Genomic DNA, 51568 nt, shown 5'->3' with positions numbered 1-51568 from the left:
AAACGCGACAGTCTGAAAATCGTGTTTGTCCGCAAAAACGTTGCAAAACGGGGGTTAAGTCGTTGCGCCCAGGCGACTTAGCGAAGCGTTACACGCCGACCCCCAACTGTAACGAAACCCCTCGCCGGCCGACGCGCAAGGTCGGCCCGAAACCCGGCGGGCCGAAACCCGGCGATTGTCGCACGCCCGGTTTGTGACAGGTGGAGAATTAGCCACCGAGGGGCGGCCGCGCGCGGCTCGTGCGATGCGAGCGATCGCTCAACGGCAAGGGCCGACCATCGCGAATCGCGATCGTGCGGCCCGTTTCGGGAGAGCAGCTACGCGTTGCCACCGGTTGAACGTCGCCGAGGTGATGTCTACCGAGGGGAGCTAGGCAGCCACACTTCCTGGATCTCCCAGCAGTCTTCCGAAACTGCCGGAGGTGTCCCTGCTGCCAAGAGACCGCTGCGAATTCGCAGCCGGGCTAAGCCGCCGGTGTTGGTCCAACCGCGTGCCCAATCGGTCCAGCAGAGCACGTAGCCGTCTTACAGATCACCGGAGGCCCTGCAGGGGATCGAAGCGGTTCCAGAAGCGAATCGCGGGCGACTTCTGCTCCCACCGGATGGCGTTCGGTGCGTCTGGAGTCGAATCGGCAGGTGTGACAGCCAGCCGTGTGTTGGTTACGGTGTCACCCTGCCGAATAACTCGTCCGACTCCCGAGAGACGTCGCTGGCGTTCTCACCAGCCTTAGGGAGATGAAGGAAGTGCGATCCCTTCATAAGTCGACCTGCCTCCGCATGTTCTGGTGGGCTGCCGCGATCAGCTTCGCGACGGCTCACGCCCCCACTAAGGCGACTGACTTCGTCTGGAACCCGGGTGTAGCGCTGGGTGACTTTGACGACCCGAACAGTTGGTTCGCAGCGACCTCGGCGCCGACCGTTGGGGACACCGTCACGTTCGAGGACGCCGCCCGCGCGAATTTCACAATTGATGGCGCTGTCGATACGGTCACGGTCGTCCAGAACGTCGGTTTCGTTTTTCAGTCCGACACCGGCGTCCGCACCCTCACAGTAGACGACGTCGTGCTGGAAGACTCGTCCAGCCTCCTGCTCGAAGAGGTGCGCCTCGCGCTTTCGGGCAGCGTGACCGGAACGAGTTTCGAAGACGCCAAGCTTGAGCTCCTTGAGCAGGCCCGTGTCACCGGCGGTGTGATCGATGGCGTGCAGGTGCTCCTCAGCGACGCGTCGGCCCTCCTGAACGGAGTCGAGCTGCGGAACTCTCTCGTCATGCGGTCCGAGACCGTCGAGTCGTCGATCTTAAACGACATCTCGATCGGGTCGAATGTCACGTTGGCGGGCAACTCTGGGGCCATGCTTCAGTTGGACGGCGCGACATCGTTCGTCGGTGACTCGGGGCTGGCTATCTCGCCTAGCTTGGTCGCCGTGCTTAACGGACCGCTGATGGGCGCCGGCAACAGCCAACAGATCACCAACTTCGGAGAACTCCGAACCGCGACGCTGGCGAACCCAATCATCAGTTTCGACGACGCTCCGGGCGTCAGCCAGTCGCTGACGATCAACAACTCATCCGGCGTGCTCAACATCCAATCTCTTTCGAGCCTCGTTGTCAGCGAAGGCGGACTCGTCGTCGAAGGGGGCTCGATCGAGGGGGGCGGAACTCTGCGTGCGGACGGCGCCGACCTGATAGTGAACGGCGCGGCAGTGATCGACGGCGTATCGGTCCAAGCGTTCAACGGAGCGTCGCTGTCGCTGGGCGCCAGCTTGACGCTGCAGTCGGCCGACGTCGAGGTGTCGAGCGGGTCGGCCAGTGACATCCCGTCCGGCTTCGCGATCGGCGCCGGGTCAGCGTACCGGTCGACAAACGGAGGCATCGTCACGATCGGTCCCGCAATCACAAACGATGGTGTGCTCCGGGCCGAGCGGGCGACACTCCGCGTCGTAGGCGACACAATCCTCAACGGCGCCGGCACGACCGCGCTGGACTCTGCCGGTGGTCTCGGAGTCGCGCCCCGCATCGAGCTACCGGGCGGCGGTTCGCTGACCGTAGGCGCCGACCAGACACTGTTTTTCGATACGCCAGACGACGGCTACCTCTACGGGACCGGCTCGGGGGGCTTGGCGTTGGTAAACGAGGGTCTCTTGCGCGTCGGCGTGAACGGGCGGGCCACCGTGCTGCAGTCGGATAACGCAGCCTCCCCGATCGCCGCGGCGACGTTGCAGGATTTCACGCTGGAGAACCGCAGCGAGTTGGTGCTGGATAGCGGCTCGCGGCTCACGCTGCTCAACGACTCGTCGACCGCATCGACGCCGGTCACCGCGGTCGACAACGTGGGCGGCGTCATCACGCTCAACGCTCGCGCGGAGTTGGTCTTCGACCAACCCAACTTCACTAGTGCAGTCGTGCTGCAAGGCGGGCTCATCACGGGCGACGGCGCTGTGCGCTCCTCGGGGGGGAACTTGCTGATCAACGGCGCCGCGGTGATCGACGGCGCGACAATCGCGGTGGAGGACGGCGCCCTGCTGACTCTCGGCGCCGAGGTGACGCTGCAGTCGGCCGACATCGCGATCGGCCAACAGTCAACCTATGCGCTATCCGACGGATTCATGGTCGACGCGGGAATGACCTACCGCTCTTACAGTGGTGGCCTGCTCACCATCGACGGCGAAGTGACGAACAACGGCTTGGTGCGGGCCGACGGCGCGATGCTCCGCTTCCTCGGCGACGCGACGCTGAGCGGGACAGGGACGACTGAAGCAGTGACCGAAGCCGGGAACGGCCCCGTATTCATGGAGTTGGCGGGCGGCGGTTCGTTGACCGTAGGAGTCGATCAATCGCTCCTGTTCGATTCGCCAAACGTGAACTTCTTGTATGGCTCCGGCTCGGGCGGGGTGACGCTGGTGAACGACGGCCTGATACAGGTAGGCATTTTCGACGACTTCTACGTCACGCAGTTCGACAACGGGGGGATACCGGACGCCACCTTGCAAGACTTTACGCTAGTGAACAACGGCGAGTTGCTGCTCAAGAACGACTCCGAGATGGTGTTTTTTGCCAATCTGGTCGACAGCACGACGCCGGTTACGACGACGATCGACAACCGCAACGGCCTGATCACGCTCGAGGCGGCTTCGGAGCTGCGTTTCGAGCAATCGGGATTCCCGGCCGACGTGACGCTCCGCGGCGGGCAGATCGTCGGTCCGAGCACGGATTTTGACCAAGTCGTTGTGGCCCAGGGGGCGTCGCTGCGGCTCACCGACTCGCCCACGTTCACCGACACCACGCTGCGAGTAGAACCGGGAGCGACGCTCACCATCGACGGCGAAGTGACGAACAACGGCTTGGTGCGGGCCGACGGCGCGATGCTCCGCTTCCTCGGCGACGCGATCTTGAACGGCTCGGGGGTGACCGAGTCAAGAGGTGTCGATCCTCGGATCGAAATCGACGGCGGCGCATCACTAACAGTCGGGATGGACCAGACGCTGCTGCTGGGCGAGTTCGCGGAGAGCTTCGTGTACGGTTCAGGATCAGGGGGCGTGACGCTGGTGAACGACGGCCTGGTGCGGCTCGGGCAGTTTGCCACCACGACGGTCTTTCAAACCGACAACCCGCTCTCCCCGGTCGGGGGAGCGACCTGGCAGGACTTTACGCTGGTGAACAACGGGGAGCTGATGCTCAGGAACGACTCGCGGCTGGTGTTTCGGACCGAAGAGACCGACAGCCCGACTCCGGTTACGACCACGATCGACAACCGCAACGGCGTGATCACGCTCGAGGCGGCTTCGGAGCTGCGTTTCGAGCAATCGGGACTCCCGGCCGACGTGACGCTCCGCGGCGGGCAGATCGTCGGTCCGAGCACGGATTTTGACCAAGTCGTTGTGGCCCAGGGGGCGTCGCTGCGGCTCACCGACTCGCCCACGTTCACCGACACCACGCTGCGAGTAGAAGAGGGGGGGACCCTCACAATCGAGGGACCCTTCACCTACGACGCTTTCGCGGTGTTCCGCGGGGCTCGCCTCAACGCGGTCGGTGGCGAGTGGCTCGGAAGCGGAGACGTGGTCTTCGAGGAGGCTAGCCCGTCCCTGCCGGCGCAGATCGTGTCTTCCACCGGCGCCGCAATCCGATTCGGAGCCGGCAAACAGGTCCGCATCAGCAGCGGCGTCACCACGCTCTCGGACGCGACGATTGCTGGCTCGACAACCGACGGCGCAGGATCGTTGACCGTCGAGCCGGGTGCGACGCTTCGGGTCGAGACCGCCGCAGCGGGGATCGACGATGTCGCCTTCCAAGTGCTCGGCGTGCTCGACGCCCGAGCCGACCTAGTCGCCACGGTCCCAATCCCGGTCGCGGCGGGCGGCGAACTGCGCGTCGACGCGGCAGCGACGGTATCGGCCCCCAACGTGACGATCGACCCGGGCGGCGTGCTGACACTTGCCGGCGGCGTGCTCGACACTCCGACGTTCGAACTCAACGGCGCCGCGGTCGGCGACGGGACGATCATCACTCCGAACGACCCCGCCACGCCGACCCAGATCTCGGCGCCGATCACCGGCACAAGTCCCGCGATGCCGATCGCGCTGACCGGCTGGATCGAAGGCGGCGGGCTCCTCGACAACGTCCTGATCGAGGGGACCCACTCGCCGGGCGACGGGATCGCTTTTACCGACGCCGGCTCGATCGCCTACGGCCCAACCGCCGACCTTCTTATCGAAATCACGAACCAAAACGTGCTCAACCCCGGGTTCGATCGCGTCGTCGCGACGGGATCGGTGACGCTCGACGGCGACCTCGACCTGCAGCTCGTCGATTACGTCGAGAACACCCTGAGCATCAACGACCAACTCGTGCTGCTCACGTCGGGCGGCCTGAGCGGCCAGTTCGCGAACGTCGCGCCGGGCGACCGCGTGTTGTTCGACGGCGGCCTGGCCTCGGCCCAGATCGACTACGGCGCGACCAGCCCCTTCGACCCGAACCACATTGTCTTCTCCGAGTTCGTCCGCGAGCCGCAGCAGGTCTTCTGGATCGGCGGGAACTCGAATTGGAACTCGCTCTTGAACTGGGACCTGCTTCGTATTCCCAACAACGACGGACCGCTGAAGTTTCACGCGATCATCAACGCCGGAACCGTCGATGTCGACGTGCCGGTGACGCTCAGCCGCCTGACGCTGAACAACGCTGGCAGCGCGTTGACGCTCAACCAGACTGTTGTCGTCGAGGACCTCTTCTGGAACGCCGGAAACCTGACCGGACCGAACGTCCTGACGACCACGGGTGAGAGCACGATCGATACCGACGGGCAAGTTGACACGGGCCCCGGTTTGGTGAACCAGGGGACCGCGACATGGGTCGACGGCAACGTGGTCGGCCAGTTCGCGGGGCAAGGCTTCGTCAACGAAGGCGAGTTCCTCATCGAGCTGACCGAAGACCATTCGTTCTGGTACGTCACAAACATCGCGACCGGGGTCATCCGCCACACCGGGACGGCGCGCGCAACTCTCGGCCCGAACACCGGTTTCGAAAACGACGGGCTGGTGGAAATCACCGGCGGCGGCACGCTCCGGGTCGCGCGCGACCGAAACAACGGCAGCGACGGCGACTTCGTGATCGCCAACGGCGTGTTCGAGTCGGCCGTCGGCTTCGGCGCCGACCACAAGTTCAACGGCTCTGTCACCGGACAGGAGTTCCGCTCGCTCACGGGGACCATCTCGTTCAACGGCGCCTACGACGTCGATACGACCTCGATCGCGGCGAGCGTCGTCACCTTCAACACCCCGTCGCCCGCGACGACCGACACGCTCACAATCCACTCGGGCGACCTCAAGGTCGAGACGATGCTCATCGTGGACCAGCTCAACTGGAACGGCGGCGGATTCGTCAATGCGGCGGGCCAAACCACGCTGACGACATCGGCGGTCGTCGATACGCCGGCGCAGAAGAAACTCACCGGCCAGTTCGTGAACCAGGGCGAGGTGACCTGGCGTGACGGCGACTTTTCGCAGAGCTCGCAGGGCCTGTTCCGCAACGAGGGGACGCTGCTGATCGAGCTCGCCGCCGAACGGTCGCTCTACCATGCGCTGAACACCTCGACCGGCGTGATACGGCACACGACCGCAGCCCGGGCGATCCTCGGACCGACCGCCGGTTTCGAAAACGACGGGCTGGTCGAGATCACCGGCGGCGGCACGCTCCGAGTCGCGCGTGACCGCAACAACGGCAGCGACGGCGACTTCGTGATCACCGACGGCGTGCTCGAGTCGGCCGTCGGATTCGGCGCCGACCACAAACTCAACGGCTCGGTCACCGGGCAGGAGTTCCGCTCGTTGACGGGGACAATCTCGCTTAACGGCGCCTACGACGTCGACACGACGACGGTGAACGGCGGGTTGGTCACCTTCAACACCCCGTCGCCCGCAACCACTGACACGTTGGCGATTAGCGCTGGCGAGGTCCACGTCGCGACTGAGTTCGTTTTCGACCAGATCACCTGGACGGGCGGCGGGTTCGGCAACTCCGCCGGACAGCCGGTCCTCACCGGCCAGGGCGTCATCAGCGGCCCCGCCGTAAAGGCCGTTGGAACGACCCTCGTTAACCGTGGCGCGCTCACGTGGAACGACGGCGCCGTCGGCACGGGCTCGGTGACCGCCGCGCGGGTCCGCAACGAGGGCCTGCTCACGATCGACTTGGTCGCGCCGCGCAACATAGTCCGCCTGGAGAACTCGCCCGGCGGCGTCGTGCAGAACAACGGCGCTGCCGCGACGATCGACCGGATCGCCAACGATGGGACCATTGACGTTGCCGCATCGAGCGTCACGCTCGTCGGGACCGTCGACAATCACTCGGGGACCACGCTCAACGGTGGCGAGTGGATCGTCCGCGACGGGGCGACTCTCGACTTCGGTGCAAAGACGATCACGGTCAACAACGCCGCGGTCCGGTTGTTCGGCCCGGCGTCCACCTTCGCGGCGATCGGCCCGCTCGACGACAATCGCGGCGTGTTCGAGATCGCCGAGGGCCGCGACTTCACGACCGTGGGCGACCTCGCCAACAGCGGAAGCTTAGTGATCGGCGCCGGGGGCACGCTAACGGTGTCCGGCGTGTACACCCAAACGGGCGCGGGGAGTTCGCTTCAAGTCGATGGTGAGTTCCTCTCACCTTCGGGCCCAGCCACCTTTGCCGGCGGCGCAGCGCTCGGGGGCGGCGGTTTCGTTCCCGGCGACGTCGTAATCGGCGCCGACGGCGTCGTCTCGCCGGGCGCGAGCCCGGGCACGCTCACCGTTGAGCGGTTGCTGCTCGAGGACGGCGCCGTGTACGAGTGGGAGTTCGACGGCGCCGAGAGCGACTCGATCGTGACCACCGACACGCTCTGGATGCCCTCTACCGCGACGCTCCGAGTGGTCCAACTCGGCGGCTCGCCGTCACTGACAGACGAATTCGTGCTCTTCGAGTACCCATCCACACAAGTCGATCCGACCAACCCGGTTTGGGCCATCGACGGCACGGGGGCGCCCGACTGGGACCTCACGAGCGCCGTGGTCTCGATCGACACCACGAAGAATCAAGTGCTGCTGACCGGAGTGGCAAGCGTCTTCAACGCGGCCGACTACAACAACGACGGCGCCGTCGACGCGGCCGATTACTCCGTGTGGCGCGACAACCTTGATGAACAGGTGACGCCGTTTACGTCCGCCGATGGCGACGGAGACGGCCGGGTCTCGTCATCGGACTACCTCGCCTGGACGGCGAACTTCGGAACCCTCGGCGTCCCGGCAGATTCGACCGCGGTTCCGGAGCCCGAGGGCATCGCGGTCGTCGGTCTGATTTGTCTCATCAACGCGTTGCGGCAACGCCCTGCTCATCAGGTCCGCTGATCTTCAGCCGGGACAGCAAAGGTCCCGAATGAGCCGCAGTGGCAAGCTCTTGCCTCTGGCATCAACAGGCGTCGTCCGCATCAGCGGAGAACCGCCGAGCTGCGGCGGGTGCATCGGCCGCGGCGCCGAAGAGCAAGGCCAAATCTGCTGAGGTCGTGACGACCTCTGAGGATACGCAGCCTCCGACTGGGGAACGCTGAGCCAGTTTCCGGGTTTGCTAGGCCACCGCGTCGGCGCCGCTCACCTCGGCGGAGGTGGCGGCGGCATCTGCTGCCCAAGCTTCGTCGTGCTCAGTGGCTTTCAGCATCACTTCGCCCGTGTGGGATCGCCCGCGCCCTGTCCCACTGCCCAGCGCGCATAAAAATCGGCGCGGGCCCGGGGTCGGGCGGCCGCGCCGATTTCGTGGTGCTTTAGACGTGGAGCCGTGTGGGGCTCAGCCCTCGTCGGAGTCTTCGCCGAAGCCGGTCTCGTTGATCGCCTCGATGGCCGCGTCGCGGTCGAATTGCGACCGGTCGACCGTCAGCGACACGAGCTTCGTCGACGGGTCGGCCTTGACCTCGACCACGCCGGGCTTGCCGTCGAGCGCCTTGACGACGCTCGCCGCGCACATCTCGCAGTGCATGCCGGGGGCCTTCAGCTCGACGACCGATCCGTCGCCGGCCGCCTCGCCCGCGGTGTAGGAAACCGTCTGCAGCGCGCTGTTGGCGTCGACGGCGGCGCCGTCGTCCGCCGCGGGGGTCGCGGCGCCCTCTTCGGGCATCTCGCCGGCCTCGTCGGTTTCCGCCGGCGCGGCCGGGGGCGCCGTGCCGGCCGGCTCGTTCGCGCCGTCTTGCGGCTCGCAGCCGACCAGCGCCAGCAGCGCCACGAGAGTGATCCAGTGCTTCATCGCGATTGCCTTGTGGGTTGGGGTGTGCCGCTCCTCTGTCCGCCCGCTGCCGGTCACTCCGCCGTGACCGGTTCGCCGATTTGGACCAGGTCGCCCTGTTCGGCCATCTTTCGGATGTCTTGGGTGATCTTCATCGAGCAGTACTTTGGCCCGCACATGCTACAGAAGTGGGCGCTCTTGAAGGTCTCTTGGGGCAGGGTCTGGTCGTGGTACGCGCGGGCCGTTTCGGGGTCGAGCGCCAGGCGGAACTGCTCGTTCCAGTCGAACTCGAAGCGGGCCTTGGAGAGCGCGTCGTCGCGGTCCTGTGCGCCGGGCCGCTTGCGGGCCACGTCGGCCGCGTGGGCGGCGATCTTGTAGGCGATCATTCCCTGCTTGACGTCTTCCTTCTCGGGCAAGCCGAGGTGCTCCTTGGGAGTCACGTAGCAGAGCATCGCCGCGCCGTACCAGCCGGCCAGCGCCGCGCCGATGCCGCTGGTGATGTGGTCGTAGCCGGGGGCGATGTCGGTCACCAGCGGGCCGAGCACGTAGAACGGCGCGCCGTCGCAGACCTCCGCCTGCCGCTGGATGTTCATCTGGATCTGGTCCATCGGCACGTGGCCGGGGCCCTCGACCATGACCTGCGTGCCGCGCTCGCGGCCGCGCTTCGTTAATTCGCCGAGGACCTCGAGCTCGGCGAACTGCGCGTCGTCGCTCGCGTCGGCGATGGAGCCGGGCCGCAGGCCGTCGCCCAGGCTCCAGGTGACGTCGTACTGCCGCATGATGTCGCAGAGGTCGTCGAAGGCCTCGTACAGCGGGTTCTGCTTGCGGTGGGACATCATCCACTTGGCCACCAGCGACCCGCCGCGGCTGACGATGCCCGTGACACGGTTCATCGTCAGGTGCAGGTGCTCCAGCAGCAGGCCGCAGTGGATCGTCATGTAGTCGACCCCTTGCTTCGCCTGGTGCTCGACCATGTCGAGGAAGTGCTGCGGCGTCATGTCCTCGATCTCGCCGCCCAGCTCCTCGAGCATCTGGTAGATCGGCACCGTGCCGATCGGCACGGTCGACTCGGCGATGATCGCTTGGCGGATCGCGTCGATGTTCTTGCCGGTCGACAGGTCCATGACCGTGTCGGCGCCGAACCCGATGGCGGTGTGCAGCTTTTCGAGCTCGCCGTCGATGTCGCTGGTGACCGCCGAGTTGCCGATGTTCGCGTTCACCTTGCACTTGGCCGCCACGCCGATCGCCATCGGGTCGAGCGATCCGGCCAGGTGAACGGTGTTCGCAGGGATCACCATGCGGCCCCGAGCGACCTCGTCGCGGATACGCTCGACCGGCAGCCCTTCGCGCTGCGCGACCCGCTCCATAGCCGGGGTGATCTGACCTTCGCGGGCGAGTTCGAGCTGCGTCACGGGAGCGGGCATCGGCTACAGGTTCCTCAGAGTAGGGTTCGGCGCTTCCACGGCAGGCCTCGCCGGCAGCCGTCGATCACAGCCGGCGGTGAAGCGGCCCCGTCCCAAACCGTTTCGGCGAAACGGGTTTCACCGCCATCCTATCGGGGTCCGGAGGGGTGTCAACGCGGCGCCGACGACCCGCCGGCGCGGGGCGAGCGTGGCCCGATCCGGCCGCTCGCGCCGGTTGTCCGGCCCCTCGGCGGCCCCGCCCTGCCGATTCGTTGCGACCGGTAGCCGGGCCGCTTATGTTTGACGGCGTCGGCAGGCCGCGCTTCGGGCGCTGCGTGTGCCGACAGGAACGGGAGAAAACCGACGCCGGAGGCGGGTGTGAAAGGGGCGACCAAACGGGAGAGCGGCGCGCGACGGCCTGTCCGGGCGGTGCTGCTGGCGATCACGGCGGTCGGGGCGTCGGCGGCAGCCGCGCGCGCCCAGGGGATCAGCCTAGTGATCGATACGTCGCGCGGCGCGGCGTTCCTGAAGAACACGGCACCGAGCGTCGAACCGATCGACGCCTACCAAATCACTTCCCCCGACGGCGCTCTGCTGCCGGCCTTGTGGGCGTCGATCGCCGACAACTACGACGCGGACGACGACCAGAGCGTCGACGCGATGGCCCCGTGGTTTGAAATCGCCGGCTTGCCGATCTCGCTGGCCGAGGCGTCGACCTCCACCGGCAGCGCGGGGCTCTCGCCGGGCCAAGTCGTGTCGCTGGGGCTGATTTATGACCTTTCGGTTGGGGGCTCGGTCGGGATATCGATCGCCGACGGGGTCGTGACTTCGCCCGGTTCGATTTTCTTTCTCGACCTGGCGGCCGACTACGACGGCGATCTGGACGTCGACGCACAAGACTACGCGGTCTACGCCGCCACGTACGGCTCGACGCTCGACCTCCGCGCCGATGGCAACCTCGATGGGCGGGTCGACGCGGCCGACTACACCTTGTGGCGTGACTCGCCGTTGCTCGACGCGGCGCCCCCCTGGGCGTTGGCCGCCGGGGGAACGGCGTCGCTCGGCGCTATTGCTGCGCCGGAGCCCTCTGGGGCGGCTGCAGCGTGCGTCGGCGTGCTTGGGGCGGCTCTTCGGCGGCGTCCGCCGGTTCGGGCGTGTCGGCGAGCGGCTTGGTGAAGGTCAGCCGGACGCCGCCCTCGACGCGCTGGACCGCTTCGTAGAAGTCGCCCGGCGAGTCCACGCGCTCGCCGTTCACGTGGCTGATGAACACGAAGGGGCGGATGCCGCGGCGCCAAGAGTCGCTCTGCTCGTCGACGTCCGCCACGACGACGCAGCCGTCCGGATCGATCTGACCTTGCTCGGCCGCCACGCCGAGCGCTTCCGGCGGGATGGCCGTCGGGTAGTCGACCTGGATGCCACGCCAAGAACGGGGGTCGCGCGAAACGATCTGGCCTTGGCCGACATAGGCCTTGCCCAGCTCGACGACCGCCTCGTCGACGGCGCCGCTGCGCTCGTACTTGACGGTCGTCGTGGCGCCGGGCGCGCGGCTGCCGACGGCTAGCTGCAACGCGTCGGGCGAGGTGACCCGCTGGCCGTCGACGCTCAGCAGCAGGTCTTGCGAACGCAGGCCCGCGCGGGCGGCCGGCCCGCCGCGGAACGCGTTGCGTACCGCGATTCCGACTTCTCCGGTGAGCGGGCTCTGGGCGGGCCCCGGGTCGAAGGTCACCCCCAGCAAGCCGTACTCCGGGGCGCGGCCGTCGCGGAGGGTGTCGATCACCCGCCGCATCGCTTCGTTTATCGGGATCGCGTAGCCGGCGGGCTGTTCGTGCCCGGCGATCACGGCGGCCGTTGTGGTGAGCCCTACGAGTTCGCCGTCGAGCGTGACGAGCGCCCCGCCCGCGGAGTTCCAGCCGAGCTTCGCGTCGGTCTGTATGAGCGACCCGTGGTGGTGCAGCGTCGTCTGGTACTCGCCGTCGGTCGGCGGCGTGTCGCCCAGGCTCTCTCCCTCAGGGACCTTCAACGCGGTGTTGGTCACCGTCCCCCAACTGGCCGTCGGCTGCCCGTCCGACTCGATCGAGAACGGGTTGCCGATCGCGATCACAAACCGGCCCTTGCGGAGGTCCTCGGCCTTGCCCAGCGGCAGCGCCGGCAGATTGATCGGCCCTTCGCGCGAGGCCGCTCGGCCGCCACCGGCCGTCGCCTGGCCATCGCCCGGCAGGCGGCGCTCGATCGCCAGCACCGCGAGGCCGCTCCGCGGGTCGGCCGCGCGGATTTGGGCGACGTAGCGCTGCCCGTCGGCCGTGGTGACCACGTGGGTCTGCTCCAGGTCCACGACGCTGTACTCCGTGAGGATCACCCCCGAGGGGTCGATCACCACACCGGCCCCTTCGCTGAGGACCGGCGCCGCGAAGGGCCGGCTCAGCACACCCAGCGCGCCGGGCAGCTGCCGCTGCTGCTGCATGAGCAGCCGCTGCCGCGCCCGGGCCACGTCGCTGGCGCCGTCCGACAGCAGCACCTCGCCGCGGTTGTGGAGCGAGATGCTCACCACGCTCGCCTCGCAGCGCTGGATCGCGCCGACAACCGCCTGCTCCAGACTCTTGACGGCTTCGCCCGGGCCGCCGGCCGCCGCCTGCTGCGCCGCCGAGGGAGCGGCCCACCAGGGCGCCGGTCCGAGGGCGGCCGCGAGGACCACAAGCCACCGGCTACGGGGCGCCCGGGCCCTCGGCAATCGCACACTCGGTTTCGCAGACAATTGGCGGCTCGGAATTCGCTGGAGCGGTTGTCACAACGAGCCGTCCGGCTCGTCCTCAGACTCGGCGGCGGCTGCTTTGTCGATGGTGAGCAGGTCGTCAAAGCCGCCCGACGCGAGCACCTTCTGGCGGATCTCTTCGGCGATCTCGGGGTTCTCTTTCAGGAACAACCGCGCCTTCTCTCGGCCCTGGCCGAGTTGCATCTCGCCGTACCGCAGCCACGCGCCGGTCCGCGATACGATCTTTTGCTCCGTGCCCAGGTCGAGCAAGTCGCCTTCGTAGCTGATGCCGTCCTTGTGCATCATGTCGAACTCGGCCACCCGGAACGGGGGGGCGACCTTGTTCTTGACCACCTTGCTCCGCACCCGCTGGCCCACGACCTCCTCGCCGTCTTTCAGCTGGCCGATGCGACGCACGTCGATCCGGCACGACGCGTAGAACTTGAGCGCCCGGCCGCCGGGGGTCGTCTCGGGGCTGCCGAACATCACGCCCACCTTCTCGCGGATCTGGTTGATGAAGATGACCGCGGTCTTGCTCTTGGCGATCGCGCCGGTGAGCTTCCGCATGGTCTGGCTCATCAGCCGCGCCTGGAGGCCCACGTGCGAGTCGCCGATCTCGCCGTCGAGCTCTTTCTTGGGCACCAGGGCCGCCACCGAGTCGATGACGATCACGTCGACCGCGTTGCTCTTGACCAGCATCTCGGTGATGTGCATCGCCTCCTCGCCGTGCGACGGCTGGCTCACGAGCAGCGTCTCGAGGTCGACGCCCAGCTTCTTCGCCCAGCTCGGGTCGAGCGCGTGCTCCGCGTCGATGAACGCGGCGATGCCGCCGCCGCGCTGGGCCTGGGCCACCACGTGCAACGCGAGGGTCGTCTTGCCGCTCGACTCGGGACCGAAGATCTCGATGACCCGTCCCTGCGGGATCCCCTGGCCGCCGAGGGCCATGTCGAGCGACAGGCTCGACGTCGAGATCCCCGCGATGCGGCGGTCCGATTCGGCGCCCAGCGGCATGATCGCCCCCTCGCCGAACTGCTTCTCGATCGCCGCCACGGTGTGGCGCAGCTCGTCGCTGTTCTCTAGCACCATGTCCATGGCCGACTTCTTATCGGGCTGGCCATTCGCGGGCTTGCCGGCCTTCTTGCTCGTCGACTTCTTCGCCATCGCGTTGTCCGATCCGGTGGGGGCGCCGTTCTTCGTGGCGGGCTTCGTGCTAGCAGGCTTCGTAGCGGTGGCGACCATAGCGATCCACCCCGGCGCAATCCGGGGCCCTCTTTATCGGGGCGAACGGCGGGTTTCACAAGCCGCGGGGCGGGTCGACTCGGCCGCTCTCAGCCGGCCGGCCCGTCCGCAGCGATTAGTGTACGCACAAACACCTTATCGGTGTTCGCCCGTTCACGCAATAGTTTTCCTCCCGCCGCCGCCAATTATCCCCCCGCTCCCAGTGGACACCTAGCGAGCGCGTAGTAGTCCGGTCCCTCCGGGTGCAGCTCGCTGGCGAGCACCACGATCTCGTCGACGGCCTGCACTCCGGCGTCGTGTTCGGCGAGGGACGGCAGCACGGCGTCGAGCCGCGGGACGGGGCCGCCACGCGCCATCCGCGCGAGGGTCCAGTGGGGCACGTAGCCGCGGCGCTCGCGCTTCTGCACGAGGTGGCCGATGGCGTCGTCCAGGTCGGCCTGCAAGCGGCACACGGCGTCGCGGCCATCGCTCACGCCCAACCAGATCGCCCGCGGCCGGCTCGGCGCCGGGAACGCGCCGACGCCGTGCACACGGAGCGAGAACGGCTCGTTCGCCTTGGCGACCCAATCGGCCGCGCTGCAGGCCTCCGCGACCTCCCGATCGTCGAGGTCGCCCAGGAAGAGCAGCGTCAGGTGCAGGTCGTCCGGGTCGACCCACCTCGCACGCGGCGCGTACGGCCGCAACCGGTCGGCGACCCCTTCGGCCCGCCGCTGGAGGTCGGGGCCCGATTCGATCGCTACGAAGGTGCGGGTCTTTGCCATAGCGGGGTCCGGCGCGAGTCGGCGGGAACCGAAGGCGGAGGGCCCGCCTCGTTCGGGGCGCTGTCCCGGGTCAGAACGCCATCATCTGCTTGTATTCGCGGAGCCGCTCGTCGATCGTGTCGCGGCCGATCGTGCTCATCCTCTCCAAGCCGAACCCCTCGACGTTGAAGCTCGCGACCACCGTCCCGTAGGCCATCGCCGACTTGATCGTCGCGCCGTCGACCCGGCCGGCCTCGGCGAGGCAGCCCATGAATCCCCCGGCGAAGCTGTCGCCGGCGCCGGTCGGGTCGATGACGTGGCGGGTCGGGTAAGCGGGCAGGATTTGGATCTCGATGCCGCCCCCCTCTTCGCGGCCGAAGTAGATGGCGCCGTGTTCCCCCTTCTTGACGATGGCGAACCGCGGGCCCATCTCGAGCACCGCCTCGCCGGCGGCGACCAGGTTCTGTTCGCCGGTGAGGAGCTTCGCCTCGCTGTCGTTCAGGACCAGGCCGTCCAGCTTTTGCATGAGCCGATCGAGGTCGTCCCGGTGCTGCGTGATCCAGAGGTCCATCGTGTCGGCGACGACCAGTTGCCGCTGTTCGGACTGCTCGAGCACCTTCGCCTGGACAGCGGGCACGCCGTTGGCGAGGAACACGTACTTCGAATCCCGGTAGCTGGTCGGCAGCACCGGGTCGAACTCGCCGAACACGTTGAGCTGCACGTCGAGCGTCTCGCGGTCGTTCATGTTCGGCAGGTACCGCCCCGTCCAGCGGAACGTCTTGCCGTCGGCCACCCGGTGGAGACCGGCCGTGTCGACGCCGCGTTCCGACAGGAAGTCGATGTGTTCGTGGGGGAAGTCTTCGCCCACCACGCCCACCAGCCGCACGGGCGTGAAGAAGCTGGCCGCGTACGAGAAGTGGGTCGCCGATCCGCCGAGCAACTCGTCGCGGCGGTCACTCGGGGTTTCGACGTTGTCGATAGCGACCGATCCAACGACAAGCAACGACATCAGCAGCGTCCTGGGGAAATAGGTTGATCCGGGGGAGTTTTGCTCAGCCCCGGATCGTCGCCCCGACACCACACGAGCGCCAAGGGTGGGCGGCGCCTCGCGGGACGCCTTTGGGCGAGCAAGCGAACCGGGACGCCGATCACTCGTCCGCCGGATCGACGGCGCGCCAGGCCTCGATCGTCGAGCGGAACTCGTGCAGGTCGCCGCAGCAGCAGACCCGCTGCCCGTCGCACAGGTCGGACAACGACTCGACGACCCCCTGGCCGCCGATCGCAACCCGCATCGTAGCGGGCGTGTTTTCTAGGAACTCTTGGAAGCCGTGCCGTGTTCGCTCGTGGTCCTCGACGTGCGTGAAGCTCATCCAGAAGAGCCTCGGCTCGTGCTGCCGCGCCGCCGAGGCCATTGTCGGGAAAGGCAGCGAGCTGCCGAGCGAAACGGCCTCCCAGCCTTCGTCGACCAGGATCAACTCGACCATCAGATTGGCGATGCGGTACACGTCGCCCGGCGGGGTGCCCCCCATGGCGAGCGGCGCGGCCGGCGCGGGGGGCGGCAAAACCGATCGGAGGTCGTACATCAAGCGGTTGACGATCTCGCAGGCGCGGTGCTCCTGAAAGATTTCGACCATGCCGCACTCCCATTCGTCGCCCAGGGAATGCAGCACCGGGGTGATTAGGTCCTGGCAGATGCTGACCACGCTGCCGCCCGAGAGGAAGCTGTCGATGACGAGCCTGCGGCTTTGCTCGCTGTCGCCCCGGGTGAGGGCTTCGAAGAGTGCTTCGCGAGCCTCCGCGAGCGCTTGCGGCCGCTCGCCGGCTCCCGACGGCAGGCCCAGCACCTCCGGCCGTACTAGCGGGTGGTTCTGCTGCCGAAGAAAGCGGATTACCTCTCCCACCCGGATGCGGCGGTGGCCGCCGGGCGTGCGCTCGGTCGTAATGACTCCCTGGTCGCACCAACGCTTGAGCGACGATTCGCTCACGCCGATCGAGGTCGCAACCTGTTTCGGACTAAGGAGTTCCTTCATTTTTCAGCCAAGTAGTAGCACCGCTACGACGCGACAGCCACACCCTCGAGAAGCCACTCGCCGGGCTGTCAAGGCTGCGGGGGAGCCCTGCCAGCCAGCGGACTGTAGCAGCGGGTTGGGGGACGGGTAGCGGGTCGCTCGTGGGGCCTCTGTCGCTTCTGTTCGTGTGGTTCTGGCTCGCTTTCCCGTCTGCAGACCCCAGCGAGCGATTCGGAGCGGGCTAACTCCAGCTTAGCAGCAAATCTGAACGTTTTGGATGTTTTCCGTTGCATACCCGCGCCGACGCCGGTATTGTCTTATGCACGTTTTGAACGTTTTGCACGTTGCGGCCGTTTCAAGACCCTGCGGCGAAGACCGCCGTTCGAGCCTTTTGCGATCTCGCACGGAAATCCCCTTCAACCGCCAGAACCCTGCCCTCTGCTACTGGCCCAGGACCCGAGCGATGCCTACCACGCGCCCTCCCCGACGACGATCCGTTAGCAGGCCTGCCGCGTCGGAGACCCCTTCGAACAAATCCAAGCGGCAGCCGAAGCGACCTCGCGCCGGCGCCGCAGCAGCGAGGTCCCGCGTCCGGGCGGGCGTGAGGGGGGTCGATGCGGGGCGGGTCGACCGGTTCTTTGACGCGGCGATCGACTTTATTCCCAACGAATCCTTCGTCGGCCGCCGCGATTCGGCCGACGAGCTCTCGCCGCTCGCGGAGCAGGTTGAGACCAATGGCCGAGGGGCCGAGGGGGCCGGATCGGCGGGGCTTCCGGCTCACCTGTCGCGGATCTGCTCGACGCCGCTGCTCACGCCCGACGAGGAGCAAGAGCTGTTCCGCCGGATGAACTTCTGTAAGCACCGCGCCGCGGCGATCCGCAGCCGGTTATCGCGGTCGAATCCCGACCCGGAGAAGCTCGCCGAGGCAGAGGACTACCTGCAGCGGAGCGAGCGTCTGCGGAACTACCTGATCCGCGCTAACACGCGGCTCGTGATGTCGATCGCACGGAAGTTCGCCGACTCCCGCAATGGGTTCGACGACCTGCTGAGTCAAGGGTTGGCTTCGCTGATGCACTCGGTCGAAAAGTTCGACTACAGCCGCGGCTACCGCTTCAGCACCTACGCGACCTGCGCCGTCCGCCGCGACCTCTACCGGATGGTGATGAATCGCAAGAAGCACGCCCAACGCTTCGCCACCGGGACCGACGAGTTGCTCTCGGCTTGCCCCGAAACCGAGCGCGACCCCGACGAGATGACCGAAGCCGGCTGGAAGCGGCTCAGCCAGTCGCTGCATGAGATGCTCGGCGAGCTCGACGAACGCGAGCGGTTCATCCTCACGCACCGCTTCGGCCTCGACGGGTCGGGCGCCCGAGCTTCCTACAGCCGGCTGGGCGAGCGGCTGGGGATCTCCAAGGAGCGCGTGCGCCAGCTAGCCAACCGCGCCCTGGACAAGCTCCGCGAAATCGTCCCCGAATACCGGCTTGAAGGCCTCGTGAGCTAGTGGGGTTTATCTTGTTCTCTTTCGATTGCCTCCGATGAAGAAGCAACGAGGAGCAGCGGTCCTCCTTCGACAAGACGGCTCGAGGTTTCCATGGCGACCAGGACCCGCGCCGAACCGATCGCAGACGACGGGTCGCCGCTGGCGTTGTTCTGCACAACCCCTGGCGGGGCGACGCTCGATGAGCTGTCCCGCGAGCGGCCGCTGTTCCTCGTTCTGCTGCGTCACGCCGGCTGCACCTTCGCACGCGAGGCGGTCGCCGATCTGAGGGAAGCGGAGTCGCCGATCGAAGCGGCCGGCGCGCGGCTGGTCGTGGTGCACATGGGGGAGGAAGGCCCGGCGATGGCGAAGGCCAGCGGCCGCTACGACCTTGGCGGCGTATCCCAAGTGGCCGACCCTCACCGCCGCCTTTACCGCTGGCTCGGCTTGCCGCGGGGCCGCTTGTCGCAGTTGTTCGGCTGGAAAGAACTCGCCCGCGGCGCGAAGGCGTGCTTGCTCGAGGGCCACGGCGTGGGCCGGTTGCAGGGCGATGGCTTCCAACTGGGCGGGCTCGCGCTCGTGTCCGGCGGCCGTGTCGTGTGGCGGCGACCCCTGTCTTCCGCGTCGGAACGGCCGGACTACGCCGCCGAAGCGAACCGAGCGATTAGCGAATTGCCAACCGAGCAGCCTGCGTGACCGGTCGGCGGCTCCCTTCTTTCGAAGCCGGCGCCGGCCTCAGCCCCGGCCGACGCTAGCCCCTGACAGCCGGCCCGCGTCGCGGTTGTCGGCAACCCAGTCGTCGCGGGTGTACTCGATGACCGACGTGTCGGTTTCGCGGACCTCGATCTTCGCCAGGCGGAAGCCCATCTCGGTGATCTCGCCGAAGAGCGAGTAGGCGAGGTTCTCGACCGTGGTCGGCGCGTCGAACACCTTGAATCGAAAAGTCTCGCCGGTGCGGCGCTCGTGGTCGCGGAGTGTCTCGTAGAGCGGGTCGCTCTTGTTGATGAGCATCCCGTGGTCGTAGTGCTGCTTCAGGTGCGGCTCGATCTTCTCGTCGAACTCGCCGAACAGGGTCGTGAGCGCGCCGGTCCGCTCGACCTCGAAGTGGCACACGAGCCCATACCGGTGGCCGTGCAGGTTGCGGCACTTATCGGCCAGCTGCTCGTTCCGGTGCGCCGCGTAGAACTTGTACTCTTTTCGAATGATCATCGATTCGGTTGCCGATTTGGGATTTCGGAATGCGGATCCAGGCCGTTGCGGCGTTGAGTCGGATCAATCCGCAATCCGCATTCCCCAATCCGCAATCGATCTCATCCGTTGGTGATCAGCGACATCACCTCGGCGCGGCTCGACGCGTTGGTCTTAAACACGCCCCGCAGCGCGCTGGTAACGGTCGTGCTGCCCGGCTTCTGGATGCCGCGGATGCTCATGCACGAGTGCTCCGCCCGCAGAACCACCGCCACGCCGGCCGAGCCGAGCTTGGCCTCGATCAGCTCGGCGATCGTTTGGGTCATCCGCTCCTGGACCTGAGGCCGCCGCGCGACCTCGTCGACGACCCGCGCGAGCTTCGACAGCCCCGTCACCCGCCCGTTCGGCAAATAGCCCACGTGGGCCACGCCCGAGAACGGCAGCAGGTGGTGCTCGCACATGCTGGTGAAACGGATGTCGCGGACCAGCACGATCTCGTCGTATTGCTCGGGGAAAGTCACGTCGAGGTGCCGCCCGGGGTCCTGACGCAGGCCCTGGAACATCTCGGCGTACATCTTCGCGACGCGGCGGGGCGTGTCGAGCAGCCCGGCGCGGTCGGGGTCCTCCCCCACCGCCTCGAGGATCGTCCGCACCGCCCCCTCGATAGCTGCCAGGTCGACCCCCGCTTCGCGGTGGGGCGACCCGTTCTCCGAGGTGCGCGATTCGAGCGGTTGGTTCGCCATGCGGTTCACGGGGCTGCTAGAGCAGCCATTTTCGAAAGCGACGGACATGCGGGGGGACGGGTCGTCGAAGGGACCGGCTCCGAGGGGGGAAACGCGGGTAGGATCACGCCCCGAGCGGGGCCGCCGCCAGCCGGCCAAAGCGGGCCGCTATCAGCAGGCAACTCTAGGCGCCACCCGGCCGCAGACAACCGGTCGTCGTCGCCCGCCCCCGGCGTATTCTGGCCACCGCGCAAACCGCCGGCCGATAGGCCGGAGTAACCGACCCCCCGCGACGCCGGCCGGCGTCGCGGGGGTCGGGGTCGATCGCTCCCGGGGCGGGGGCCTCAGGCCTTGCCCGCGTACTCGGTCTCGAAGAACGACTTGCTGTCGTCGACCGTGGGCTTGATCGTGGCCGCCCCCTCCTTCCAGTTGGCCGGGCAGACCTCGCCGTTCTTCTCGAAGTACTGCAGCGCTTGAACCATCCGCAGGGCCTCGTCGACGCTGCGTCCTAGCGGCAAGTCGTTTACCACCTGGTGCCGCACGACGCCTTCCTTGTCGATCAGGAACAGCCCGCGGAGCGCGACGCCCCCCTCGAGCAGCACGTCGTACTGCTCGGCGATCTTCTTGCTGAGGTCGGCGATCAGCGGGTACTTGACCTTGCCGATCCCCCCCTTGTCGCGCGGCGTGTTGGTCCACGCAAAGTGCGTGTAATGGCTGTCGATCGACACGCCGAGGATCTGCACGCCGAGCTTCTCGAACTCGTCCGCCCGGTCGCTGAACGCGATGATCTCGGTCGGGCACACGAACGTGAAGTCGAGCGGCCAGAAGAACAGCAGCACGTGCTTGCCGCGGTAGTCGGAGAGCTTGACCTCCTTGAACTCGCCGCTGGGCATCACGGCCTGGGCGGTGAAGTCGGGGGCTTCTTTCTGGACGAGGATCGACATGGCGGGGGTACCTCAAATCGAGGGCTTCGGGCGGTTTCGGATCGCTTCAGACCTTGTTTTATAGGCATTCACCCCCCACGGGGATAGCGGCGCCAGCCATGCCTTTTTCGCATAGGCGCGATGCGTCGGCCGGCGCGGGCCGCTGGCCCGTTTGTTGCTAGGCCTCTGCCCTGCCACCCGCCCCGCCGTTGCGACGGCTCGGCTGCCCCGTCGCGTGGCCGGCGGGTACAAAAAGGGCCGTGCGGGACGGGCCCCACGCGTCCCGACCCGACAGAACAGGCGCCCCCCACCGATGGCCGAAGAAGAAGAACCCAAGTCGCTCACCGACATCGTCGACGACCTCGAAGGCGCCGCCGGCGGCGACGGCGACTCCAGCGACCTGTCGGTCCAAGACGCGCTCGACGAATTCGCCGGCCGCTTGTTCGGCCCGCTGCTGGTCATCCCGGGCCTTGTGCTGATGACCCCCTTGGGCACGATCCCGACCCTGCCGACCACGATGGGCGTGTTCGTGATCTTGGTCGCCGGCCAGGCGCTCTTCGGCCGCAAATACCCTTGGCTGCCGGGCCTCATCGCCGAGCGGAGCGTCGACGAGCAGAAGTTCGAGGAATCGATGGAAAAAGCCCGGCCGTGGCTCGAGTGGGTGGATCGCTTCACCGGCCAGCGGATGCCGTACATGGTGAAGGGGCCGATGAAGTACGTCGTCGCCGCCGTCTGCGTGGTGATGGGCTGCACCATGCCCCCCCTGGAGTTGGTGCCTTTCGCGTGCGTCGTGCCCGGCGCGGCGATCATGCTGCTGGGCCTGGCCGTCACCGCGCAAGACGGCCTGCTCGCGCTGGTGGGCCTGATCGCGTCGGTCGGGGCGCTGGGGGTGCTCGTCTGGTGGGGGCTCGGTTGAGCCCCTATGAGCCACGCGCCGGCCGCCGCGAGCGCTTGTCGGTTTCGTTACGTTACGCGGCGCGCCAACAAACGTCGATGTAACGCTATTGCGCGCCGTTTGGGACCTTAACTCGTTACGCCCCAACCACTTCGCTATGCGTTACACGGTGCGTTCAAGACGCGCTAACTGTAACGAAACCCCCCAGCGCCCGGTCGGCTGAAAACCCGTCGATTGTCGCCGCTGAATCGACGACGGGCCGAGAATTAGCCACCGATCCGGGGAAGAAGTCGGCTCGGTGCGGTTTGGTTTCGCCGGATAGAAGCTTACGGGCTGTGCGGTTGAGGGAATTTGCTGCAACACGTTGGCAGCCAAGCGTCGGCGCCGATGAGGCCACCCGTCGGAATGGCCCGCAATCGTGCCTTCTTGGCTGCGCGCGCCGGGGAGCGTCGCCCCGCCACCGCGCCTGACGTATGGTCCGGTCTCCCGCGGGTTGCGACACGGCTGGCCCCCCACCTCGGCGGCCGTGCGTAGGCTCGCCGCCTTTACTCACCGAGCCGCCTAGTTCTGCAGACCGACGATGAACCGACGCCCGCCTCGCTTCTGGATGGAAACGGCCGTAACGGCAGGCCGTCTCTTGCGCAGCGCCGCCGTCGGCGGCGCTGCGGTGTGGCTGGCTGGTGGCGCCGTGTGGCTCGCCAGCTGCACCGTGTCAGCGGCCTCGCAACCGGGTGACAACTCGCAACCGGGGGACAAAGAGTACCTGGTCGGCGTGACCTACTTCGCGGGCTGGTGGGAGCCGACTCCCAACAAGTGGCACAGCAATATCAGCGGCGAGTACCGCGACTGGCGCGAGGGCTTCCCCGAACGCAAGCCGCTCCTCGGCGAGTACAACACCCAGCCCACGATGGACGCCGAGATTGCCGCCGCGGCCGAGCACGGCGTCGACTTCTTCAACATCCTGTGGTACCCGCAGGACGGGCCGGTCCCCGGCGAGCCCCACGCCGCCAAACTCAACTCGGGGCTGGAGCACTTCGTCCGATCGCCGCAGAGCGATCGGCTCTCGTTCTGCCTCGAGGTCTGCAACCACCCCCCCTTCGACGCGCTCACCGACGCGTCGTGGGCCGACTGCGAAGCGACGTTGCTCGCCGCCTTCCGGCAGCCGAGCTACCTGCGCGTCGGCGGGAAGCTGGTGCTGAAGATCCATAGCAGCCAGCACTTCCTTCAGGCCCACGGCGGCGACGTCGGACCGGCGGCCGCGCGGCTCGAGCGCTTGCGGCAAGTTGTCCGGGAGAACGGACTCGGCGAGCTGCTGATCGGCGGCGGCCTGACGGGGTGGTCCAGCCCGGCGGACCAGCCGTGGTTCCGCACGCTGTTCGACTACGGATCGACCTACATGGCCCTGCCCGAGCAGCTGCCGCGCACCCCGCACGACCTCCCCTACGGGATCATCTCTCGCTACACCCAGGCGTACCGGATGCACGGCGCCGAAGCCGGCTTCCCGATCGTTCCCTTCGTGACCGCCGGGTGGAACTCTCGCCCGTGGGACTACCCGACGCGGCCGTGTTTCGAGTTGCCTACCGAAGAGCAGTTCCGCGCCGAGCTCCGCGCGGTCCGGGAGGACCTCGACGCGTTTCCGACGCTCGGCTTTCCGACGAAGGACGCAACGCAAAAAGCCTTCGTCATCTACGCCTGGAACGAGTTCGGCGAAGGGGGCTTCATCGCGCCGACCGAAGGCTGGGGTACGTCGCGCCTGCGGGCGATCCGCGACGAGTTCGCGGCGGATGAGACCCGAGTCGGCAAGAACTGAGCCCGTGGTTGGCCGGGCGCCGAACGAACCCCCAGCGGGTTTCGTTGGGCGCTATCCGACGGAAGGGGCGAATGACGCCTCTTTTGTAGCCACTTCATTGGCAAATCTTGGTACGGTCAGGCCCAGGGACAGACAACCCGAGGCCTCATCCAATGCGCAGATCGACCCCTTCGCACGCCTTGTACGGCGTCGCACTCTTCGTAGCCATCGTCGCGGCGACATCGCCCAGTACCGCAGACACGTTCGGTTCGGGCGACTTGGCGTTCGAGATCCCGTTCGTGACGATCGGTGATCCGGGCAATCCGGCCGACACGACCGGGGCGCCCAACCCCGCCGGATCGGTCGGATACACGTACCGCATAGGCAAGTACGAAGTCCCGGAACAAGCGATCCGTAAGGCCAACGAGCTGAGCGAGCTAGCCGGCGACCCACTCGCAATCACCATCGACGACCGCGGGCCCAACAAACCGGCGACCCGGCTCAGTTGGTTCGAGGCGGCCCGGTTCGTCAACTGGCTGAACGCCGAAAAGGGCGCCGCGCCGGCCTACAAGTTCGACGGCGCCGGTGAGTTTCAGCTCTGGTCTCCAGGCGATGTTGGCTACGACCCGCAGAACCCGTTTCGCAACTCGCTGTCGCAGTATTTCATCCCAAGCGTCGACGAGTGGTACAAAGCGGCCTACTACGACCCGACACTCGATGCGTACTGGAACTACCCGACCGGAAGCGATGATCCACCAATCTCTGTTGTCAGTGGTACCGATCTAGGGACTGCGGTTTGGAATCAGCCGACTGGATTGGCCGACATAACTCAATCGGGTGGCCCGAGCCCATTCGGGACCATCGCCCAGGGAGGTAACGTTGCGGAGTGGCAGGAGACTACTCTCTTCGGCGATCCAACAACCCTACTTTCACCGGACTCCCGCGGCGTCAGAGGCGGGCAAGCCGGCCTGGTAACAAATGCCTTTCCGTTGTCCGTTCTGGGGGGAGATGACAGGCTGGCTAGCCGGTCCACACAGATTGGATTTCGTGTCGCAGCAGTTCCCGAGCCCGGCTCAGCTCTCTCACTAAGCTTAGCTCTTCTCTACTTCCTGCTCTCCTTGGCTGACCGACGCAACGCACCCCGCCTCTAAGTTTGGTAGGGCGCCATCCGGCGAAGCCGAATCGCACCGCAGTCGACGGCGCCGATGGTGCGATTCCGCTTCGCGGGATAGCGCCCTACAGGTCTGCGTTCCCAGCCAGCTGGCCCCAATAGATCATGCCCAGCGTTCCCGCAGCTCCTGGGCGCGCTCGCGGATCGTGTCGAGTTCTTCCTTGTCCTTGCGCTCGACGTTCTTTAGCTGCATCGTCAGGCGGTTGTTGCCCGTGAGCCGCTTCTGGTGGCGGGCGAGGAAGTCCCAGTAGAGGGTGGTGAAGGGGCAGGCGTCCTCTCCGGTGGCCTTGGCCGGCTTGTAGCGGCAGTTCTTGCAGTAGTTGCTCATCCGGTTGATGTAGGCGCCGCTCGCGCAGTACGGCTTGCTCGCCATCAGGCCGCCGTCGGCGTACTGCGACATGCCGAGCGTGTTGGGCAGCTCGACCCACTCGACCGCGTCGACGTACACGGCCAGGTACCACTCGTGCACCCGCTTCGGGTCGACGCCCAGCAGCAGCGCGAACAGGCCCGTGACCATCAGCCGCTGGATGTGGTGCGCGTAGCCAAGCTCCAGGGTCTGGCCAATCGCCTGGCGGAGGCACTCCATGTCGGTCTCGCCGGTCCAGTAAAAGCGGGGCAGCTCGCCGTCGGCGCCGAGCGTGTTGCGGTCGACGTAGCCCGGCATGTGGTTCCAGTAGATCCCGCGAACGTACTCCCGCCAGCCGACGATCTGCCGCACGAAGCCCTCCACCGCGTTGATCGGCGCGTGGCCGTCGTGGTAGGCCTGCTCGGCCGCGGCGACTACCTCGCGCGGGCCGAGCAGCTTGAGGTTCATCGCCGAGGAGAGCCGCGAGTGGTAGAGCCACGGCTCGTCGGTCCAGAGGGCGTCTTGGTAGTCGCCGAAATTGGGCAGGCGGTGTTTGATGAAGTCGGTCAGCGTGCGCCGCGCGTCGGCTACGGTCACCGGCCAGTCGAACGCGGCCAGCTCGCCCGGGTGGTCGGCGAAGCGGTCGTTGACCAGCGCGATGACCTGCTCGGTGATCGAATCGGGGCTGGTCGAGCGCGGCGAGCGGAGGTCGCCGGGGCCGCCCTTGGCGAACGAGCCGCGGTTCTGCTTGTCGAAGTTCCATGCGCCGCCGATCGGCTGGGCGCCCTCCCCCGTGCCCTCCATCAGCACGCCGTGCCGCTGGCGGACTTCGCGGTAGAAGTACTCGAGCCGCACCTGCTTGCGGCCCTTGGCGTGCCGGGCGAAGTCCTCGGGCGTGGTGTAGAAGTGCGTGTCGTCGAGGATCTCGAGCGGGAGGCCGGCCTCCTCGGCCGTTTTCAGCAGCGACCGCTCGACGCGCCACTCGCCGGGCTTCACGACGGCGAGGCGCTCGGGCCGGAGCCGCTTGATCGCGTCGTCCAGCGCGGCGGCGAAGGTCTCTTCCGAGCCGACGCGGGTTCGGCCGTCGCTCTTGGCGGGAAGCTCGCGGTAGTCGACCCGCCAGCCCGCGCCGCGCAGCTCGTCGCGGAAGTGGCGCATCGCCGACAGGAAGATCGCGATCCGCGCCTTGTGCGTCCCGACGTGGGTCGACTCCTCGGCGACCTCGGCCATCCAGAGCGTGTCTCGCTGTTTGTCGAGCCCTTCGAAGAGGGCCGACTCGCGGTCGAGCTGGTCGCCGAGGATCAGGGCGAGCGTGTTGGTTCGCATTTACGATTCACCGCGGAGAGCGCGGAGCACGCGGAGGAAGGAGGGGAGATTGGCGATCTCGGGGGCGGTCACCGGTTCTGCGTTTTGGGCGGTCTGGGCAGCTGATCGCCAAAAGCGCCTTTTCTTTCTCCGCGCTCTCTGCGATCTCCGCGGTAGAAAATCAAAAGAGCGAGCGCTCCGCGTCGGCCGCGTACTTCTTCAAGTAGTCCTTCACGTGGACCTTCCGCTTCGTGTTGTCGCTGGTCATGTAGCGGACCTTGCCGAAGACCTCGCGCTCGGGGCCCCATGCGCGGTCGTAGCGACCGAAGGTCCAGAGGATGCCGGAGTAGCTGTTGGGGTCGCGGCCGTCGAGCGCGTACTTGTTGTTCAGGTGCTCGAGGATCTGGTACGCCTGGCGCGGCGAGGCGCTCCAGTGGAGCACCTTCTTGCCCCACAGCATCCGCAGGTAGTTGTGGATGCGGCCGTCGCGCAGCAGCTCGCGCTGGGCCGCGTTCCAGAGGTCGTCGTGGGTTTGGGCCCGTTCGAACTGTTCGAGGGTGTACGTGTGCGGGCGGTCGTCGTCGGCGTGTTCGGCGAGGGTCTCTTGCGCCCAACCGGGGAGCGACTCGAAGCGGGTGTAGTCGGCGCGCTTGGAGGCCATGTTGAGGCCCAGCTCGCGCCAGGTGAGCAGCTCGTCGAGGAAGCCCTCGGCCTCGGGGCTCATGCCCCACCAGCCGTCGCTGCTGCCGCTGGCCTTGTCGGCGGTCTTGTTCGGCGACCAGCCCTCGCGCTCGGCGATGCGATCAAAAACCTCGTGCGGCGAGATGTGACCCCAGTGCAGGTAGGGAGAGAGCCGGCTGGCGGAGTCGGCCTCCGGGTCGTTGCGTTCTTCGTACCGGTCGAGGCGGTCGTCAACGAAGCGGTCGAGGCACGCCGCCGCGGCCTTCCACCCGCCCGGCGTGTGCTCGACGGGGGGGACCGAATGGTCGATCGGCAGCGAGGCCACGAGGCCCGACGGGTCGTCCAGGTCCTCTTGCGAGACCGGGTTGTACTCCTGCTGAACGCCATCGAGCACGCCTGCGGCCGACGGGCCGCGATCGCCTTGCAGCGGGGAGGGCCTCGGCGCGTCGCCGAGGTGCTCGAGCACGTTCTTTTGCAGGTGTCGGCGGAAGTCGTACGCGCGACTCCAAACCTTGTCGCACGCGCGCATCGGGTAGAGGCCGTTCGAATCGACCACCTCGTACCGGCAGTCAATGACGCGGTTCGCGGCGCGGTTGAGCGAGCGGATGAAGAAGCCCGGGTAGTCGTCCGTCACGACCACCGCCGACCGACCGACCAGGGATTTGAAGAGCTTCTTGAGGGAGCCGACCTCCGGCTCGACGTACGGGTAGTAGGCCAACGTGCCAACGCCGGCGAAGGCCTCCGCGTTGTCGCGCATGCCTTGGATCGCGAACGTGTGGAAGCGGTCGCTCGCCCAGCGGTAGTCGACCCGCAGCGGCTCGAACACGACCAGAGGCAGGCCAAGCTCGCGCCGCCACTCGACCGCGCGGTCGAGGGCGAAGTTCCATCGGGGCCGGCGGAAGGAGGTCATCCAGTAGAGGACGAACTCGGCATCGGGGCGCACGTCGCGCGGCGCATCGTGGCCGTCGCGAACGCGGATCGGCGGCACGTCGGAGTCCATATCGAGCGGACGGGTGGCGGGTGGCGGCGGGCGGTTGGTCGTATTTGGGACAAGGCCTCGCGGCGGAAGCCGGCACGCAAAGGCCGACCCGCGGCAGCAAAAAAGAACAGGCCCCCGGCGTGGCCGGGGGCCTGTTGGAGTTCAGCTTAAGTTGCTTCATCGCCTCACGGGAGGAGCACCGAGTCGATCACGTGGATCACGCCGTTGGTGCACTCGATGTCGGTCTTTACGACCTTCGCGTCGCCGACCATGACGGTGTCGCCCTGGACCTTCACGTCGAGCTGCTTGCCGTTGACGGTCTCGGCCGAGTCGACGTTCACCACGTCGGAGGCCATGACTTTGCCGGGGACCACGTGGTAGGTGAGGATCGAGGTCAGCTTGTCCTTGTTCTCCGGCTTCAGCAGCGACTGGAGCGTGCCCGACGGGAGCTTCTCGAAGGCCTTGTCGGTCGGCGCGAACACGGTGAACGGGCCGTCGCCCTTGAGGGTCTCGACCAGGCCGGCGGCCTTTACGGCGGCGACCAGCGTCGAGAAGCCTTCGGCCTCGACGGCGGTGTCGACGATGTCGTGCTGGTGGGCCTCGCCAGCGGTGTGGGCCTTGTCGTGCTTGGCGTCCTTGCAGCCGCAGGTGTCGCAAGCGAACGTGGGGGCGGCGACCGCCATCGCGGCGGCCAGTGTGAGTAGCATCTTCATCGCGTAGTTCCTTCGGTACGAGTCATCGTTATCGTCAAACAGGCGCCGCAAGGTAGCGGCTGACCCCTGTGCGGGCTCTCACACCTTTCTAGGCGGTTTCGTCAGACCGACAATGAGATAAGCCCAAACTTTTCTACGCACCGATCCCATCTGGGGGCGCCTGCGGTGGCGTTCCCAGGAGGGCGCCGGCGTGGCAGCGGCCGGGTCGAGCTGCGCGTTGGGAGGCCAGTCTGGCCGCGCGCCACCCCCCCGCCGTTGCCGTTTCGAGTACCCGACGCGACAATCGCCCGTAGACAGGCCGCGCTGGGCGGCCGCCGGAAAAGCTCAAACGAACGGAGCCCGCCGTGGCCGCCTCGCGTGAAGAAGTCGTCGAACTGCTGAAGACCGCCTACTGTATGGAACTCGAGACGGTCATGAATTACTTGGCCAACAGCACCAACCTCGACGGCGTGCGGGCCGAGGAGATCAAGAAGTCGCTGTCGGCGGATATCGTCGAGGAGCTGGGCCACGCGCAGCAGCTCGCCAAGCGGATGAAGCAGCTCGGCGGCGCCGTGCCGGGGTCGGCGAGCGTGACGGTCGGCAACCAGATCCAGCCGCCGGAGATCACGACCGACGTGGTGGGCGTGATCAAGGCGGTGATCTCGGCCGAGGAATCCGCGATCGAGCAGTACACGAAGATCATCAAAGCGACCGACGGGGCCGACTACGTCACCCAAGACCTCTGCATCACGCTGATGGCCGACGAAGAGGAGCACCTCGTGCTCTTCCGCGGCTTCCTCATGGAATACGACCGCTAGCCCGACCCACAGGAGTCCCGCCGATGCCGCTCGCCGACACCGCTCACCTTGTCCTCGGCGCCAACGGCGGCATCGGCAGCGAGCTGTGCCGCCGGATCGTTGCCGACGGCGGCCGTGTGATGCTCGCGGGGCGCAGCGAGTCGGCGCTGTCGACGCTCGCCGGCGAGCTCGGCCAGCCCGCCCGCGTGGTCGACGCGCGGCAGGTCGAGCAAGTCGAGCAGCTCGCGTCGGCGGCGCTGGAGGAGTTCGGCCGGCTCGATGGGATCGTCAACTGCGTGGGTTCGCTGCTGCTAAAGCCCGCGCACGTGACGTCGGTCGACGAGTGGCAAGCGGCGCTCGAGACCAACCTGACGACCGCGTTCGCCGCGGTGCGGGCCGCCGCCCGCACGATGCGCAAGCCCGGCCCGGCCGGCGTGAGCGGCGGGTCGGTGGTGCTGATGTCCTCGTGCGCGGCCCGCGCGGGGTTGGCCAACCACGAGGCGATCGCCGCCGCGAAGGCGGGCGTGATCGGCCTGGTGCTGTCGGCGGCGGCTTCGTACGCGTCGGCGGGGGTGCGGGTCAACGCCGTGGCGCCGGGGCTCGTGCGGACCGGGCTCACCGAGAAGATCTGGTCGAGCGAAACCGCGGCCGCCGCTAGCGAGGCCCTGCACGCGACCGGCCGGCTCGGCGAGCCGGCCGACATCGCCCGCGCGATCACTTGGCTGCTCGACCCCGAGGCCTCTTGGGTGACGGGCGAGGTGATCTCTGTCGACGGGGGGTTGGCCCACCTCCACCCCCAACCGAAGCGCGGCTAACAGGCTGTTGATTCATCAGCGGCCTGGGTCGCCGCCAGGAGGGCGGCGTCAAAACGTTGGCCGAGAGCCGACGTTTTGCGAGCCGCGAAGAGCTTGCTCTGAGCTTGGCGAGGTTGAAAAACGCCAGGAAGGCGTTCTTCAACGGCGGCTAATGCGGCCCCCTTCGGCACACGAGTCGCACTCCTCGATCGACGCGCGGTGCTAGAATGGCGCTAGGCGCCGAGTCCGAGACTCTCCAGGAGTGACCAACGATGACCCGTGCTTCGATGCTTGCCGCCGTAGTCGGCCTGGCCTTGCTATCTTGCCGATCGGCCGACGCGCAAGTGGTGGTCGTGAGCGGCTACGCGCCGGCGCCCGTCGTGACTTACCGGCCGGTGGCGCCCGCCGTGGCCTACCGGCCCGTGGCGCCGGTCGTTGCGTACAGCCCGGTGGTGGCGCCCGTCGCTGCGCCTGCCACGCCGGTCGCTGTGAGGTCGACCTTTACGGCCACGCCGGTCGTCCACACGCGCTACCGGCCGATCCTGGGCGGGACCGTTTCGCGGGTGCGTTACCACTACACGCCGACGACGGTCGTGACGCCGCTGTATTGATCGATCGATCGCTTCGGGCCGCGGGGGATCGACTCACGCGTCGGTCGGCGCCAGCTCGCACCATTGGGCGAGGAACGCGTCGTCGCACTTCGGGCAGCGCACGCGGCGGCCGAGCACTCCGGGCGACGACGCACCGGCGTGGCCGCACGAGCCGCAAGTGATCGTCACGCGCTGCGGCGCCTCGCCGGCCGCGTCGCCGAGCGGGATGTCGTCGGCCTCGAGTGTGACGAGTTGTTCGTCCGTGACCTTGGGGATCGTCGCTAGCCGGTTGGCCATGTTGAGGATCGCCTGCTCGAACAGGTTGCGGACCTCCCGGCCGTTGCCGAAGTGGCGAGTCCGCCTCGCGTGTCGCGCGGCGATCGCTTGGGCGATGCGCAGCCGCGCGGGCGGGGTGACCTCGTAGTGGAACTTCTCGAGCAGCAGGCCGAAGATCTCGCACAGCTCCAGCGGCGTGTAGTCGTCGAAGTGGATCGTCTTCGCGAAGCGCGATCGCAGCCCCGGGTTGGCCCCGAGCAAAGAGTGCATCTCGTCCGGGTAACCGGCGAGAACGACGGCCAAGCGGTGGCGGTCGTCCTCGGCGCGCTTCAGCAGGGCCTGCACCGCCTCGCGTCCGAAGGGGTCTTCCGAGTCGCTCGCGACGAGGCCGTACGCTTCGTCGACGAATAGCACACCGCCGAGCGCCTCGTCGACTTTGGCGTTGGTCTTCGGCCCGGTCTGGCCCGCGTACTCCGCCACGAGTCCCGAGCGGTCGGTCTCAACGAGCTGGCCGCCCGGCAGCACGCCGAGCGTACAGAGGGCTTCGCCGAGCAGCCGCGCGACGGTCGTCTTGCCGGTGCCCGGCGCGCCGGTGAACACCAGGTGCAGGCTGATCTCGGTCGCGGGCAGGCCGGCCTCCGCCCGCCGCTGTTGCATGGCGATGTAGTTGGCGAGCGAACGCACCTCGTGCTTCACACCGGCCAAGCCGACCAAGCGGTCGAGGTCGGCGAGCACCTGGTCGATCGGCCGCGCGGCCGCCGCGTCGTCGGGGGCCGCGCCGGGCGATTTCTTCTCGTCGGCCCCCGGGGGCGCCGTGTGGCGGAAGGGGTCGGCTAGATCGACCGACGGGGCGGCCGTCGGCTCGGCGCCGTGCTCCCGGCCCTCCTCGCCCGGCTCACAGCCCAGCGCCTGACGCACCGCTCCGAGCACGCGTTGGCTCGCTTGCTGCTCGGCCGGCTTGAGCAGCCCGTCGGCGCGGCCGATGAGGTTGGTCTGGCGGATGACCAGGTTCTCGAGGGCGGGGACCTCGTCGCGGAGCGGCGCCAAGCGGAAGAACGGCCGCACGAGCGCGGGCCACTCTAGCCGCGCCGTCTGCTGCGACGCGTGCCGCATCGCCTGGGCGAGCGTGGCCCCTTCGAGCCGCTCGCCCCACAGGTGGTCGCACAGCTCGGTCGCCAGGCGCCGCTCGGCCGGGCTCCAGCGGCGGTCGGCCTCGCAGATCGTCAGGTAGACACGCAGGCACAGGCCGCGGTGCAGGTCCTCCATCAACGCGGCGAAGTCGCCCTCGGGAGCGAGTTCGGGGTGCTCGCGGAGGACGCGCCGAGCGGCGTCGGCATAGAGCCGCCGCGTGTCGCCGAGCAGGCGTCGGTACTCGTCGGCGGATGACTGGGTGTTGATCAATACGCTTGGTCGGGCCGGGCCGATTACAAGCCGCAACGGATCGCCCCACCATCGGCGCCCCGCCGCCCGCCCGCAAGCCCGGAACGGCGGCGCCAAGGGAGAAAACAGAAGTGAGATCGCAGGCGTCGGCGCTGGTCGGCGGCGGGGCGTGCTCCCACTTTCGCGCTTTTTCGCTCGCCCGTTCTTCGCTCAGGCGAGCCCTTGGCGGACGGCCCACACCGCCGCTTGCGTTCGGTCGGCGACGTTCAGCTTCCGCAGGATGTGCTGCACGTGCTCTTTGACGGTCTCGTAGCTGATGCCCAGGGCTTGGGCGATCTCTTTGTTGCTGAGGCCGTGGGAGAGTTGCTTGAGGACCTCGCTTTCGCGGGTCGTGAGCGGCGCGGCGAGGCCGGCCGACGTGGGCGTGGCCAGCGCGCCGGTCAGTCGGCGGACGAGCTCGGTGGGCCACCACGTGCCGCCGGCGGCGACACTCCGCACCGCTTCGAGCAGGGTTTCGCGCGGCGCCGACTTGGGCACGAACGCGGCCGCGCCCAGGGCCGACGCCCTCGCCGCGTAGGTCGGGTTGTCTTGGCCGGTGTAGCAGACGACGCCCGTGCGCACGCCGGCGTCCCGGAGGTCGGAGAGCAGGCGGAAGCCATCGACGCGGGGCAACAGCAGCTCGGTGAGGACCACCGAGGGGGGGTTGTTCTGGATGAAGGCCAGGGCCTCGGCGCCGTCGAGGGCCTCGCCGAGCACCTCGACGCCGGCGTCGCTCAGCCACCCGCGGACGCCGGCCCTGACGACCGGGTGGTCGTCGACCAGCAGCACTGTGGGGCTCATAGGCATCGGGGGGCGGGAGGGCTCTTCTCTGTCCAAGCGCGGGCGTTTCCGGATCCGCCCACTGCGCACAAGGCGATTATCCCCGACCCGGGGGATCGGTAAAGCAATGCCCTCGCGCGCCGAACGATATCCGTTGTGCTAGCAGTGTTTACGCCGACACCGGGAGTCGCGCATACTCCCCCCGGGGTGGGACAGCGCAGCCGCTTTTCGCGTGCTGGGGGTCCCCGGATGTGCGTGTGGTAGATCCCAAGGCGACAGGCTGGCCCATGACACGGCTGTCGATGAACCAGTTGACGACCTACCGTTGGTCGTTCGAAGAAGACCTCGTCCGCTACGCCGAATCCGGCTACGACGGCGTCGGCGTGTGGCTGCGGAAGCTCAGCGACTTCGGCGTCGAGCGAGGAGTCGACCTCGTGGCCGACACCGGGTTGTCGGTCGCCGGCATGTCGTGGGTGGGCGGCTTCACCGGCGCCGATGCGGCGAGCCCCCGAGAGAACCTGGCCGTCGCACGCGACGCGCTGCGTGTCGCCGCGCAGTTGAAGGCCGCCTGCTTGAAGGTCCACAGCGGCGGCCCCAACGGCCACATCCGCGGCCACGCGATGCGGCTGTTCCGCCAGGCGCTGGACCAGTTGCTGCCGTTCGCTGAGGAGTTCGGCGTGCCCCTGGCGATCGAGCCGATGCACCAAGCGTGCGCCGCCGAGTGGACGCTGCTGACCGACCTGGCGTCGGCCCTGGCGCTGGTTCGGGAGTACGACAGCCCCGGCCTGAAGCTGGCGATGGACACGTACCACTTCCCGATCGGCCCCGAGGGCTGGCCGCTGCTGCGGGAATTGGCGCCCCACCTGGCGGTGGTCCACTTGGGCGACATCGACCGGCCGCACGGCGTGGACCAGTGGCGTCGGCCCCTGGGCCAAGGCGCCGCGCCGTTGGGGGGCATCGTTCGCACTCTCTGCGAGGCCGGCTACACTGGGATGCTGGACGTGAAGCTGATCGGGCCGGAGTTTACCGCGTCCGACTACGAGACCCTGCTGGTCGAGTCCCGCGCCGCGGTCGCCGACCTCACGACCGACGCGATGATCGGCCCCTTGCGCGACGAGCCCGGCTGTGCAACGCGACCTGACAATCAGCCCCCGGCTGTCGATTCCCCGGAGCGAGATCAACTTCTCCTTCGCCCGTAGCAGCGGGCCCGGCGGACAGAACGTCAACAAGGTCGCCACCAAAGCCGTGCTCCGCTGGCGGCCGGCCGAGAGCCAGGCGCTGCCCGCGGCGGTCCGCGACCGGCTGCTCGCTTCGGTCGGCGGCCGGTTGTCGAACGACGGCGACTTGGTGATCGCGTGCGACCGGCACCGCGAGCAGGGCCGCAACGTCGCGGAGTGCCTGTCGCGTTTGCGCGAGACCGTGCAAGCCGCGCTGCGGCCGCCGAAGCGGCGGGTCGCCACGAAGCCGACCCGCGCGTCGCGCGAGCGGCGCATTGACTCGAAGCGGCAGCGATCGGCCAAGAAGCAGCTGCGGAAGCCGCCGAAGACCGACGACTGAGATTCCCCCTAATCGCCCCAAATCGCGTTGTCCAGAATCTTCTTGGAATCGGACTGCCGGCGCCGCTAGACTAGGTTTTGCGCAGAGCGACACCGCCTTGTGCGTCGAGTCCCTCGTCTGACAACGTGAGTTCGCCCCGGGGAGCCCGCGGCGCCTGGGTGGGCGTGGCTCGAGAAGCGGTAGCAGCGGTCGGCGCGCTCGGCGAGTCGCGGGAAGTGCGAGCACGGCGGGCCATCGGAAAAGGCGGGCCGTCGGAAAAGCCGTCGGAGAAAACCTTCTCGCTGAGGCGGGGCCGTGCGGCATTGCTGTGACGGTTTGCTGTTACGGTTTGCTGTTACGGGCCCTCGGGCGAGCGGCCCTTCTTTTCTAGGAGAACAGGCGACCCTTATTCGCTGTCGAAACTCTTTTAGGTCGGGAGGTACGGATGGTCGCGAAGCAAGCCGTTCTGGACCCGGCGGCGCTCTCTGCAGAGCACCGCATCTTCAACCACATCAAGCACGCGTTGCGGGTGATGGTCGAGTGGCAAGCGCCGGCCGTGAGCGCCAGCCGCAAGCGCTCGAGCGTCCGGTTCGCGTTGCGGTCGTTCTGCCGCCACCTCGAGCGGTTGATGCAGTTCGAGGAGCAAGGGGGCTACCTGCCGCCGGTCGCCACGGCCCGGCCCAACTGGGAACGGCAGCTGTCCCACCTGCGGCAAGAGCACACCGACCTGCGCCAGCGGATCAACCGGCTCGTGCCGCAGCTTGCCGACGAGGACGTGTGGCAGTCCGAAAAATTCGACTCCGCGTGCGCGGCTATCCGCCAACTGCTCGACGAGGTCGACCGTCACGACCGCGACGAACGGGCCCTGCTGCAAGAGACCCTGTTGTGGGACGAGGGGGGCGAGGGCTGAGGCCCGCGCCGGCGGGCGCCCCGTGGCCAGCGGGCGCCCCTTGGCCTGCGGGCGCCCCGTGGCCTGCGGGCGCGCTGTGTGGCGGTGGCGACCAGCGGTCCGAGCAAGGGCTCGCGCCGATCCGCCACCCGCGGCATCCCGCACGGAGCTTGCGGCTGGCTGCGGAAAAACCTTGCGCGGTTCTTGCCTCGCACGCGGCGGCTCGGCGCGCGTAGAATGAGTCGGGGAGATTCGAAGCACCGACCGACTCAAGGGCGCTGTATGAAGCCCATGCGAGAGGACCTCGACGCGCTGCTCCGTGGGTGGCCCTACGTCCACGGCGAAGTCACCGCCCGCAAAACCCACGGCGCCGACGGGCGTCCGGTGCTGCAACTGCGGATCGATCTGGGCGTGTTGCAGATGGAAGTGCAGGGCCGTCCCGACGGGACGCGGCCCGAGGGCCATCCCACGTACCTCGAAGCGCTGCGCGACCAGCAAGCGATCGCGGGCGCCGCGTTCGAGCTCGACGAGGACCGCTGCGTCGAGATCGACCGCGAATTCGTTCAGTACTACCACCGCCGCGTGGCGTGGATGGCGCTGCGCAACTTCGAGCGGGTCGTCGAGGACGCGGACCACACGCTCGCGCTGATGGACTTCTGTGCGGCCCACCCGCCGTCGCAAGACTGGATCGAAGAGCACGAGCAGTACCGCCCCTTCGTGCTCTTCCACCGCACCCAAGCCGCCGCGCTGGCGGCCCTACAAGAGGCCGACCCCGAGGGCGCGATCGCCGCTATCGACGAGGGCCTCCGCGCCCTGTCCGAGTCGGTCGCGGACCTGTCGGCGCTCGACTTCGAGGACGTCGAGGAGTTCGGCTTCTCCGAGCGCCTGGGCGAGCTGCGACGCTCGATCCTCACGGAGTACGACTTGCAGGCGTCGTTGGCGGAGCAGCTCTCCGACGCGATCGCCCACGAGAAATACGAACTGGCCGCCAAGCTCCGCGACCGGATGGCCGAAAAGTCGGACCGGCGCAGCCGCTGATCGCCGGCGGCCCGTAGCAGGCCCGTAGCAGGCCCGTCGCAGGCCCGTAGCGGCCGCGTCACAGCGCCCTGGGCGGCCCCCCCAGGCGTCACAGCGCCCAGCGGTCGAGTTCCCCGAGGCCTTCGGGCAACCGCTCTTCGACGACCGGGTTGGTGAGCGCGCCGATCCGGTCGATCTCGACCGTCACCAAGTCGCCCGGCGCGAGCCACCGCGGCGGCGTGCGCGCGAAGCCCACCCCCGGCGGCGTGCCGGTCAGGATCACCGTGCCGGGCGCCAGGCGTGTGCTTGCGCTGAGGAACTCGATCAGCGTGGGCACGTCGAAGATCATGTCGGCGGTGGTCGAGTCTTGCAGCACGTCGCCGCTGACGGTCGTGCGGATACGCAAGTCGCCCGGGTCGCCCAGCTCGTCCGGCGTGACCAGGCACGGCCCCAGCGGCGCGAAGGTGGCGAACGTCTTGCCCCGGCACCACTGGCCCCCGCCCCCGCCCCGTTGCCAGTCGCGGGCGGACACGTCGTTGCCGCACGCGTAGCCGGCCACGTAGTCGAGCGCCGCCTCGCGCGGGGCGTTCAGGCACTCGCGGCCGATCACCACGGCGAGCTCTCCCTCGTAATCGACCGAGTCGCTCCGCAGCCGCCGGGGCAGCACGATCGGCCCGCCCGGCCGCTGGACCGCCGCGGGGGTCTTCATGAACACCACCGGCCGGTCGGGCGCGGGGCGGCCCCCTTCGGCCGCGTGCTCCGCGTAGTTCAGCCCGATGCAGAGGATCGCCGCCGGCTCGACCGGCGCGAGCAGCTCGCCCACGTCGGCGGCCTCGCCGGTGTCGGCGACGGCGCCCCCGAGCGGGTCGCCCTCGGCGCGGGTCACGCGGCCGTCGGCGTGCAGCACGCCGTGCTGGGGGGCGGCCGAGGGCTGGCCGACGGGGCGGTAGCGGACGATTCTCATGGCGCCTGTCCGGCGTCGTGGGTGGGGGCGGCGGCGCGGCCGCCGAGGCCAAAAAGAAACGCCCGGCCGCCGGGCCGGGCGTTTCGCGATTTCGCCGAGCTTACCGAGTGCCGCCGAGAGGAGTCGAACCTCCACTCACTTGCGTGAACATGGACCTGAACCATGCGCGTCTGCCAATTCCGCCACGGCGGCAAGCACTGCGGAAGCGTATGGTGCCAACTCCTGAGCCCCGCCGCAAGGGAAGGCTGTCGGCGATCGGCTATCGGCTGTCGGCAGCAATCGGCGGCGCAGCCGTCGGCGTGGCGGAGCCGAGGGCCGACAGCCGACAGCCGTCCTCAATACCGCGGCGCCGCCGGGTCGATCTCTAGCGACCACGCGTCGATCCCGCCGGCGAGGCTCTGCGCGTCGGCGAGGCCTTGTTCCCGCAGCCAGCGGACGGCCTGCAGGCTCCTCATGCCGTGGTGGCAGTACACCACGACCGGCCGCCCGTCGGCCGCCAGCTCCCCCAGCCGGCCGGGGACCTGAGCCATCGGCACGAGCACCGAGCCGCCCAGCCGCACGATGGCGTGCTCCTCGGGCTCGCGGCAGTCGACTAGCAATAATGCCTCGCGCGCGTCGAGCCGCTGCTTGAGCTCCGAGCAAGAGAGTTCCAGGGAGGGTTCGTCCATCGGCTGTTGGTTGTCGGCTGTCGCTGATCGAGCGCTCGATTCACGCCCCGAAGCGGGAAAACAAAAAACCGCCGCGGCGCCAGGAGGCAGCCGCGGCGGTCGTTCTTTGTCAAACGGTCGGTCGGCGATTACTCGCCGAAGCGATCAGAGATTGGTGTCGTTCACCGGCTCGCGGCCGTTGCGGGTGATCAAGTGGATGTAGACATCCGTGTTGATGTCTTCCTTGATCGGCTTGGAGTGGCCGTCGCCGTAGCCGTGCACCACCACGCCCGGGTGCAGCGAGCTGGGTCCCCAGCGACGCTGCGCGTTGTTGCCGTGCGGGAAGGTGTTTTGGCAGTAGTACTCTTCCTGATCCTGCGGGGTCGACTTGTTCGACCCCTGGTTCAGCGCCGAGCACTGGTTGCCATTGACCGTCCAAGAGCCGACGGGCCCCGAAGCGGCCTGCTGGGCCGCGGTCGAGCGGGTCGGGAATTGGACCGCTTGCCCCTCCCGCTCCGGCCACACACCGACCACGTAGGCTGACAAGCCGCTGTACCACGAGTTAATCTGCTGCTCGCGCGACTCGGTGAAGACCACGGTCTTCGCCGTGCCGTCGGTCATGCTGCGGAACTGGTAGCCCTTGTCGGTGATCTGGGCGTTGTTCCCAGTCCCGATGGTGCCGGGGAAAGCCAGGATGCCGTTGCCGCAGTAGGCGCCGTTGCAGTTGCCCTGGCCCAGCGTCGCGGTGGGCGACGTCGGCGCCAGCGAGTTCGGCAGCTGGCCGCCCTGCGCGTTGTAGTGCGACGCCGGCAGGGCGACGTAGTTGCCGCTCGCCGGGTCGGTTTGATTAGCGCCGTTGATGGCGATGCCGGCGACTTCGTCGCCGTCGAAGCTCGGGCAGCTGACGGTCTCGATCTGGGCTTCCCAGATCGCCTGCTCGTTCTGATCAAGCACCGTCGCGCCCTGCGTGCCGGAGAGCACGTACATGTTGTTGAACGCGTCGCCGCGGAAGTTCTGGCTCAGGTCGGTGAGCCGGTCGTGCAGGTTCTCTTCTTCCATGAACGGCAACAGCTGAACGATCCAGCTGAAACCGTCGATCGGCGTGTTCGCAGGCGAGCCGATCTGGCCGTTCACCGGCGTCAGGTTGTTCATCATGCCGGTGTAGACCTGCGCCGAAGTGCCACCGGTCGGCAAGAAGGCGGGCCGGCTCGACGCGAGCGGGAACGCGCCACGGGTGTCGTGGTGGTTGTGCAGGGCCAAGCCGATTTGCTTGACGTTGTTCAAGCACTGGTTGCGGTTGGCTGCCTCGCGGGCGGCCTGAACCGCCGGCAGCAGCAGCGCCACCAGGATGCCGATGATCGCGATCACGACCAGCAGCTCCACGAGGGTAAAACCTCGTGGGGAACGCAAGGGCGTTCTCATGGGAAACCTCCGGGAACAAAAAGAAAAACGGTAAATAAGATCACCGCCCGAACGGGCGGATAGACCCGCGATAAAGCCCCGAAAGATCGGAGCGAAGAATGATTCCAGAAACCAGCCTCAATTGGTAGGAAGAAGGGGCGCCGGCTCCCTCGGAGAGCCGTGCCACGTGGCCTGTTGATCGGGGGGAAGCGTTGATCGGGGGAAGCTTCGATCGGGGGGAAGCTTCGCTCGCGTTAACCTTCAATCGGATTAGCGTCGATCCCGTGAGGCCGGCATTTGTGCCCTGTTCCAATACGAGACTAGCGAATCCTTAGCCACAGTGTCAACTATTCGGTCGGCAAGGCGGGGTTGGTGGCCAGGGGCAACCAGCCGCTGGCCACCGATTCTACCTGCGGCCAACCGCGAACAAGCGACTCCTGAGGGACTGACTCATCGATAAGCGTGTCGAGGTCGCTGGGACGCCGGGCCGCCGGCGTGGAGAACTGGTCGAGCGCTACGCGAGCGGCGCCGGCGGGGTTTGGTGGCTGGTTTCTAGCCCGGCGGCGGCCGAGTCGGTGCGGCGGTCGTTGCTCGCGGCGGGCGTCGCGGCGCGGCTGGACCCGGGCGTGCTGACCGTGCGTCAGGCGGCCGACAGGGTGGCCAGCGGCCGGCTCGATGGGCGGGCGCCGCTCGGCGGCACGGCGCGCGACGCGCTACTCGCCGAGCTCGCCGCCACGCTCGGCCGCGGCGAGGGCTTCGCCCCGTTGGCGCCGCTGCTCAGCGCCCCCGGCGGGCGGCGTTACCTGGCCGACAATTTCCGCCGGCTGCGGCTCGCGGGCAAGTCGCCCGCGCAAGCCGACGCGCTGCTGCGGGCCGAGAGCGGCGACGACGCCGGCCGCGCGCTGGGCCGGCTGTACCGCAGCTACGTCGAGGCGCTCCAGCGCGGCGCCCTGGCCGACGAGGCCGCGCGGCTCGAGCACGCGTGCGACTCGCTCGACGCGTTCGCCGCGCCGCGGGGCCTGATCCTCGACCTGACCGCGCCGGTCTCGCCCGTCGAGAAGCGACTGGTCGATCGGCTCGCCGAGCGTGCGGGCTGGGTCGCTCTGCCGCTGCCCGACGCGCCGGCCGGCGCGCCGCTGCTGCGTGAGGCCGTGCGGTCGCGGCGGGAGAGTTGGCCCGTCGCGCCGGACGCCGCCCCGGCGGCCGAGCCGCCGCCGCTCCGCGCGGACGCGTCCTCGACGAGCCCTCCCGCCGGCCTGCGGGCGATCGCCCGGCATCTGTTCGACGACCAAGCGGCCCCGTCGGCCGACGCGACGGGCGTCGAGGTCCTAGCGGCCCGCAGCGACCGCGACGCGGCGCGGCGGACCGCTCGCCGCGTCAAGGAGCTGCTCCTGGCGGGCGCCGCGCCGGACGACGTGGTCGTGGCCGTGCCGTCGCCCGACGCGTACCTGCCGTTGCTCCGCCGCGAACTCGACGAGTACGGCGTGCCCTGCTGGTTCGCCGAGCGCCGGCCCCTGGGCGGAGCGCCGCTGGTGCAGGCGATGCTGCGGCTGCTGGGCGTGCTGGAGTCGGACGGCGCGTTCGACGCGCTCGTGACGCTCCTCGCGCGGGCCGACCTGCCCGGCCTCGCGCCCGGCGCCGCGCCGGAGGGGTTCGCGTCGGGCGTGGCTGCGGCGGAGTGGTTCGTCCGCGAAGCGCAGGCGCCATCGGGGTTGGCCGGCTTGCAGCGGCACGCGGCCGCTGTGGCCGACAACGCGAGCGGACGGCCCCGCAAAGAGCTGGCCCGCGCCGCGCGGGCGGCGCTGGGCTTGTTCGAGCGGCTGCGAGCCGCCGCCGACGGTCTGCCCGAAGAAGCCACGCCGCTCGAGTGGGTCGACGCAGCGGTCGCGGTCGTTCGAACGCTGCAAGACCCTCAATCGGCTGCCCTGGCTTCGGGCGCCGAGGCTTTCGAAGCGCTGGAGGGGGCGGCGGCCTCGGTAGAGTGGCTCGACCGCTGGCGGAAGCGGCCGGTGAGCACGTGGCGGCGGCCGGACTTCTACTCGCGGCTGCGAGAGTGGGCGAGCCGCGTGAAGCTCCCCCCGGCGTCGACGCCGGACGGACGGGTGCGGGTGGTCGGCGCGTCGACCGCGCTGGGCCTCCCTTGCGGTTGGCTGTTGGTGGCCGGCGCGTCGGAAGAGGCGTTCCGGCCCCCGGCGGGCTCGCCGCCGGCCGAAGCGATGCTGCGTTTCTACGAGCTGTCGACGCTGCCCCGCGAAGGGCTGGCCTTTCTCTACGCGGAGCTCGACGACGCGGCCCAGCCGCTCGCGCCGTCGCCGTACGTGGAAGACATCCAGCGGCTGTTCACGCCGGAGGCCCTGCAGCCGTCGGCTGGCGAGCCGGGCGCCGAGGGCGACGCGCTCTCGCCGCGCGAGTGGCGCCGCCAAGCGAGCTTGGCTGCCGTGCGGGGCGACGCGGCGCCGCTGGCCGCGGTGGTGGCCGCCACGGGGCCGGCGCTCCAGCGCGGCCTCACCGCGGTCTGCGAGCGGAGCCGCGGCGACCACTTCGGCCCGTGGGAGGGCGTGCTCGGCCCCGCGGCGGCCGCGGAGCTCACTAATCACTACGACGCACAGCACCTGTGGAGCGCCAGCCAGCTCGAGCTGGTCGCCACCTGCCCGTACAAGTTCTTCGCCAAGCACGTGCTGAAGATGGCGCCGCCGGGCGAGCTCAACCTGGAGGTGAACCACCGCCGACGCGGCTCGCTGATGCACGACGCGCTCGCCGCCGCGCTGACGGCCGGCGGCGGCCTCGCGCCGGCCGGGCGCCCCCTGAGCGACGCGGGCCGCGCGCTGGGCGAGCTGCTGCTGGAGCACGTCGCGCGACTAGGGGCGACCGACCGCGCGGCGCCGCACCAGGCCGCGCTGGTGGCGATCGAAGCGCGGCAGGCGCGTGAGTGGGCCGCCCGCTACGCGGACCAGCAAGCCGGGTTCGACACGGAGAAGCGCTTCGCGACGCTCGACCGCCCGCTGCGGCCGACGCTGCTCGAGGCCCGCTTCGGCCCCGGCTCGACCGATGACAGCCCGGAGGACGCCGCGAGCGTCGACACGCCGCTTGAGCTGCCCTTGCCCAGCGGCGAGGTGCTGCGTGTCGTGGGCCGGATCGACCGGATCGACGTGGGCGCCATGGGCGACTGCACGCTGTTCGCCGTGATCGACTACAAGACCGCGAAACAGTTGCGCGCGTCGGTCGACCACATCACCAGCGGCAAGCAGTTGCAGCCCGTGCTGTACGCGCTCGCCGCGCAGCGCCTGTTCCTCTCCGAGGAGGCGATCCCCATCGCCGCCGGTTATTGGGGCGTGCGTGAGAAGGGGTTCGTGGGGCCGAAGGTCAAAGAGCTGCCGATGATCGACTTCGTCGACGGCCGCGCCCGACCGAGCGGCGAATGGTCGGCGCTGGTCGCGTCGGCGCTAGAGACCGCCGGCGAGCTGGTGGCCGCGGTCCGCGGCGGGAGTTTCCCGATGCTCAACGACGACGAGCACTGCGGCGCGATGTGCGAGTTCAAGACCGTCTGCCGCGTGGCCCAGACACGCTCGCTCGGCAAGACGCCGCGGCCCGCCGAGGGGGAGTCGCCGTGAGCCTCGCCCGCTTGACCGAAGAACAACGCACCGCGCTGCGCACGCACGGCGTGCCGATCACCGTCGACGCGGGCGCCGGCTGCGGCAAGACGTTCGTCCTCACCGAGCGGTTCCTCTCGCACCTGGAGCCCGACGCGCCGGACGGGCGGCGCGTGGACCTCGAGCGGCTCGCCGCGATCACCTTCACCGACGCCGCCGCCCGCGAGATGCGCGCCCGCGTGCGCGCGCGCTGCCGGCAGAGGCTCGCGGACGCGGGCGGCGACCACGCGGCCCATTGGCGCTCGCTGCTGCGGCGGCTCGACGCGGCGCGGATCTCGACGATCCACTCGTTCGCCAGCTCCCTGATCCGCGAGCACGCGTTGCAGCTCGGGGTGGACCCGAGCTTCGCGGTGATCGACCCGGCCGAAGCCGACGTGCTGAAGAGCCAAGCGGTCGACGCGGTGCTCCGCGAGCGGCTGCTGCCCGGCCGCGGCGGGCTGGACGAGGGCCTCGTCGAAGCGGCGGCCGCGCTGGAGCTGGGCGCGCTGCGGTCGCGGGTGAGCGACCTGGTCGACCACGCCGACAGCCAGGCGTTCGCCCGCTGGCGGAACGCCACGCCCGACGACGCCATCGACGCGTGGCGGATCTACTACCGCGACCGGGTGGCGCCGCGTTACGCGCGGGACCTGCTCGAGGACCCGATGCTCGGCGAGCTGGAAGACCTGCTAGCGATCGCCACGCCGACCACGCCGGTGTTTGTGCAGCGTGTCGAAGAGATCCGCGACACGCTCGAGTCGCTCCGCACGGGCCGCGACCCCGACGCGGCGCTCAAGCGGCTGCACACGGCGCTGGAGTTCAGCCAGCCGGGCAGCAGGAAGCACGTTTACACCGAGAAGGACTGGCCCGATAAGGAGACCAAGTCGGAATACAGCGAGGCCCGCAAGCAGCTCCACGACAAGCTCTCCAAGCAACGCCGCGCGGGCGACCCGGAGTCGATGCGCGCCGCGGCCGAGCTGGGCCTCCGCTTGCACGACCTGGCGTGGGGCGCCGCCGAGCGCTACCGGCACGCGAAGCACGCCCGCGGCGGCCTCGACAACGACGACCTGCTGCGTCAGGCCCACCGCCTGCTGACCGCGCCGGACCTGGCCGACGCGCGGCGCAGCGCGGCGGCCGGCGTCCGCGTGCTGCTGGTCGACGAGTTCCAAGACACCGACCCGCTGCAGTCGGAGCTGGTTCAGGCGCTGGCGGGGCTGGGGGCGGCGCCGTTCACGGTCGGCGACTTCAAGCAGTCTATCTATCGTTTCCGGGGCGCCGAGCCGGAGGTCTTCAACCGGCTACGCGCCGCGACACCCGAGGAGGGCCGGCTGTCGCTGTCGATGAACTTCCGCAGCCAGCCGGGCGTGCTGGACTTCGTCAACACGCTGTTCGAGCCGATCTTCGTCGACCACCACTACCAGCCGCTGCGGCCCAGCCGCGGAGGGCTGTCGGACGAGCCCGCGGTCGAGATGCTCTGGACCGCCCCCCCGGCAGGCGACGGCGGAGCGGCGCCGTCGGCCGAAGAGCGCCGCACCGCGGAGGCCAGGCGGGTCGCGGACTGGATCGCCGCGGCGATCGGCTCGGGCCGCCCGCTCGTCGAGGACAAGGCCGCCGGCGGCGCGCGTGGCCCGCGGGCGGGTGACTTCGCTGTGCTGCTGCGCGCCCTCAGCGACGTGTCGCTGTACGAGGACGCGTTGCGCGCGGCCGGCCTCGAGTACTACCTGGTCGGCGGCCACGCGTTCTACTCGCAGCAGGAGGTCTACGACCTGCTCAACCTGCTCCGCGCGGTGCTCAGCGAGTGCGACGACATCGCGCTGGCGGGCGTGTTGCGGAGCCCGATGTTCGGCCTGCCGGACGAGGCGCTCTACTGGCTCGCGCGCGGCGGCGGCCTCAACGCCGGCCTCGCCGACGAGTCGGTCGTCAACCAAGCGCCGCCAGAGCTCCGCGAGCCGCTCCGCGACGCCGCGCGGGTCGTTCGCTGCCTGCGTCGAGAAAAGGACCGGTGCGGCGCGGCCGAGCTGTTGGACCTGGCGTGGTCGCTCACCGGTTACGACGCCACGCTGCTCGCCGAGTTCCTCGGAGCGCGCAAGCTGGCCAACCTCGAGAAACTCGCCGAGCAAGCACGCCGCGCCGACGCCACGGGCGGGGGGCTCGTCGACTTCGCCCGTCGGCTCGCCGAGTTCGTGAAGCAGCCCCCCAAGGAGGCGCTAGCCGCCACCACCGCCGGCGACGCCGACGTCGTGCGGGTGATGACCGTGCACGCGGCGAAGGGCCTCGAGTTCCCGATCGTCGTGCTGCCCGACCTCAACCGCAAGGAACAGCACGACCGCACGCAAGCGACGTTCGACCCGGCGCTGGGCCCCTTGGTCAAGCCGCCGGCCCCCCCCGGCGGGCGGGGCGCCGCGCCGCCTGTCGGGATCGACTTCTGGCGCGCCGCGCAGCGCGAGGCCGAGTCGGCCGAGAAGGACCGGCTGTTCTATGTCGCGTGCACGCGGGCGGCGGACCACCTGGTGCTGTCTAGCTGCTGGGCGCCGGGCGACAACCCCGAGGGGCCGTGGCTCAAGCGGTTGGCGGAGCGGTTCGATCTGGCGACCGGCGCGACGCTCGGCGGCGGGCCGGCGCTGGCCCGCGTGGCCGCCGACCCGCCGCCCGCGCGGGGGCGCGCCGGGCAAGGCAAGAGCGAGCTGCACAGCGTGCTCGGGGCCTTAGCCGACAGCGCTCCCCCACCGGCCGCGAGGCCCTCGGCCGTGGGCCGGATCGAGTTCGACCCTGCGGCAGCGACAACTTTTTCCGTTTCGCGGCTGAACGGGAATCTGCAAGCGACCGCCCCCGCCACTCCCGAGCCCCACGGCGATCGGTCGCGCGACGCCTCGCGGCGGCTCGGGTCGTTGGTCCACGCGGTGGCCGAGCACCTGCCGCTCGACGGAACGCCCCCCGACCTGCTTCGCCTGGTCGAGCGGCTGGCGGCGGAGCACGCGCGGCGTGACGTCGACGCGACCATCGCCGAGGCGACGCGGCAGGCCGAGTCGCTGTTGGCCTCGGGCGTGTGGCGTTCGTTGGCCGCGGCGAGCGAGCGGCATCGTGAGCTCGAGTTCTTTCTCCCGTGGCGGGCGAGCGGCGAACCGGGAAGCCGGCCGGCGGTCCTGCGCGGCTACATCGACGCGGTCTGGCGCGAGGCCGACGGGTGGCGGATTGTCGACTACAAGACGAACCGCATCGGGGCCTCGGAGGTCGCTAAGGCGGCCGAGCGGTACCGCTTCCAGATGTCGGTGTACGCGCACGCCGTCGAGGCCGCGCTCGGCGAGCCGCCGGCTCGGCTGACGCTTGCGTTCTTGTCGCCGGGCGTGGAGGTTGACCTTGCTTGGGACGCGGCGGCCCGCGAGGCTTCGGTCGCGTCGGTCGACGCGCGAATCGCCGAGAAGCGGCGCCGAGAAACCACCGACCCGCCTTGAGCACCACGCCCACCGCCGACGACCAGCGAGAGTTCGCCCTCGAGGTGGTCCGCCGACTCCGCAACGCGGGGCGCCAGGCGTTGTGGGCGGGCGGGTGTGTGCGCGACCGGTTGCTCGGCAAGGCCCCCAAGGACTACGACGTCGCGACCGACGCCCCGCCCGACGCGGTGCGCGACCTGTTCGGCCGCCGCCGCACGGTGGCGGTCGGCGCGGCGTTCGGCGTGATCACGGTGCTGGGCAAGCGCGGCGCCGCGCCGATCGAGGTCGCCACGTTCCGCTCCGACGACGCGTACGTCGACGGCCGGCGGCCCTCCGGCGTGCGGTACACCTCGGCCGAGGAGGACGCCAAGCGCCGCGACTTCACGATCAACGGCTTGTTCTACGACCCGATCGGCGGGCGTGTGATCGATTACGTCGGCGGCCGCGACGACCTCGCGGCGGGCGTGGTGCGGGCGATCGGCGTGGCCGACGAGCGGTTCGCCGAGGACCGCCTGCGGATGCTCCGCGCGGTGCGTTTCGCGGCGTCGCTCGGGTTCGAGCTCGACCCGGCGACCGCCAAAGCGATCCGCGGCCACGCCGACGCGATCGCCCAAGTCAGCCCCGAACGCATCGGCGCCGAGGTCAAACGGGTCCTGACCGAGTCCGACCCGCCACGCGGCCTGGTGCTGATGCGGCAGGTCGGTTTGCTCCGGCACACGCTGGGCGAACTCGACTCGGCCGGCCCGGAGGCCCTCGCGGCCGCGACCGGGCGTCTGGCCCGGCTCACCGAGCCGTCGGCGCCGCTGGCGCTGGCCGCGGCCCTGGCCGACGCGGCCACGCCGGCCGAAGCGGTCGCCGTCGCGAAACGGCTGCGGTGGACCAACAAAGAGCAAGACCTGGCCGCGTGGCTGTTGGCCGGTCGCGGCGCGCTGGCCGACGCGCCGCGGGCGGCTTGGTCGGACGTTCAGCCGTTGCTCGCCGCCGAGGGGGGCGCCGACCTGGTGGCGCTGCACGCGGCAGACGGGGCCAGCCAAGCGGACCTCGACTTCTGCCGGCAGCGGCTCGCGTGGCCGCGCGATCGGCTCGACCCGCCGCCGCTGCTGGTCGGGGCCGACCTGATCGCCGCCGGCCGGCGGCCGGGGCCGGGGTTCGCCGCGCTGCTCGCCGCGGCCCGCCGCGCGCAGCTCGACGGGCGAGCGACCGATAAGGCGTCGGCCCTGCGGGAGATCGGCATCGCGCCGCCCGCCGCGGGCTGAGCCGACCGGGCGCCGCCCCGTGGACGGCCGCGGCCGGGCCGCCTACGATCCGCTCCAAACGAAGCGAAGCCGACATGACCCAATGGAGCGGGACTGTTATGGATTTCTGTGTGTTGGCCGACGCGACGGTCGACGTCGACGCGGGCTATCTGATCGCGCTGTTGTCGCGCGTCGCCCACACGACCTGCGCCGCCACGCTGCTGGGCGGGCTGATGTACCTCCGCTTCGTGCTCGCGCCGGCGGCCTCGGCCGAGCCGACCGACGCGGAGACGGTGCTGTTCGCCGGCCGGCGGAAGGCTTGGGCCGCGTGCGTCGGCGTGTGCACGGCCCTGCTGCTCGTCAGCGGGTTCTACAACTTCTTCGTGTTCGTCGGGGTCTACCAGAACCTGCCCGCGCTGTACCACCCGCTGTTCGGCGTGAAGTTCTTGCTGGCGCTAGGCGTGATGGTGATCATGGCCCTCGTCGCGGGCCGCACGGGCGCCGCCGATCGGGTGCGCGGCTCGCTCACGGCGTGGCTGAACGTGGCGCTGGTGCTCACGCTGGTCGTGTTCTTGCTCGGGGCGGTGCTCCGCTCGTTCCGCGACCTGCCCGACGCGCGTGCCGCCGCGCCGGCGATCGAAGAGGCGCCCGCTTTCGATGAGCCCCTGATCGAAGAAGCCCCCTAAACCGAACCCGCCGAACAAGGCGAGCTCACCCAATGGACAAGAAGGCGAAGAAGCGGATGGAAGTCATCCGCAAGAAGCTCAATCAGCTGCAGCAGCGTCTGTCCGGCGCAAAGCAGCAGCTGGACGACCCCGGCGAGGTGCGCCAGCTCGAGCGCGAGATCGACCACCTGAAGGCCGAGATGGCCGACCTGCGGGAGTCGGACTAGGGGGCTGCCCTACTCTCTCGTGGCGCCTGCCTGCGCGGCGACGCGTTCGCCGGCCGACGCGTCCTCGGCCGGTGAGTAGAGGCCCGGCTCGTCGGCGCCGTCGCCGTCCCAGTCGCCGACGACCGGTTGCGCGTCGGCGTCGGCCAGGGCGTTGTCGGTCGCGGCGAAACGCAACGCGGTGAGCAGGCCGTCGCCGTCGGGATCGACGAGCCACTCGCCCGCGCGGTACACGCCGAGCTCGTCGACGCCGTCGCCGTCGAAGTCGCCCACTAGCGGCTTGTCGCCGGCCGTGCCGAGCACGACCTGCGTGTCCGCTTCGCTGAGGCGCCCGTCGCCGTCGGTGTCGAGCGTCCACCGCCCTTCGCGGAACACGCCGATGGTGCGCACGCCGTCGCCGTTGAAGTCGCCCGTGACCGGGTGGTCCCCCTCGACGCCGAAGAAGAACACGTGGTCGATCAGATCGGCGCGGCGCGCGGCCAGGCGGCGCAGGGCGAGCAGGCGCTCGCCGGAGGTCGCTTCCTCGGGGACCGGCGGCAGGTTCTTGGCCTTCCCCTCGATCGGCCCCGGCCAGTTGTCCGCGTCGGGCAGGCCCGGCTCGTGGTCGGCCGCGAGCGGGTCCAGGCGCCACTCGGGACCGAACACGCCGATGTCGGTCTTGCCGTCGCCGTCCCAGTCGCCGGTGACCGGCAGGTCTTGCTCGCCGCCCAGGTGGGCCCACAGGTCGCCAGCGCCCCAACGGCCGTCGCCGTCGAGGTCGAGGTACCAATCGCCGTTGATGTACACCCCGATCTCGGTGACGCCGTCGCCGTCCCAGTCGCCGGCGACCGGCACGGCGTCCTCGGCGCCGAACAGCAGCTCGTTGAGGTCGGCGCCCTCGACGTCGCTCGCGAGCAGGCGCCACTTGGCTTGTTGGAGCGTGTCGCCGGCGCGCTCGGCGCCGTCCCACGCTTCGCCCGACGACCGCGACACGAGCCGCGCCGACGGGTCGGCCGCCGAGGCCGCGCGCGGCCGCCCCGCGTTCACCACGCTCAGGTGCCACGTGTAGGGGATCATGCCGCCGCCGCCCACGTAGGTCGGCCCGGGCGGCGTCGGCGGCGCGACCGGCCGCAGCGGCTGCCGCGGCGGCGGCAAGGCGGCGTCGAGCTCGACGAACGGCGGGGGCGTCTCCGGCGGGGTGACCGGCGGGATGTACGTGAAGCCGACCGTGTCGACCTCGCTGAAGTTGTTCTCTATCGACGACTGGCCCGCGGTGAGCGGGATCGCGAAGATCACGTCCTCGCCGTAACGCTCGCGGAACGGCGTGATCGGGATCATGCCGGGCTCGCTCGGGTCGATCGGATTGACCGCCACGCCGCCGGTCGAGCCGGGCGTGTCGATGCCGTCGATCAGGCCCTCGGGGCCGATTTGCACGACCGCGTAGGAACCGCTCGGCAGGTTCTCGAACGCGTAGAAGCCGCGCCGGTCGGTGGTCGTCTCGAACAGGCCTTCGATCGACACGCCCGGCAGGGACTCGAAAGGAGAGTAGCCGTCGGGCACGTCGTCGATCGTTTCGCCGGGGCCGAGCACGTAGAACGGCTCGCCGGTCACGCCGTTCACGAGCCGCAGCTTCACGCCGCGGAGCGGCGCGTCGTCGGGTGTGCGGGCGCCGTCGCGGACAGAGGCGATGTCGTCGGGAACCTCGCCCTCGAAGGTGGAAATCGGTGGCCCGTCGATGAACACGTAGCCCGATAGCTGGGCCGGCGGCAGCTCGCAGAAGTCGTAGCCGACCGCGTCGACCGCCGAGCCGATGACGATCTGGCTCAGCAGGTCGTCCGACTTGACGCCGTTCTCCGAGCCGAGGTGCTCGTCGCCGTCGAAATAACCCGCCGGTTGATGCTCGCGAACGGCGTACTGCCCCGGCGGAAGGTCGTCGAACCGATAGGCGCCCTCGGCGTCGGTCACCGTCGATCGGATCACCGCGCCAGACGCGTCGAGCAGGTCGATCTTCACGCCGGCGATCGGCGTCGCGTCGGGGCCGTGGCAGTCGCCCGTCGGCGAGGAGTGCACCGCGCCCGCGATGGATCCTGGGAGCATCTCTCCGAAGTTGTATTGCCGGGCGTCGTCGCCGAAGTCGAGCGTGATCTGGCGGATCACGTCGCCCGGGTTCTCGGCCGAGCCGCCGTGCGTGCCCGGCGTGTCCAGCCCGTCGAGCCAGCCCGTGGGCTGCACCTGCACCACCCGGTACGAGCCCCGGTCC

General features: G+C 69.1%; 37 protein-coding genes, 1 tRNA gene and 1 pseudogene. 19 read left to right on the top strand and 20 right to left on the bottom strand.

Annotated elements, in window-relative coordinates; translation table 11 throughout:
• The first annotated feature begins 743 nt into the window (after positions 1-743).
• Positions 744-7865 carry a beta strand repeat-containing protein gene (locus tag RIC11_RS17865; protein WP_350213631.1) on the top strand — a complete coding sequence of 2374 codons (7122 nt, stop codon included), beginning with the start codon at positions 744-746 and terminating at the stop codon, positions 7863-7865.
• 433 nt (positions 7866-8298) lie between these two features.
• Here RIC11_RS17865 and RIC11_RS17860 read toward each other — a convergent pair whose 3' ends face one another.
• Positions 8299-8751, bottom strand: coding sequence for a heavy-metal-associated domain-containing protein (locus tag RIC11_RS17860; protein WP_350213630.1), 453 nt, complete (start codon positions 8749-8751; stop codon positions 8299-8301).
• Positions 8752-8804: 53 nt separating this feature from the next.
• Complete coding sequence (thiC, locus tag RIC11_RS17855) at positions 8805-10142, bottom strand: phosphomethylpyrimidine synthase ThiC (RefSeq protein WP_502879402.1); 1338 nt, start codon at positions 10140-10142, stop codon at positions 8805-8807.
• A 369-nt stretch (positions 10143-10511) separates the two neighbouring features.
• On the opposite strand from thiC, the gene RIC11_RS17850 reads away from it, so the two are divergent.
• Positions 10512-11309 carry a hypothetical protein gene (locus RIC11_RS17850; RefSeq protein ID WP_350213628.1) on the top strand — a complete coding sequence of 266 codons (798 nt, stop codon included), beginning with the start codon at positions 10512-10514 and terminating at the stop codon, positions 11307-11309.
• Here the strand turns inward: RIC11_RS17850 and RIC11_RS17845 are convergent.
• The 5 genes from RIC11_RS17845 to RIC11_RS17825 all read right to left on the bottom strand — a co-directional run bounded on the left by RIC11_RS17845 (position 11200) and on the right by RIC11_RS17825 (position 16891).
• Positions 11200-12825, bottom strand: a complete 1626-nt coding sequence (locus RIC11_RS17845) for a S1C family serine protease (protein ID WP_350213627.1) — start codon at positions 12823-12825, stop codon at positions 11200-11202. The genes RIC11_RS17850 and RIC11_RS17845 overlap by 110 nt on opposite strands.
• A 90-nt stretch (positions 12826-12915) precedes the next feature.
• Positions 12916-14043, bottom strand: a complete 1128-nt coding sequence (gene recA / locus RIC11_RS17840) for a recombinase RecA (RefSeq protein WP_502879401.1) — start codon at positions 14041-14043, stop codon at positions 12916-12918.
• 263 nt (positions 14044-14306) lie between these two features.
• Complete coding sequence (gene thpR / locus RIC11_RS17835) at positions 14307-14882, bottom strand: RNA 2',3'-cyclic phosphodiesterase (protein ID WP_350213626.1); 576 nt, start codon at positions 14880-14882, stop codon at positions 14307-14309.
• Positions 14883-14952: 70 nt separating this feature from the next.
• The gene (locus RIC11_RS17830; protein ID WP_350213625.1) at positions 14953-15870 is read right to left on the bottom strand and encodes a PfkB family carbohydrate kinase; all 918 of its coding nucleotides are present in this window, start codon (positions 15868-15870) and stop codon (positions 14953-14955) included.
• Between the two features lie 139 nt (positions 15871-16009).
• Complete coding sequence (locus RIC11_RS17825) at positions 16010-16891, bottom strand: B12-binding domain-containing protein (protein WP_350213624.1); 882 nt, start codon at positions 16889-16891, stop codon at positions 16010-16012.
• A gap of 580 nt (positions 16892-17471) precedes the next feature.
• Between RIC11_RS17825 and RIC11_RS17820 the strand changes: the two genes are divergently transcribed.
• Complete coding sequence (locus tag RIC11_RS17820; protein WP_350213623.1) at positions 17472-18371, top strand: sigma-70 family RNA polymerase sigma factor; 900 nt, start codon at positions 17472-17474, stop codon at positions 18369-18371.
• Between the two features lie 90 nt (positions 18372-18461).
• On the top strand, positions 18462-19043 hold the full coding sequence (locus tag RIC11_RS17815) for an AhpC/TSA family protein (RefSeq protein ID WP_350213622.1): 582 nt from the start codon (positions 18462-18464) through the stop codon (positions 19041-19043).
• Positions 19044-19082: 39 nt separating this feature from the next.
• On the opposite strand, the gene RIC11_RS17810 is transcribed toward RIC11_RS17815, so the two are convergent.
• The 3 genes from RIC11_RS17810 to RIC11_RS17800 form a co-directional block, all read right to left on the bottom strand.
• Positions 19083-19556 carry a 6-pyruvoyl trahydropterin synthase family protein gene (locus RIC11_RS17810; RefSeq protein ID WP_350213621.1) on the bottom strand — a complete coding sequence of 158 codons (474 nt, stop codon included), beginning with the start codon at positions 19554-19556 and terminating at the stop codon, positions 19083-19085.
• A gap of 101 nt (positions 19557-19657) precedes the next feature.
• Positions 19658-20278, bottom strand: coding sequence for a GTP cyclohydrolase I FolE (folE, locus tag RIC11_RS17805; protein ID WP_350213620.1), 621 nt, complete (start codon positions 20276-20278; stop codon positions 19658-19660).
• Positions 20279-20601: 323 nt separating this feature from the next.
• Positions 20602-21201, bottom strand: a complete 600-nt coding sequence (locus RIC11_RS17800) for a peroxiredoxin (RefSeq protein ID WP_350213619.1) — start codon at positions 21199-21201, stop codon at positions 20602-20604.
• 292 nt (positions 21202-21493) lie between these two features.
• On the opposite strand from RIC11_RS17800, the gene RIC11_RS17795 reads away from it, so the two are divergent.
• From RIC11_RS17795 to RIC11_RS17785, 3 genes are all read left to right on the top strand, one after another.
• Positions 21494-22096: an exopolysaccharide biosynthesis protein gene (locus RIC11_RS17795; RefSeq protein WP_350213618.1), complete on the top strand. Its 603-nt coding sequence runs from the start codon at positions 21494-21496 to the stop codon at positions 22094-22096.
• A gap of 616 nt (positions 22097-22712) precedes the next feature.
• Positions 22713-23885 carry a glycoside hydrolase family 99-like domain-containing protein gene (locus RIC11_RS17790; protein WP_350213617.1) on the top strand — a complete coding sequence of 391 codons (1173 nt, stop codon included), beginning with the start codon at positions 22713-22715 and terminating at the stop codon, positions 23883-23885.
• A gap of 179 nt (positions 23886-24064) precedes the next feature.
• Positions 24065-25015 (top strand): SUMF1/EgtB/PvdO family nonheme iron enzyme, encoded by a 951-nt coding sequence (locus RIC11_RS17785; RefSeq protein WP_350213616.1) that lies wholly within the window; start codon positions 24065-24067, stop codon positions 25013-25015.
• Positions 25016-25138: 123 nt separating this feature from the next.
• Here the strand turns inward: RIC11_RS17785 and RIC11_RS17780 are convergent, their stop codons facing one another.
• The 3 genes from RIC11_RS17780 to RIC11_RS17770 form a co-directional block, all read right to left on the bottom strand.
• Entirely contained in the window at positions 25139-26707 is a 1569-nt protein-coding gene (locus tag RIC11_RS17780) for a cryptochrome/photolyase family protein (RefSeq protein ID WP_350213615.1), read from the bottom strand.
• A gap of 160 nt (positions 26708-26867) precedes the next feature.
• Entirely contained in the window at positions 26868-28367 is a 1500-nt protein-coding gene (locus RIC11_RS17775) for a cryptochrome/DNA photolyase family protein (protein ID WP_350213614.1), read from the bottom strand.
• Positions 28368-28531: 164 nt separating this feature from the next.
• A complete protein-coding gene (locus tag RIC11_RS17770; RefSeq protein WP_350213613.1) occupies positions 28532-29059 on the bottom strand; it encodes a fasciclin domain-containing protein in 528 nt (175 codons plus the stop codon).
• Positions 29060-29403: 344 nt separating this feature from the next.
• Here RIC11_RS17770 and RIC11_RS17765 point away from each other — a divergent pair, with 344 nt between their 5' ends.
• The 3 genes from RIC11_RS17765 to RIC11_RS17755 all read left to right on the top strand — a co-directional run bounded on the left by RIC11_RS17765 (position 29404) and on the right by RIC11_RS17755 (position 31240).
• Positions 29404-29856 (top strand): ferritin-like domain-containing protein, encoded by a 453-nt coding sequence (locus RIC11_RS17765; RefSeq protein WP_350213612.1) that lies wholly within the window; start codon positions 29404-29406, stop codon positions 29854-29856.
• A 23-nt stretch (positions 29857-29879) separates the two neighbouring features.
• The gene (locus tag RIC11_RS17760) at positions 29880-30650 is read left to right on the top strand and encodes an SDR family NAD(P)-dependent oxidoreductase (RefSeq protein ID WP_350213611.1); all 771 of its coding nucleotides are present in this window, start codon (positions 29880-29882) and stop codon (positions 30648-30650) included.
• A 251-nt stretch (positions 30651-30901) separates the two neighbouring features.
• The gene (locus tag RIC11_RS17755) at positions 30902-31240 is read left to right on the top strand and encodes a hypothetical protein (RefSeq protein ID WP_350213610.1); all 339 of its coding nucleotides are present in this window, start codon (positions 30902-30904) and stop codon (positions 31238-31240) included.
• A gap of 33 nt (positions 31241-31273) precedes the next feature.
• Here the strand turns inward: RIC11_RS17755 and RIC11_RS17750 are convergent, their stop codons facing one another.
• Together RIC11_RS17750 and RIC11_RS17745 are read right to left on the bottom strand one after the other, a co-directional pair.
• Entirely contained in the window at positions 31274-32896 is a 1623-nt protein-coding gene (locus tag RIC11_RS17750; protein WP_350213609.1) for an AAA family ATPase, read from the bottom strand.
• A 189-nt stretch (positions 32897-33085) separates the two neighbouring features.
• Positions 33086-33715, bottom strand: coding sequence for a response regulator (locus RIC11_RS17745; protein WP_350213608.1), 630 nt, complete (start codon positions 33713-33715; stop codon positions 33086-33088).
• A 266-nt stretch (positions 33716-33981) separates the two neighbouring features.
• On the opposite strand from RIC11_RS17745, the gene RIC11_RS17740 reads away from it, so the two are divergent.
• From RIC11_RS17740 to RIC11_RS17725, 4 genes and pseudogenes are all read left to right on the top strand, one after another.
• Complete coding sequence (locus RIC11_RS17740) at positions 33982-34893, top strand: sugar phosphate isomerase/epimerase family protein (RefSeq protein WP_350213607.1); 912 nt, start codon at positions 33982-33984, stop codon at positions 34891-34893.
• Positions 34856-35251: pseudogene (gene arfB / locus RIC11_RS17735) on the top strand (alternative ribosome rescue aminoacyl-tRNA hydrolase ArfB); the annotation flags it as partial. The gene RIC11_RS17740 and the pseudogene arfB, both read left to right, overlap by 38 nt.
• A 424-nt stretch (positions 35252-35675) precedes the next feature.
• Positions 35676-36140, top strand: coding sequence for a hemerythrin domain-containing protein (locus tag RIC11_RS17730; RefSeq protein WP_350213606.1), 465 nt, complete (start codon positions 35676-35678; stop codon positions 36138-36140).
• Between the two features lie 261 nt (positions 36141-36401).
• Positions 36402-37157, top strand: coding sequence for a UvrB/UvrC motif-containing protein (locus RIC11_RS17725; RefSeq protein WP_350213605.1), 756 nt, complete (start codon positions 36402-36404; stop codon positions 37155-37157).
• 88 nt (positions 37158-37245) lie between these two features.
• Here the strand turns inward: RIC11_RS17725 and RIC11_RS17720 are convergent, their stop codons facing one another.
• The 4 genes from RIC11_RS17720 to RIC11_RS17705 form a co-directional block, all read right to left on the bottom strand.
• On the bottom strand, positions 37246-38100 hold the full coding sequence (locus RIC11_RS17720; RefSeq protein ID WP_350213604.1) for a fumarylacetoacetate hydrolase family protein: 855 nt from the start codon (positions 38098-38100) through the stop codon (positions 37246-37248).
• Positions 38101-38208: 108 nt separating this feature from the next.
• Positions 38209-38292: transfer RNA gene (locus tag RIC11_RS17715), tRNA-Leu, on the bottom strand.
• Positions 38293-38435: 143 nt separating this feature from the next.
• Positions 38436-38768 carry a rhodanese-like domain-containing protein gene (locus RIC11_RS17710; protein ID WP_350213603.1) on the bottom strand — a complete coding sequence of 111 codons (333 nt, stop codon included), beginning with the start codon at positions 38766-38768 and terminating at the stop codon, positions 38436-38438.
• Positions 38769-38912: 144 nt separating this feature from the next.
• Complete coding sequence (locus RIC11_RS17705) at positions 38913-40169, bottom strand: DUF1559 family PulG-like putative transporter (protein WP_350213602.1); 1257 nt, start codon at positions 40167-40169, stop codon at positions 38913-38915.
• Between the two features lie 554 nt (positions 40170-40723).
• Between RIC11_RS17705 and RIC11_RS17700 the strand changes: the two genes are divergently transcribed.
• The 5 genes from RIC11_RS17700 (at position 40724) to RIC11_RS17680 (ending at position 49332) form a co-directional block, all read left to right on the top strand.
• A complete protein-coding gene (locus RIC11_RS17700; protein WP_350213601.1) occupies positions 40724-43759 on the top strand; it encodes a PD-(D/E)XK nuclease family protein in 3036 nt (1011 codons plus the stop codon).
• Positions 43756-47226, top strand: a complete 3471-nt coding sequence (locus RIC11_RS17695; RefSeq protein WP_350213600.1) for a UvrD-helicase domain-containing protein — start codon at positions 43756-43758, stop codon at positions 47224-47226. Before RIC11_RS17700 ends, RIC11_RS17695 begins: the two co-directional genes overlap by 4 nt.
• Entirely contained in the window at positions 47223-48461 is a 1239-nt protein-coding gene (locus RIC11_RS17690) for a CCA tRNA nucleotidyltransferase (protein ID WP_350213599.1), read from the top strand. The genes RIC11_RS17695 and RIC11_RS17690 overlap by 4 nt, the downstream gene beginning before the upstream one ends.
• A 98-nt stretch (positions 48462-48559) precedes the next feature.
• Complete coding sequence (locus RIC11_RS17685) at positions 48560-49126, top strand: hypothetical protein (RefSeq protein ID WP_350213598.1); 567 nt, start codon at positions 48560-48562, stop codon at positions 49124-49126.
• Between the two features lie 32 nt (positions 49127-49158).
• Positions 49159-49332, top strand: a complete 174-nt coding sequence (locus RIC11_RS17680) for a hypothetical protein (RefSeq protein ID WP_350213597.1) — start codon at positions 49159-49161, stop codon at positions 49330-49332.
• Between the two features lie 9 nt (positions 49333-49341).
• On the opposite strand, the gene RIC11_RS17675 is transcribed toward RIC11_RS17680, so the two are convergent.
• On the bottom strand, positions 49342-51568 hold a 2227-nt coding region (locus RIC11_RS17675), incomplete at its 5' end, for an SdrD B-like domain-containing protein (protein WP_350213596.1).

The sequence above is a fragment of the Botrimarina sp. genome, assembly GCF_040219535.1.
GTDB lineage: Bacteria > Planctomycetota > Planctomycetia > Pirellulales > Lacipirellulaceae > Botrimarina.
Note: the sequence above shows the minus strand (reverse complement) of the source record. Positions and strands in the feature narration are given on the sequence as shown.

What these genes read in the sequence shown, in the direction of transcription:
- RIC11_RS17680 (WP_350213597.1), top strand. Translation starts at nt 49,159, where the DNA reads ATGGACAAGAAGGCGAAGAAGCGGATGGAAGTCATCCGCAAGAAGCTC.
- RIC11_RS17795 (WP_350213618.1), top strand. Translation starts at nt 21,494, where the DNA reads ATGGCCGAAGAAGAAGAACCCAAGTCGCTCACCGACATCGTCGACGAC.
- RIC11_RS17745 (WP_350213608.1), bottom strand. Translation starts at nt 33,715, where the DNA reads ATGAGCCCCACAGTGCTGCTGGTCGACGACCACCCGGTCGTCAGGGCC.
- RIC11_RS17705 (WP_350213602.1), bottom strand. Translation starts at nt 40,169, where the DNA reads ATGAGAACGCCCTTGCGTTCCCCACGAGGTTTTACCCTCGTGGAGCTG.
- RIC11_RS17760 (WP_350213611.1), top strand. Translation starts at nt 29,880, where the DNA reads ATGCCGCTCGCCGACACCGCTCACCTTGTCCTCGGCGCCAACGGCGGC.
- RIC11_RS17860 (WP_350213630.1), bottom strand. Translation starts at nt 8,751, where the DNA reads ATGAAGCACTGGATCACTCTCGTGGCGCTGCTGGCGCTGGTCGGCTGC.
- RIC11_RS17710 (WP_350213603.1), bottom strand. Translation starts at nt 38,768, where the DNA reads ATGGACGAACCCTCCCTGGAACTCTCTTGCTCGGAGCTCAAGCAGCGG.
- RIC11_RS17775 (WP_350213614.1), bottom strand. Translation starts at nt 28,367, where the DNA reads ATGGACTCCGACGTGCCGCCGATCCGCGTTCGCGACGGCCACGATGCG.
- RIC11_RS17800 (WP_350213619.1), bottom strand. Translation starts at nt 21,201, where the DNA reads ATGTCGATCCTCGTCCAGAAAGAAGCCCCCGACTTCACCGCCCAGGCC.
- RIC11_RS17770 (WP_350213613.1), bottom strand. Translation starts at nt 29,059, where the DNA reads ATGAAGATGCTACTCACACTGGCCGCCGCGATGGCGGTCGCCGCCCCC.
- RIC11_RS17810 (WP_350213621.1), bottom strand. Translation starts at nt 19,556, where the DNA reads ATGATCATTCGAAAAGAGTACAAGTTCTACGCGGCGCACCGGAACGAG.
- RIC11_RS17755 (WP_350213610.1), top strand. Translation starts at nt 30,902, where the DNA reads ATGACCCGTGCTTCGATGCTTGCCGCCGTAGTCGGCCTGGCCTTGCTA.
- RIC11_RS17685 (WP_350213598.1), top strand. Translation starts at nt 48,560, where the DNA reads ATGGATTTCTGTGTGTTGGCCGACGCGACGGTCGACGTCGACGCGGGC.
- folE (WP_350213620.1), bottom strand. Translation starts at nt 20,278, where the DNA reads ATGGCGAACCAACCGCTCGAATCGCGCACCTCGGAGAACGGGTCGCCC.
- RIC11_RS17830 (WP_350213625.1), bottom strand. Translation starts at nt 15,870, where the DNA reads ATGTCGTTGCTTGTCGTTGGATCGGTCGCTATCGACAACGTCGAAACC.
- RIC11_RS17725 (WP_350213605.1), top strand. Translation starts at nt 36,402, where the DNA reads ATGAAGCCCATGCGAGAGGACCTCGACGCGCTGCTCCGTGGGTGGCCC.
- RIC11_RS17780 (WP_350213615.1), bottom strand. Translation starts at nt 26,707, where the DNA reads ATGCGAACCAACACGCTCGCCCTGATCCTCGGCGACCAGCTCGACCGC.
- recA (WP_502879401.1), bottom strand. Translation starts at nt 14,043, where the DNA reads ATGGCGAAGAAGTCGACGAGCAAGAAGGCCGGCAAGCCCGCGAATGGC.
- RIC11_RS17815 (WP_350213622.1), top strand. Translation starts at nt 18,462, where the DNA reads ATGGCGACCAGGACCCGCGCCGAACCGATCGCAGACGACGGGTCGCCG.
- RIC11_RS17730 (WP_350213606.1), top strand. Translation starts at nt 35,676, where the DNA reads ATGGTCGCGAAGCAAGCCGTTCTGGACCCGGCGGCGCTCTCTGCAGAG.
- RIC11_RS17720 (WP_350213604.1), bottom strand. Translation starts at nt 38,100, where the DNA reads ATGAGAATCGTCCGCTACCGCCCCGTCGGCCAGCCCTCGGCCGCCCCC.
- RIC11_RS17740 (WP_350213607.1), top strand. Translation starts at nt 33,982, where the DNA reads ATGACACGGCTGTCGATGAACCAGTTGACGACCTACCGTTGGTCGTTC.
- RIC11_RS17825 (WP_350213624.1), bottom strand. Translation starts at nt 16,891, where the DNA reads ATGAAGGAACTCCTTAGTCCGAAACAGGTTGCGACCTCGATCGGCGTG.
- thpR (WP_350213626.1), bottom strand. Translation starts at nt 14,882, where the DNA reads ATGGCAAAGACCCGCACCTTCGTAGCGATCGAATCGGGCCCCGACCTC.